The 56,347-nt window shown below is 73.2% G+C and carries 54 protein-coding genes (2 of these 54 only partly in view); 30 read left to right on the forward strand and 24 right to left on the reverse strand.

Annotated features, from left to right (window positions below):
* The 5 genes from AB0N17_RS25130 to AB0N17_RS25150 all read right to left on the reverse strand — a co-directional run.
* Positions 1-358, reverse strand: partial view of a PAS domain-containing protein gene (locus AB0N17_RS25130; protein ID WP_366013712.1) — the 5' portion only. The gene continues 293 nt to the left of window position 1, outside the view; the window shows 358 of its 651 coding nt (coding positions 1-358); its start codon is at positions 356-358; its stop codon lies beyond the left edge, outside the window.
* Between the two features lie 137 nt (positions 359-495).
* Positions 496-1,482, reverse strand: coding sequence for an aldo/keto reductase (locus AB0N17_RS25135; RefSeq protein WP_366013713.1), 987 nt, complete (start codon positions 1,480-1,482; stop codon positions 496-498).
* Positions 1,483-1,610: 128 nt separating this feature from the next.
* Positions 1,611-3,500 (reverse strand): ATP-binding cassette domain-containing protein, encoded by a 1,890-nt coding sequence (locus tag AB0N17_RS25140; RefSeq protein WP_366013714.1) that lies wholly within the window; start codon positions 3,498-3,500, stop codon positions 1,611-1,613.
* Positions 3,501-3,751: 251 nt separating this feature from the next.
* Positions 3,752-4,351, reverse strand: a complete 600-nt coding sequence (locus AB0N17_RS25145) for an anthrone oxygenase family protein (RefSeq protein ID WP_366013715.1) — start codon at positions 4,349-4,351, stop codon at positions 3,752-3,754.
* Positions 4,352-4,356: 5 nt separating this feature from the next.
* Positions 4,357-5,187: an NmrA family transcriptional regulator gene (locus AB0N17_RS25150; protein WP_366013716.1), complete on the reverse strand. Its 831-nt coding sequence runs from the start codon at positions 5,185-5,187 to the stop codon at positions 4,357-4,359.
* A gap of 120 nt (positions 5,188-5,307) precedes the next feature.
* Between AB0N17_RS25150 and AB0N17_RS25155 the strand changes: the two genes are divergently transcribed.
* Entirely contained in the window at positions 5,308-6,255 is a 948-nt protein-coding gene (locus tag AB0N17_RS25155) for a LysR substrate-binding domain-containing protein (RefSeq protein ID WP_366013718.1), read from the forward strand.
* A 148-nt stretch (positions 6,256-6,403) separates the two neighbouring features.
* Here the strand turns inward: AB0N17_RS25155 and AB0N17_RS25160 are convergent, their stop codons facing one another.
* Positions 6,404-7,111, reverse strand: a complete 708-nt coding sequence (locus AB0N17_RS25160; protein WP_366013719.1) for an SDR family oxidoreductase — start codon at positions 7,109-7,111, stop codon at positions 6,404-6,406.
* A 114-nt stretch (positions 7,112-7,225) separates the two neighbouring features.
* Between AB0N17_RS25160 and AB0N17_RS25165 the strand changes: the two genes are divergently transcribed.
* The 4 genes from AB0N17_RS25165 (at position 7,226) to AB0N17_RS25180 (ending at position 11,872) form a co-directional block, all read left to right on the forward strand.
* On the forward strand, positions 7,226-8,023 hold the full coding sequence (locus AB0N17_RS25165; RefSeq protein WP_366013720.1) for an SAM-dependent methyltransferase: 798 nt from the start codon (positions 7,226-7,228) through the stop codon (positions 8,021-8,023).
* Positions 8,024-8,296: 273 nt separating this feature from the next.
* Positions 8,297-9,628 carry a solute carrier family 23 protein gene (locus tag AB0N17_RS25170; RefSeq protein ID WP_366013799.1) on the forward strand — a complete coding sequence of 444 codons (1,332 nt, stop codon included), beginning with the start codon at positions 8,297-8,299 and terminating at the stop codon, positions 9,626-9,628.
* Between the two features lie 64 nt (positions 9,629-9,692).
* Positions 9,693-11,165, forward strand: coding sequence for an amidohydrolase family protein (locus tag AB0N17_RS25175; protein ID WP_366013721.1), 1,473 nt, complete (start codon positions 9,693-9,695; stop codon positions 11,163-11,165).
* Positions 11,162-11,872 carry a sulfite exporter TauE/SafE family protein gene (locus AB0N17_RS25180; RefSeq protein WP_366013722.1) on the forward strand — a complete coding sequence of 237 codons (711 nt, stop codon included), beginning with the start codon at positions 11,162-11,164 and terminating at the stop codon, positions 11,870-11,872. Before AB0N17_RS25175 ends, AB0N17_RS25180 begins: the two co-directional genes overlap by 4 nt.
* Positions 11,873-11,932: 60 nt before the next feature.
* On the opposite strand, the gene AB0N17_RS25185 is transcribed toward AB0N17_RS25180, so the two are convergent.
* On the reverse strand, positions 11,933-13,039 hold the full coding sequence (locus tag AB0N17_RS25185) for a LacI family DNA-binding transcriptional regulator (RefSeq protein WP_366013723.1): 1,107 nt from the start codon (positions 13,037-13,039) through the stop codon (positions 11,933-11,935).
* 208 nt (positions 13,040-13,247) lie between these two features.
* Between AB0N17_RS25185 and AB0N17_RS25190 the strand changes: the two genes are divergently transcribed.
* Entirely contained in the window at positions 13,248-14,726 is a 1,479-nt protein-coding gene (locus tag AB0N17_RS25190; RefSeq protein WP_366013724.1) for a glutamate--cysteine ligase, read from the forward strand.
* A 6-nt stretch (positions 14,727-14,732) separates the two neighbouring features.
* Here AB0N17_RS25190 and AB0N17_RS25195 read toward each other — a convergent pair whose 3' ends face one another.
* Both AB0N17_RS25195 and AB0N17_RS25200 read right to left on the reverse strand, forming a co-directional pair.
* Complete coding sequence (locus AB0N17_RS25195) at positions 14,733-16,100, reverse strand: S41 family peptidase (RefSeq protein ID WP_366013800.1); 1,368 nt, start codon at positions 16,098-16,100, stop codon at positions 14,733-14,735.
* A gap of 196 nt (positions 16,101-16,296) precedes the next feature.
* Positions 16,297-16,689, reverse strand: coding sequence for a helix-turn-helix domain-containing protein (locus AB0N17_RS25200; RefSeq protein WP_366013725.1), 393 nt, complete (start codon positions 16,687-16,689; stop codon positions 16,297-16,299).
* Positions 16,690-16,834: 145 nt separating this feature from the next.
* On the opposite strand from AB0N17_RS25200, the gene AB0N17_RS25205 reads away from it, so the two are divergent.
* Positions 16,835-17,473 carry an NAD(P)H-dependent oxidoreductase gene (locus tag AB0N17_RS25205; protein WP_366013726.1) on the forward strand — a complete coding sequence of 213 codons (639 nt, stop codon included), beginning with the start codon at positions 16,835-16,837 and terminating at the stop codon, positions 17,471-17,473.
* A 161-nt stretch (positions 17,474-17,634) separates the two neighbouring features.
* Positions 17,635-18,252: a hypothetical protein gene (locus AB0N17_RS25210; protein WP_366013727.1), complete on the forward strand. Its 618-nt coding sequence runs from the start codon at positions 17,635-17,637 to the stop codon at positions 18,250-18,252.
* A 5-nt stretch (positions 18,253-18,257) separates the two neighbouring features.
* Here the strand turns inward: AB0N17_RS25210 and AB0N17_RS25215 are convergent, their stop codons facing one another.
* Positions 18,258-19,274, reverse strand: a complete 1,017-nt coding sequence (locus tag AB0N17_RS25215) for an EamA family transporter (protein WP_366013728.1) — start codon at positions 19,272-19,274, stop codon at positions 18,258-18,260.
* A gap of 75 nt (positions 19,275-19,349) precedes the next feature.
* Between AB0N17_RS25215 and AB0N17_RS25220 the strand changes: the two genes are divergently transcribed.
* Positions 19,350-19,958 carry a flavin reductase family protein gene (locus AB0N17_RS25220; protein ID WP_366013729.1) on the forward strand — a complete coding sequence of 203 codons (609 nt, stop codon included), beginning with the start codon at positions 19,350-19,352 and terminating at the stop codon, positions 19,956-19,958.
* Between the two features lie 52 nt (positions 19,959-20,010).
* Here the strand turns inward: AB0N17_RS25220 and AB0N17_RS25225 are convergent, their stop codons facing one another.
* Positions 20,011-20,772: a hypothetical protein gene (locus AB0N17_RS25225; RefSeq protein ID WP_366013730.1), complete on the reverse strand. Its 762-nt coding sequence runs from the start codon at positions 20,770-20,772 to the stop codon at positions 20,011-20,013.
* A 37-nt stretch (positions 20,773-20,809) separates the two neighbouring features.
* Complete coding sequence (locus AB0N17_RS25230; protein WP_366013731.1) at positions 20,810-21,550, reverse strand: GntR family transcriptional regulator; 741 nt, start codon at positions 21,548-21,550, stop codon at positions 20,810-20,812.
* Between the two features lie 109 nt (positions 21,551-21,659).
* Here AB0N17_RS25230 and AB0N17_RS25235 point away from each other — a divergent pair, with 109 nt between their 5' ends.
* The 11 genes from AB0N17_RS25235 (at position 21,660) to AB0N17_RS25285 (ending at position 30,883) form a co-directional block, all read left to right on the forward strand.
* A complete protein-coding gene (locus tag AB0N17_RS25235; RefSeq protein ID WP_366013732.1) occupies positions 21,660-22,691 on the forward strand; it encodes an ABC transporter ATP-binding protein in 1,032 nt (343 codons plus the stop codon).
* 36 nt (positions 22,692-22,727) lie between these two features.
* Positions 22,728-23,927, forward strand: coding sequence for an ABC transporter substrate-binding protein (locus AB0N17_RS25240; protein ID WP_366013733.1), 1,200 nt, complete (start codon positions 22,728-22,730; stop codon positions 23,925-23,927).
* A gap of 3 nt (positions 23,928-23,930) precedes the next feature.
* The gene (locus AB0N17_RS25245) at positions 23,931-24,824 is read left to right on the forward strand and encodes an ABC transporter permease (protein ID WP_366013734.1); all 894 of its coding nucleotides are present in this window, start codon (positions 23,931-23,933) and stop codon (positions 24,822-24,824) included.
* Between the two features lie 21 nt (positions 24,825-24,845).
* The gene (locus AB0N17_RS25250) at positions 24,846-25,661 is read left to right on the forward strand and encodes an ABC transporter permease (protein ID WP_366013735.1); all 816 of its coding nucleotides are present in this window, start codon (positions 24,846-24,848) and stop codon (positions 25,659-25,661) included.
* Positions 25,662-25,740: 79 nt separating this feature from the next.
* On the forward strand, positions 25,741-26,421 hold the full coding sequence (locus AB0N17_RS25255; RefSeq protein ID WP_366013736.1) for a maleylpyruvate isomerase N-terminal domain-containing protein: 681 nt from the start codon (positions 25,741-25,743) through the stop codon (positions 26,419-26,421).
* Between the two features lie 108 nt (positions 26,422-26,529).
* The gene (locus tag AB0N17_RS25260; protein WP_366013737.1) at positions 26,530-26,811 is read left to right on the forward strand and encodes a hypothetical protein; all 282 of its coding nucleotides are present in this window, start codon (positions 26,530-26,532) and stop codon (positions 26,809-26,811) included.
* Between the two features lie 155 nt (positions 26,812-26,966).
* Positions 26,967-27,134: a hypothetical protein gene (locus AB0N17_RS25265; protein ID WP_366013738.1), complete on the forward strand. Its 168-nt coding sequence runs from the start codon at positions 26,967-26,969 to the stop codon at positions 27,132-27,134.
* A 2-nt stretch (positions 27,135-27,136) separates the two neighbouring features.
* Positions 27,137-27,412 (forward strand): DUF4190 domain-containing protein, encoded by a 276-nt coding sequence (locus AB0N17_RS25270; RefSeq protein WP_366013739.1) that lies wholly within the window; start codon positions 27,137-27,139, stop codon positions 27,410-27,412.
* A gap of 103 nt (positions 27,413-27,515) precedes the next feature.
* On the forward strand, positions 27,516-28,280 hold the full coding sequence (locus tag AB0N17_RS25275; protein WP_366013740.1) for a DUF2071 domain-containing protein: 765 nt from the start codon (positions 27,516-27,518) through the stop codon (positions 28,278-28,280).
* 41 nt (positions 28,281-28,321) lie between these two features.
* Positions 28,322-28,969 carry a hypothetical protein gene (locus tag AB0N17_RS25280; RefSeq protein ID WP_366013801.1) on the forward strand — a complete coding sequence of 216 codons (648 nt, stop codon included), beginning with the start codon at positions 28,322-28,324 and terminating at the stop codon, positions 28,967-28,969.
* A 165-nt stretch (positions 28,970-29,134) separates the two neighbouring features.
* Positions 29,135-30,883: a carbohydrate binding domain-containing protein gene (locus AB0N17_RS25285; RefSeq protein WP_366013741.1), complete on the forward strand. Its 1,749-nt coding sequence runs from the start codon at positions 29,135-29,137 to the stop codon at positions 30,881-30,883.
* A 30-nt stretch (positions 30,884-30,913) separates the two neighbouring features.
* Here the strand turns inward: AB0N17_RS25285 and AB0N17_RS25290 are convergent, their stop codons facing one another.
* On the reverse strand, positions 30,914-31,333 hold the full coding sequence (locus tag AB0N17_RS25290; protein WP_366013742.1) for a CBS domain-containing protein: 420 nt from the start codon (positions 31,331-31,333) through the stop codon (positions 30,914-30,916).
* 197 nt (positions 31,334-31,530) lie between these two features.
* On the opposite strand from AB0N17_RS25290, the gene AB0N17_RS25295 reads away from it, so the two are divergent.
* Positions 31,531-32,412: a DMT family transporter gene (locus AB0N17_RS25295; RefSeq protein ID WP_366013743.1), complete on the forward strand. Its 882-nt coding sequence runs from the start codon at positions 31,531-31,533 to the stop codon at positions 32,410-32,412.
* Positions 32,413-32,470: 58 nt separating this feature from the next.
* Here AB0N17_RS25295 and AB0N17_RS25300 read toward each other — a convergent pair whose 3' ends face one another.
* The 3 genes from AB0N17_RS25300 to AB0N17_RS25310 form a co-directional block, all read right to left on the reverse strand.
* Positions 32,471-33,517, reverse strand: coding sequence for a cytochrome P450 (locus AB0N17_RS25300; RefSeq protein WP_366013744.1), 1,047 nt, complete (start codon positions 33,515-33,517; stop codon positions 32,471-32,473).
* A gap of 141 nt (positions 33,518-33,658) precedes the next feature.
* Positions 33,659-33,739, reverse strand: coding sequence for a tryptorubin family RiPP precursor (locus AB0N17_RS25305; protein ID WP_366013802.1), 81 nt, complete (start codon positions 33,737-33,739; stop codon positions 33,659-33,661).
* Between the two features lie 380 nt (positions 33,740-34,119).
* A complete protein-coding gene (locus AB0N17_RS25310) occupies positions 34,120-34,734 on the reverse strand; it encodes a TetR/AcrR family transcriptional regulator (RefSeq protein WP_366013745.1) in 615 nt (204 codons plus the stop codon).
* Between the two features lie 83 nt (positions 34,735-34,817).
* On the opposite strand from AB0N17_RS25310, the gene AB0N17_RS25315 reads away from it, so the two are divergent.
* Together AB0N17_RS25315 and AB0N17_RS25320 are read left to right on the forward strand one after the other, a co-directional pair.
* Positions 34,818-35,639 (forward strand): NAD(P)H-binding protein, encoded by an 822-nt coding sequence (locus AB0N17_RS25315; RefSeq protein WP_366013746.1) that lies wholly within the window; start codon positions 34,818-34,820, stop codon positions 35,637-35,639.
* A 473-nt stretch (positions 35,640-36,112) separates the two neighbouring features.
* On the forward strand, positions 36,113-37,354 hold the full coding sequence (locus AB0N17_RS25320; protein ID WP_366013747.1) for a hypothetical protein: 1,242 nt from the start codon (positions 36,113-36,115) through the stop codon (positions 37,352-37,354).
* A gap of 38 nt (positions 37,355-37,392) precedes the next feature.
* On the opposite strand, the gene AB0N17_RS25325 is transcribed toward AB0N17_RS25320, so the two are convergent.
* On the reverse strand, positions 37,393-37,782 hold the full coding sequence (locus AB0N17_RS25325; RefSeq protein ID WP_366013748.1) for a RidA family protein: 390 nt from the start codon (positions 37,780-37,782) through the stop codon (positions 37,393-37,395).
* A 72-nt stretch (positions 37,783-37,854) separates the two neighbouring features.
* Here AB0N17_RS25325 and AB0N17_RS25330 point away from each other — a divergent pair, with 72 nt between their 5' ends.
* Together AB0N17_RS25330 and AB0N17_RS25335 are read left to right on the forward strand one after the other, a co-directional pair.
* Positions 37,855-38,859 carry a LysR family transcriptional regulator gene (locus tag AB0N17_RS25330; protein WP_366013749.1) on the forward strand — a complete coding sequence of 335 codons (1,005 nt, stop codon included), beginning with the start codon at positions 37,855-37,857 and terminating at the stop codon, positions 38,857-38,859.
* Between the two features lie 35 nt (positions 38,860-38,894).
* Positions 38,895-40,196, forward strand: a complete 1,302-nt coding sequence (locus AB0N17_RS25335; protein WP_366013751.1) for a Tat pathway signal protein — start codon at positions 38,895-38,897, stop codon at positions 40,194-40,196.
* Positions 40,197-40,236: 40 nt separating this feature from the next.
* Here the strand turns inward: AB0N17_RS25335 and AB0N17_RS25340 are convergent, their stop codons facing one another.
* Positions 40,237-40,548, reverse strand: a complete 312-nt coding sequence (locus AB0N17_RS25340; protein ID WP_366013752.1) for a hypothetical protein — start codon at positions 40,546-40,548, stop codon at positions 40,237-40,239.
* A gap of 115 nt (positions 40,549-40,663) precedes the next feature.
* Positions 40,664-41,329 carry an AraC family transcriptional regulator gene (locus AB0N17_RS25345; protein ID WP_366013753.1) on the reverse strand — a complete coding sequence of 222 codons (666 nt, stop codon included), beginning with the start codon at positions 41,327-41,329 and terminating at the stop codon, positions 40,664-40,666.
* A 185-nt stretch (positions 41,330-41,514) separates the two neighbouring features.
* Here AB0N17_RS25345 and AB0N17_RS25350 point away from each other — a divergent pair, with 185 nt between their 5' ends.
* Positions 41,515-42,483 (forward strand): trypsin-like peptidase domain-containing protein, encoded by a 969-nt coding sequence (locus AB0N17_RS25350; protein WP_366013754.1) that lies wholly within the window; start codon positions 41,515-41,517, stop codon positions 42,481-42,483.
* Between the two features lie 117 nt (positions 42,484-42,600).
* Complete coding sequence (locus AB0N17_RS25355; protein ID WP_366013755.1) at positions 42,601-44,247, forward strand: APC family permease; 1,647 nt, start codon at positions 42,601-42,603, stop codon at positions 44,245-44,247.
* Positions 44,248-44,328: 81 nt separating this feature from the next.
* Here AB0N17_RS25355 and AB0N17_RS25360 read toward each other — a convergent pair whose 3' ends face one another.
* The gene (locus AB0N17_RS25360; protein WP_366013756.1) at positions 44,329-46,164 is read right to left on the reverse strand and encodes an arabinofuranosidase catalytic domain-containing protein; all 1,836 of its coding nucleotides are present in this window, start codon (positions 46,162-46,164) and stop codon (positions 44,329-44,331) included.
* Positions 46,165-46,448: 284 nt separating this feature from the next.
* Here AB0N17_RS25360 and AB0N17_RS25365 point away from each other — a divergent pair, with 284 nt between their 5' ends.
* Positions 46,449-49,337, forward strand: coding sequence for a lectin (locus AB0N17_RS25365; RefSeq protein ID WP_366013757.1), 2,889 nt, complete (start codon positions 46,449-46,451; stop codon positions 49,335-49,337).
* Here AB0N17_RS25365 and AB0N17_RS25370 read toward each other — a convergent pair.
* Positions 49,334-49,849: a hypothetical protein gene (locus AB0N17_RS25370; RefSeq protein ID WP_366013758.1), complete on the reverse strand. Its 516-nt coding sequence runs from the start codon at positions 49,847-49,849 to the stop codon at positions 49,334-49,336. The genes AB0N17_RS25365 and AB0N17_RS25370 overlap by 4 nt on opposite strands.
* 264 nt (positions 49,850-50,113) lie before the next feature.
* On the opposite strand from AB0N17_RS25370, the gene AB0N17_RS25375 reads away from it, so the two are divergent.
* On the forward strand, positions 50,114-51,022 hold the full coding sequence (locus AB0N17_RS25375; protein WP_366013759.1) for a hypothetical protein: 909 nt from the start codon (positions 50,114-50,116) through the stop codon (positions 51,020-51,022).
* 46 nt (positions 51,023-51,068) lie between these two features.
* Here AB0N17_RS25375 and AB0N17_RS25380 read toward each other — a convergent pair whose 3' ends face one another.
* Positions 51,069-51,632 (reverse strand): hypothetical protein, encoded by a 564-nt coding sequence (locus tag AB0N17_RS25380; RefSeq protein ID WP_366013760.1) that lies wholly within the window; start codon positions 51,630-51,632, stop codon positions 51,069-51,071.
* A 165-nt stretch (positions 51,633-51,797) separates the two neighbouring features.
* On the opposite strand from AB0N17_RS25380, the gene AB0N17_RS25385 reads away from it, so the two are divergent.
* A complete protein-coding gene (locus AB0N17_RS25385; RefSeq protein ID WP_366013761.1) occupies positions 51,798-52,961 on the forward strand; it encodes a PP2C family protein-serine/threonine phosphatase in 1,164 nt (387 codons plus the stop codon).
* Positions 52,962-53,009: 48 nt separating this feature from the next.
* Here AB0N17_RS25385 and AB0N17_RS25390 read toward each other — a convergent pair whose 3' ends face one another.
* Both AB0N17_RS25390 and AB0N17_RS25395 read right to left on the reverse strand, forming a co-directional pair.
* Complete coding sequence (locus AB0N17_RS25390) at positions 53,010-53,831, reverse strand: maleylpyruvate isomerase family mycothiol-dependent enzyme (RefSeq protein ID WP_366013762.1); 822 nt, start codon at positions 53,829-53,831, stop codon at positions 53,010-53,012.
* Positions 53,832-53,914: 83 nt separating this feature from the next.
* On the reverse strand, positions 53,915-56,347 hold the 3' portion of the coding sequence (locus tag AB0N17_RS25395; protein WP_366013763.1) for a SpoIIE family protein phosphatase. Its footprint extends 39 nt past the window's final position; only the last 2,433 of its 2,472 coding nucleotides appear in the window; its start codon lies beyond the right edge, outside the window — the gene reads right to left on this strand; its stop codon occupies positions 53,915-53,917.

A 56,347-nucleotide genomic window follows, 5' to 3' on the forward strand; every position in this document is an offset into this window, starting at 1 on the left:
AGACGTCGAGGTTGAGGCAGAGGGCCGCGATGTACTCGCCGGCGGCGTTCTTGATGCCGATGGAGGTGCTCTTGGCGGGGCGGCCGTCGGGGAACCGGTTGGGATAGTTCTGGATGACGCTCGGGTACGCGGGGTCGGCGATCCGGGCGAGCCCCAGTTCCGTCGCGGAGTCGCCCACCTGACGGCCGGACAGGTTGTTCTCGATCGCTCGGACGGCGTGCTGCGGATCCCGCAGGTCGTGCAGCACGACCTCGCACAGCCCCGGGAACATGCGTCCCAGCGCGACGGCGATCTTCTCCGCCTCCTGGACGAGGTGCTCGTCCGCCTCCGCCGAAGCTCCGGCCGCTCCGCCGCCCACCGCGCCCCCTTGGACTGATTTTCCAACTCTGGACCGCCAGGCTAAGGAACGGGCGGGCATCTGTCCAGGTCCCCGCGCGTACGCGTGCGGCCCGGACCGGCGAAGACGCACCGGTCCGGGCCGCACCCCGGGCGGTCTCAGTGGCCGCTGATGCCCCGGGGGGTGTAGGGCTCCTCGAGCTGCTGGATCTCCTCGTCGGTGAGCCGGAGATCGAGGGCGGCGAGGGCGTCCGGGATGTGGTGCGGCTTGGTGGCGCCGACGATGGGGGCGGTGACACCCGGCCGGGAGGCGACCCAGGCGAGGGCCACCTGGGCGCGCGGCACGCCCCGGCGCTCGGCGATGGCGGCCACGGTGTCGACGATGCGCTTGTCGTCGGGCTGGTAGAGGGTGCGGCCGAAGGCGTCGGTCTCGCCGCGGACGCTGGTGGCGTCCCAGTCGCGGGTGAGCCGGCCGCGGGCCAGCGGGCTCCACGGGATCACGCCCACGCCCTGGTCGGCGCAGAGCGGCAGCATCTCCCGCTCCTCCTCGCGGTAGAGGAGGTTGTAGTGGTTCTGCATGCTGACGAACTTCGTCCAGCCGTTCCGCTCGGCGGTGTGCTGCAGCTTGGCGAACTGCCAGGCGTACATGGAACTGGCCCCGATGTAGCGGGCCTTGCCCGCCCTGACCACGTCGTGCAGGGCCTCCATCGTCTCCTCGGCCGGGGTGTCCGGGTCGAAGCGGTGGATCTGGTAGAGGTCGACGTAGTCGGTGCCGAGGCGGCGCAGGCTGTGGTCGATCTCCGTCATGACGGCCTTGCGGGACAGGCCCGACCGGTTGGGCCGGTCACCGCGGGCGGCGCCGTCGTCCACGTCGAAGAACACCTTCGTGGCCAGCACGGTCTCCTCGCGCCGGGTCAGTTCCGCGAGCGCCCTGCCGACGATCTCCTCACTGGTGCCGGCCGAGTAGGTGTTGGCCGTGTCGAAGAAGGTGATCCCCGCCTCCACGGCCTGCCGGATCAGCGGGCGGGCGGCCTCCTCGTCCAGGGTCCAGGGGTGCGGGCCCCGGTCCGGGACGCCGTAACTCATACAGCCCAGGGACAGACGCGACACCTCGAGGCCGCTTGTGCCGAGCTTGACGTACTCCATGGTCCGGTTCCCCTCGTCTCACGGTCGCGCCACGTTGGGCGGCCGGTCCCGTTCCGGGACGGGTCCGGCCGCCGTTGATCATGATCGTAACCGGGTCCGCGCCGCCGACGGCTCGGCGCCCGGGCCCCTCACCGGTCCTTGGCGAGGGCGACGAGTTCGGCGAAGAGGCCGCCCGCGTGCACGAGGTCGTCGTACGAGCCCTGTTCGACGACACGGCCGCCGCGCATCACGATGACCCGGTCCGCGAGGCGCGTGTTCTCCAGCTGGTGCGTGACCACGATGGTCGTGCGCCGGGCGGCGACTCGCTTGATCTCCAGGAAGATCCGGTGCTCCCCGCGCGGATCCATCTGTGAGGTCGGCTCGTCCAGGATGAGCAGGGGGGTACGGCGGTACAGGGCGCGTCCGCAGGCCAGGCGCTGCCACTGGCCGCCGGACAGCTCCGCGCCTCCGAAGATCTCGCGGGCGAGCAGGGTGTCGAGGTTCCGGGGGAGCTTCTCGATCGCCTCGCGCATGCCGACGGCGTCGACGGCCTCCCACACGGGCTCGTCGTCGTAGGTCCGGGGCTGGCCGAGGGTGATGTTCTCCCTGACGCGCAGGGGCCAGCAGGCGAAGTTCTGCGGGACGAGGGCGGTGCGGCGCCACACCGAGTCGGGCCGGGCCCGTGCCAGATCGACGCCGTCCCACAGGACGCGGCCCTTGTCCGCGAGGAGGATGCCGGTGATGAGCTTGGCCAGGGTGGACTTGCCCGAGCCGTTCTCGCCCACGATCGCGACGATCTCACCGCGGCGCAGGGTGAGGGAGACACCGCCGACGGCCGGCTCGTCCTTGCCGGGGTACTGGTAGACGACCTCGTCGAGCCGGATCTCGTCCACCTCTTCTGGGACGGTCGACTCCCCTCGCTTCGGGGCCCGTTCGGCGGCCAGGTCGAGGAAGGACCGCATGTCGGCGAGGTACAGGGAGGTGTGGAACAGCGCGGCGCCGTTCTGCACGAACTGCGTCAGCGCGGCGAGCGTGGTCTGCACGGCGACGACGGCGGTGGCGGCGACCGGCAGGGCGATACGCCCGGTCATGGCGAGCCAGGCGAGCGCGGTCCAGGTGACCAGCAGGAACAGGCCGCCGAGCGCCGAGGTCGCGAGGACGATGCGGAGCATGCGGGGCGCGGCGGTCAGGGTACGCCGGTCGATCCGCTCGGACAGGGTGCGGTACCAGTGGATGAGGTAGTCGGTCATCCCGTTGGCGCGGACCTCGTCGCCGTGCCGCGAGTAGGCGGCCCACCAGCGCATCATGCCGCGGACGTTGCGGTCGCCGACGTTGGCGTAGTGCGTCTCGTAGTCGACGCGGGCCGACAGGACGGCGCCCAGTCCGGCGGGCAGGACCGCGAGCAGCAGCAGCGGGAGCATCAGCCAGTGCAGGGCGGTGATGACCCCGCCGGCGGCGATCATGCGGAGGAGGGCGGTCAGGAACCGCTGCGCGTCCTTGACCATCGTCGTGGTGCGCGTGACACCGACCTCGGCGGCCTCCTGCCGGTCGGCGAAGCCGTCCTCGCCGTGGGCGGCGGCCTCCACCCGGCAGACGGCGGAGACGAGCGCCACGTCGGCCTCGGTCAGCAGCCGGGGGGTGATCCGCCCGTCGGCGTAGGAGGCCAGGGCGCTGCCGACGCGGCCGACGGCCGCCGCCACGGTCACGACGGCGAGGGCGGGCAGGGCCGCGTGCAGGCGCGCGGAGACCGTCCCGGTACCGAGGAGGTGGGTCATGGCACGGGCGGTGAAGCCGAGGAGGACGGCCGCCGCCGCGCCCGTGAGCAGCTGGCAGCCGAAGAGCAGGACGACCGCCCTGCGGTCCACGGCCCAGGCCATGCGCGTGGTCTGCCCCAGCACGGACGGCAGGCGTCCGCACATCCTGCGGAAACTGGCTTCCTCCAGCGGGTTCTTGCCGTGCTTGCCCTCGTAGCTGATCGTGGCCGGCGGAGGCGGGGGCGGCGTAGGGGGGTCTTCTGTCGAGGCGTCGGTCACGGTCACCTGCGTCCCTCCTGCGGTTCGGCACCGCACCTGGGTGGTCCGGTGGTGCCCGGCTCAACGAGGAGGTGAGCGAATCGAACGCGCTCGCTTCCGGACGAAGAACGGCCCCGTGTTCACGGGGCCGTCGAACGGGCGGTCGCACGGGCACAGGGTCTCCGGGGCGGTCGGAGGTGGCCGAAACGCCGGTGCTCGGGACGGGGGTGACGGATGAGGTTTCGCGGCGCCGCCCGGGGGTGCGTGCCGTCCCGCGGCTACGCGGGCCGGCGTCCCCACGCCCCGGACGGCTCCCCCGCTGCCTCGCCCGTGGGCGGCGGCCATGCCGCCGCGGATGCCGGCTGCCGCGGCGGGTCCTGGGCCGTGGTGCGGGCTGAGACGACCAGCGCGACGGTCAGGGCCCCGAACGCGGCGACGCAGGCGACGGCACGGATCGTGTTCCACCGGACCCACGTCGCCTCGAACGCCTGCCGGGCGGACGCCGGGTCGGCGAGGTGTCCGGGGCCTCCCGCCGCGGCGAGCCGGTCGTTGAGGGGGACGTTGACCCCGGCGGTGATGACGAACATGAGCGTGTAGAGCACCAGCGCCGCCAGCAGCCAGGGCAGTGCCTGGCGCCCCTGGCCCCGCCACGCCCACCAGGTGGCCAGGGCGATCAGGCCGAGCGCTCCCATGAAGCAGCACAGGAAGAGGGGGTTGAGTATCGCGCGGTTGATGTTCTGCATCGCCTCGACGAAGGTCCGGTCCGCGCCGCGGTGCAGTCCGGGCATGACGGCGTAGCCGAACGCGGCGAACAGGCCCGCCATCAGCCCGGTGGTGACCGTGGCGGCGAGGAGGGTGGTGAGCTGGAGGGTCTTCATGCCGGTCACCTCGCGTCCCAGATTCCGGTGGCGGCCGTGCGCTCGGCGTAGTCGGCGAAGCCGCGCGGCGCCCGGCCCAGCGCACGCTGGACACCGTCGCCGAGGTGGGCGTTGCGGCCGTCGAGCACGGTGGTGAAGAGGTGGCCGAGCAGCTCGACGAGGTCCTGCGGGAGCCGGGCCCCGGTCAGTTCCGCGGTGAACTCCTCGGCGGACAGGGGCACGTAGTCGATCCGGCGCCCGGTGGCCGCGGTGAGGTGGGCGGCGACGTCGTCGAAGGTGAGCGGCTGCGGGCCGGTCACCTCGTACAGCTCGCCGATGTGGCGGTCGTCGGTGAGCGCGGCCGTGGCGACGTCGGCGATGTCGTCGGCGTCGACGAACGGCTCGGCGACCGCACCGGCCGGCAGGGCGATCCGGCCGGCCAGCACCGCGTCCCGCAGATGGTCCTCGCTGAAGTTCTGGTCGAACCACGCGCAGCGCAGCACCGTCCAGTCGGCGCCCGACTCCCGCACCAGCTTCTCGGCCCGCTCGGCCTCCGGCTCACCGCGGCCCGAGAGGAGGACGAGCCGTCGGGCGCCGCAGGCCGTCGCGAGAGCGGCGAGCTCGCCGACCGTCGCCGCCGCGCCCGGCGCCGCCAGGTCGGGGTGGTAGGAGACGTACACCGCACGGACGCCGTCGAGTGCGGGGCGCCAGGTGGAGGGGTCCTGCCAGTCGAACGGCAGTCCGCCGGAGCGGGAGCCGATGCGCACCGGGAGGTCGCGTGCGGCGAGCCGCTGCACGACCCGCCGACCGGTCTTGCCCGTACCGCCCAGCACGAGCACGGGTGGAAGTGTCCGCATGGAAGCTCCTTGGATCGCGTCGACAACCTGTGCCTCCACCCTCGGCCACCACCGGACGGCGACCAACTGCCAAGTATGCAACGTCCGTTAACCTGTGGCTTGACGAACCGGGGGGTGGGCGTGGAACGGCGCGACATCGAGATCTTCCTGACTCTCGCCGAGGAGCTGCACTTCGGCCGCACGGCCGAGCGGCTGCACGTGTCCACCGCCCGGGTCAGTCAGTCGGTCAAACTGCTGGAGCGCCGGATCGGCGTCCCCCTGTTCGAGCGGACCAGCCGCCGGGTCGCGCTCACCCCCGTCGGACAGCGGCTCCATGACGACATCAGGCCCGCCTACGAGCGGATACGTGAGGGCATTCGACGCGCCGTCGCGGCGGGCCGTGCCGTCGGCGGTGTGCTGCGGGCCGGATTCATCGGCGCGCCGGGCGGCCCGTTCATCCTGTCCGTGGCCGAGACCCTGCACCGCGGCCACCCGGACGTCGAGGTCCGGATCCGCGAGGTCCAGTTCGGCGAGAGCTTCGCCCTGCTGCGCGCCGACGAGATCGACGTGCTGTGGTGTGCCCGGCCCACCGAGGAGCCCGATCTGACCGCCGGGCCCGTACTCGTCCGCGAGCCGCGCGTGCTCGCCGTGTCGGCACGGCACCCCTTCGCCCGGCGCGCGTCCGTCTCCCTCGACGACCTCGCCCGCGACACCGTGCTGCGCTCGCCGCGCGCCACCCCCGCGTACTGGGACGCACACCACGTACCGCCGCGGACTCCCGCCGGGCACCCTGTCGAGCGGGGGGAGGGCATCGAGACGCTGCAGGAGCTGATCGCCCTCGTCGGCGCCGGCCAGGGCGTCTACCCGGCGCCCGCCCACGCCCGCCGGTACTACGCCCGCCCGGACGTCGCCTACGTCCCCTTCGACGACGCGCCCCCGTACGAGTGGGGCTTCGTCTGGCGCTCCACGGGAGAGACCAGCCGGCTGCGCGCCTTCCACGAAGCCGCCGAGGCCTACGCCGCACGCATGCCAGCCCTCGGGGAGCCGGAGGGAAGCCCGGATCGCCGCCCGGGAAGCGCCCGTTCCTAGACGGCCCCGCCGGGAGCGCACCGGCCCGCCTTCTTCCACACCGCGCGGCTCGGATCGCCGGCGTGCGACGCCCGCGGGGCGGCGACGGCTCGGGCGGCACCCGACCCCGGCGACCTCGGTTCCGGCTCGACCGGTCCGCGCGTACCGGTCACGCCTCCGTCAGCTGCGGGTACAGGGCCGTCAGGTCCGCGGAGAGTCCCGCCTTCACCCGCCGCGACACCTCGTCGGCCAGCACCTCGTACGCCCCGGTCTCGACACCGTCGACCGCCAGGACGGCGACCTCCCGCGGCGACGACTTCGCGGCGTCGACCTGCGCGGCCATGTCGGTGTCGATGTAGCCGACGTGCAGCCCGGTGACGTCGATGCCCCGCGGCCGCAGCTCCAGGCGGAGGGAGTTGGTCTGCGCCCACAGGGCGGCCTTGGTCGCGCTGTAGGAGCCGGCGGTCCCGATCCAGGAGAGCACGGAGTGGACGTTGAGGAGGTGTCCGCCGCCGTTGCGCTCGATGAGCGGCACGAAGGCCCGCGCGGTGAGCAGGGGCCCGTAGAAGTTGGTCTCGAACTCCCGGCGGATGTCATCGACCGGGCTGTCGAGGAAGGAGGTGGCGCCCACCGATATCCCCGCGTTGTTGACCAGCACGGTGACGTCCCCGGCCAGCGCCGCCGCGGCCCGCACCGACTCCGGGTCGGTGACCTCCAGGGCCAGCGGCACGGCGTCCGGGTGCGTGACGGTGCGCGGATCACGCGCCGTGGCGTAGACCTTGGCGGCCCCTCGCTCGTAGAGCTCCTCCACCAGCGCCTTGCCCAGGCCACGGCTGCCGCCCGTGACCAGGGCGACGGAGTTCTTGATCGCGGTCATGTCCGACTCCCCACTTGAAACCGATCGGTTTCCACCACTGTAAACCGATCGGTTTCCGCCCTGCAAGCAGACCTGACCAACGGATACCGTGACGGTCGTCGAGAGGAGCGCGGCGTGACACAGGACGGCGTCCAGCCCCTGAGGATCGACACGAGCAGACCGCACCCCGCACGGATCTACGACTACCTCCTGGGCGGCACGGAGAACTACGAGGCGGACCGGCGGGCGGCCGACGAACTCGCCGCCGCGGCACCCGAGGTGCGGATCGGGGTGCGGGCGAACCGCGCCTTCCTGCACCGGGCCGTCCGGTACGTCGTCGGCCACGGCATCCGGCAGGTCCTGGACATCGGCGCCGGACTGCCCACCGCGCCCAACGTGCACGAGGTCGCCCAGGAGTCGGCGCCGGAGGTGCGCGTGGCCTACGTCGACAACGATCCGATCGTGGCCGCACGCGGCAGCGCGCTGCTCAGCCGCTCCGGTACGACCAGCATCACCCTCGGCGACGTGCGCGACCCGCGGTCCGTCCTCGAACACCCCGGTGTCCGCGAGGTCATCGACTTCGGCCGGCCGGTGGCCCTGTGCCTCGTCGCCGTCCTCCACTTCGTCACCGACGCGGAGCGGCCCGCGCGGATCCTCGCCGCCCTGCGCCACGCCCTCCCGGCCGGCAGCTTCCTGGTGCTGTCCCACGCCACGGGCGACTTCGCCGACCGCAGCGCCGCCCAGGCCGTCTACTCCAAGGCCACCGCCGGCCTGCACCTGCGCTCGCGCGCGCAGATCGAGCGGTTCTTCGACGGATTCGAGCCGGTCGAACCGGGCCTCACGCAGGTCCCGTTCTGGCGCCCGGACGCCCCGCCCCCGCCCCGGTCCGGCGAGATCGGCTTCTACGGAGGGGTGGCCCGCAAGACCGGCTGAACCGCCACGGGGCGCGCATCCGCGTTCCCGGGTGCCCCTCCGTGCGGCGGGGACCCGGGGACGCGGGCCCTTCCCCACCTCTTGACCGACCCCCCGTTGGCGCCCCCATACTGGCGGCCAAATCGATTTGGCCAAATCGATTTGGCCGCCGTCCACGGCCGGATCGTCGAGGCCTGAGCCGAGCGAGCCGAATGGAGCCCGCGCGTGTCCAGTCCCGTACACCCCGTCGACACAAGCCCTGCCCGTACCGTCGACTCCGGCGCCGCCCATCCCGTGGACGAGTCCCGCCCCCTCGGCCGGATCCTCCTCTTCGGCGTCCAGCACGTCCTCGTCATGGCGGCGACACCGATCTCCGCGATCTTCCTGATGAGTGCCACCCTCCGGCTGAGCCCGGGCATCACCGTCGACCTGCTCTCGGCGGCGCTGCTGCTGTCCGGGATCGGGTCGCTGATCCAGTCCCTCGGACCCTGGAAGTTCGGGCCCCGGCTGCCGTTCATGATGCTGCCCGGCGGTGCGCCACTGATCCTGTTCCTGTCCATCGCGCAGGCGCACGGGCTGCGCACGGCCACCGGCGCGGTGATCCTCACCGCCGTCTTCACCTTCCTGGTGCTGCCGCTGTTCGCACGGCTGCTCAGGTTCTTCCCGCCGCTGGTGATCGGCACGATGATCGTGATCGTCGGCGTCAATCTGGTGAAGGTCGGCGCGCTGCTGGTCACCGGCCCGCCCGGCACCCCCGGTTTCGGCGATCCGGCCCGGCTCGGGCTGGCGTTCGCCACCATCGGTCTGATCGTCCTCTTCACCCGGCTGCTGCGCGGGGTGCTGCGGCAACTCGCCGTACTGCTCGGCCTGGCCGCCGGTACGGCCCTCGCCTTCGCCCTCGGGCAGGTCCACCCGGGCGCGGCCCTGGCGGGCCAGCTGATCGGCGTGCCGCGGCCGTTGCCGTTCGGCGCCCCCGCCTTCGACCTCCTCGCCGCACTGCCGCTGATGCTGTACAGCCTCGCGTCCATGGCGGAGGCCACCGGGCAGACCGTCATCAACGCGGAGGCGGTCGGCAAGGACATCGACGTCCGCGCGGACGTGCCGCGCACCGTGCGCGGGGACGCGCTGACCTCCCTGCTCGGCGGCTTCTTCGGGCTGCCGTTGATGGTCACCAGCGGCGAGAACATCGGCATCGTCCGGGTCACGGGCGTACGCAGCCGGTACGTCACAGCCGCCGCCGGTGCCGTCCTGGTCGTCCTCGGCTTCCTCACCCCCGTCGCCCGGGCGATCAGCGTGATGCCGTCGGCCGTGGTCGGGGGCGCGGCGATGGTCGTCTTCGCGGTGATCACCGTCCTGGGCGTGCAGATGCTGGGCCGGGCCCGGCTGGAGGACCACACGTCCACGGTGATCTGCGCGGTCGCGCTCGCCCTGGGCCTGCTGCCGATCCTGATTCCCGGCGTGTACACCGGATTTCCCTCCGGTGTGCGGATCCTGCTGGAGAGCGGGGTCGCGGTGGGCGCGCTCGTCGCCGCCGTCCTCAACGTCGTCTTCCACCATCTGGGCCGCCGCACCGGCGACCCCGCCGCCGTGCCCGCCGAGGCAGCGGGCCCGGCCACCGGCGCGTGACCCGCTCCCCCACCCGCGCCCACGCCGTCTCGCGCTGAAGCGCTGAACCGAACAACGGAGAACCATGACCGACCTGACCCCCGACCGGCTCCGCCACGACGCGCTGCTGCTGGTCCCCGGCGTGACGCTCACCCCCGACGGCCCGTCGGACCTGCACGCGGTGGTGGTGCGGGACGGCGTCTTCCACGACGTCGGCCCCGTCGAGCGGATCGTCCGCGACCATCCCGCGCTGACGCCCCTCCGGCTGCCCGGGCACGCGCTGATGCCCGGCTTCGTCGACTCCCACCACCATCTGACGCAGAGCTTCGGCGGTGCCCTCGCCTTCGGGGAGCCGTCGGAGATCTTCCGCCGGGTGTGGGTGCCGCTGGAGCGGGCGCTCGACGAGGAATCGGCGTACGTCGCGGCCAAACTGGCCGCGCTGGAGTCGCTGCGGGGCGGCTTCACCACGGTCGCCGAGGCGGGGACCCGGGCCGCGGTGGACGTGGACGTGGTGGCCTCGGCCACGCGGGACGCCGGGATCCGCTGCGTGCTGGGGCTCGTCTGCAACGACGCCTCCGACGGCACCGGCGAGGACGCCGATCCGCACACCGTGCTCACCGCCGCCGAGAAGCACCTGGCCCGCTACTCCGGGGACGACCTGGTGCATCCCTCGCTCGCCGTGTCCGTGCCGGAGGCCGCGACCGCGGCCACCCTGGCCGCCACGGCACGGCTCGCCGCCGATGCGGGCAGCGTCGTGCAGATCCACGTCAACGAGCACCTCGTCGCCGTCGAGCGCTCACTCGTCCGGCACGGGCTGCGACCGCTGGAGCAGCTGCGTCAAGTGGGCGCGCTCGGGCCCCAGTTGCTGGCCGCGCACGCGACCCTGCTCACCCCCGCCGAGGTGACGCTGCTCGCCGACAGCGGTGCCGCGGTGAGCTACAACCCGGTGGCCAGCGCCTGGAAGGGCAACGCGGTCGCGCCGGCCACGGCCTTCGCCGAGCGGGGCATCCGCTTCGGGCTGGGCACCGACGGGACCCGCGGGGACGGGTTCCGGCTCGCGGACGCGGCGGAGTTCGCGCAGCGGCTCGGCTACGGCCTGGCCAGCGGCGACTCCTCGTGCGGGGCGGGCTGGACCTGGCTGGAACGGGCCACCTCAGGCGGCGCCGACGCGGTCGGGCTCGGTCGGCGCACGGGCCGTGTCGCGGTGGGCGCCGCCGCCGACTTCCTCCTGGTCGACCTCACCGGCCCCGAGATGCAGCCCTCCTGGGACCTCCCCTGGGAGCTGGTCCGGCGGGGCAACCGCGACCAGCTCACCGCCGTGTTCGTCGCCGGACGGATGCGGTTGTGGCGGGGCTGGCCGCCGGACTGGGACGGACCGGCCCTGGTCCGGCGCGCCGCCGAGCTGAGCCGGAGCGTGGTCGGACGCGCGCGGGTGACGCGGACGCATCCGACGTCGGTGACGGCGCGGGCCCGGGCCACGGCCGCGGTTCCCGCCCGGCCCCCGGCGCCGTACGCGGACGCCGCAGCGGCCGCACCGACGGGCGGCGGGCGGCGATGAGCGGCGGCATGCTGGCGGTGCTGGCGGTGACCGTCGCGACGGCGGCCTTCGTGCAGGGCAGCAGCGGTCTGGGGTTCGCGCTGATCGTGGCTCCGGTCGCGGGGCTGCTCGACCCGGGGCTGCTGCCCGTGTTCGTGCTGGCCGCGATGATCCCGCTCAACCTGTACGTGGCCTGGCGGGAGCGGCACAGTCTGGACCTGCGCGGCGCAGGCTGGATCACGGTGGCGCGGCTGGCGGCGACTCCGGCGGGGCTGGCGCTGCTGTGGCTGATCCCGGAGGGCGATCTCGGGGCGGTCGTCGGCGCGGCGACGGTGCTGGCGGCCGTGGTGAGCCTCGTGGTGCCCTCCTTCCAGCCCGGGCGCGGTGCCTATGTGGGCGCGGGGGTCGTCACCGGGCTCACCGAGACCGCGACCGGCGTGGGCGGCCCGCCCCTGGCCCTCGTCTACCAGCACCGGCCGCCGGGCGAGCTGCGTGCCACGGTCGCCGTCTGCTTCCTGGTGGGCGAAGTCGCCTCCCTCGCCCTGCTGTTCGCCACCGGGCGGGGCCGCGCCGCGGACCTGGGCTGGGCGGTCCTGCTGCTGCCCGCCCTCGCGGCCGGGGCCTGGCTGAGCCGCCTGGTGCACCAGCGCGTCGACGCCAAGAGGATGCGCGGCTTCGTCCTCGTCTTCGCGCTGGTGTCGGGGGTGGTCCTGATGGCCGGGGCGTGAGGGCGAAGGCCTGAGGGCCGGGCCGGGGACCGGGGGAACGGGCGGAACGGCGCCGCCGGTTCAGCCGGCGGCCGGCCCTCGTCCCCCGCCGGTCTCCCGCGCCACCTGCGCGTCCCCCTCCGGACGGCGCAACGACGAGGCGCGGACGACGAGTCGGGGCTCCGCAGCGGGCACCCCGCCCCCGGTCGGCTCTGCGGCACCGGCGCCCGGCCGGGCGCCCAGGCGGGCGAGCAGCAGCTCCACCGCGTCCGCGGCGGCCCGGTCCAGGCGCAGGTCGACCGCGGTGAGCGGCGGTTCGCAGGTGCGGGCGCGCAGGCCGTCGTACCGGGTGACGACCATGACGTCCTCGGGGACCCGGCGTCCCGCCTCGCGCAGCGCCCGTACGGCTCCGACGGCGAAGGCGTCGACGAGGACGCACAGCGCGTCGACGCCGGGGTGCTCCACGAGCAGCGCGGCGCACCGGTCGTACCCCGCCTGTTCGCCGCCGTCCTCCGGTGCGGTGGCGACGACCGGGGTCCAGCCGTGTGCGCTCGCGGCCCGTTCGTAGGCCGTGCGGGCGTCGACCGAGGAGTGGCGGGTGCCCGCGCCGACGACCAGCGCCGGGCGCCGGGCGCCCTGGGCGCGCAGGTGTTCCAGGAGCAGTTCCACGACCCGGGCGCCGTGCAGGTCGACGTAGGGGGCGTCGTCGTCCGGCGCGGTGGGCCGGCCCAGGGCGACGTACGGCAGCCCGCGCTCCCGCAGCTGGGCCACGGCCGCGTCGTCCGCCTCGGGCTCCACGACGATCGCGCCGTCGATGTCGACGGAGTACAGCGCGGACCCGGACTGCACGGGAGGAATGAGGACCAGGGCGTAGTCGTGGACGAGGGCCCGCTCGGCCGCGGCGGCGGCCACCTCCATGTAGAAGCCGAGCCGTGACGGGCCGCCGGCCACCGCGAACGGCATCGAGGAGGCCAGCGCGATGGCTCTGGCCTGGCCCCGGCGCAGCCGCTGGGCGCGCAGGTTGGGCCGGTACCCCAGCTCGGCGGCGATCTTCTTGATGCGTTCCCGGGTGCGCGGATCGACCTTGCCGATGCCGTTGAGGGCATGGGACACCGTCGTCCGCGACACCGAGGCCGCCTCGGCGACGTCGGCGATCGTGGGCCGGCGGGCGCCGGGGGACCTGGTCATGGGCCCATCTTCGCAACCCCGGTGGCCGGCGGTCACCACCCCCTGGGGGAGGACGGCGGTCCCGTGCGGCCACGGGCCCACCGCCCGGCGGCCTTCGGGCGGGGCCCTCCCGACCTGCCGTGACGGCGGGCAGCCGCGTGGTGCGGGCCCGGTGATGGTGGGACGCTGAGGGGGAGAGGTGTCCGCCGAGGGGAGCCTTGGAGGGCCGATGGGACGTGACGTCCCGGCGCTCGTCTTCACCCGCGAGGACCGCCGCCGGTACCGGATCAAGATGCACGAATGCCTCGACGCGCTGGCCCAGATGCTGCGCGACTCACGGTTCGAGTCCGAGCGGCCGCAGGTCGGCCTGGAGATCGAGCTGAACCTGGTGGACGGCCAGGCCGAGCCGGCGATGCGGAACAGCGATGTGCTGGAGGCGATCTCGGACCCCGCCTGGTCGACCGAGCTGGGCCGGTTCAACCTGGAGATCAACGTCCCGCCGCGGCGGCTGACGGCGGGCGGTCCCGACGCCTGGGAGTCCGAGATCCGTGCCGCGCTGAACCACGCCGACGAGCGGGCCCGCTCGGTCGGCGCCCGGCTGATCATGGTGGGGATCCTGCCCACGCTGCGGCAGGGCGACATCGACGAGGGGGCCCTGTCGGAGAACCCCCGCTACCACCTGCTGAACGACCAGATCTTCGCGGCCCGCGGCGAGGACCTGCGCATCGAGATCGACGGCTGCGACCGGCTGCGGACCTACGCCGACACCATCACCCCGGAGGCCGCCTGCACCAGTACGCAGTTCCATCTGCAGGTGTCGCCTGAGGAGTTCGCGGGCTACTGGAACGCGGCGCAGGCGATCTCCGGGGTCCAGGTCGCGCTGGCGGCGAACGCGCCGTTCCTGTTCGACAAGGAGCTGTGGCACGAGACGCGCGTCCCGCTGTTCGAGCAGGCCACCGACACCCGCCCGGAGGAGATCAAGGTACAGGGGGTACGGCCCCGGGTGTGGTTCGGGGAACGGTGGATCAACAGCGTCTTCGATCTGTTCGAGGAGAATCTGCGCTACTTCCCGGCCCTCCTGCCGCTGGTCGACGAGGAGGACCCGGTGGAGACGCTGGACCGCGGTGACATCCCGGAGCTGGGCGAACTGACCCTGCACAACGGCACGATCTACCGCTGGAACCGCCCGGTGTACGCCGTCGCCCACGACGTGCCGCACATCCGGGTGGAGAACCGTGTGCTGCCCGCGGGTCCGACCGTCGCCGACACCCTCGCCAACGGCGCCTTCTACTACGGGCTCACCCGGGCCCTGGTGGAGGAGGACCGGCCGGTGTGGTCGCGGATGTCGTTCTCCGCGGCCGAGGAGAACCTGCACACCGCCGCCCGGCACGGCATCGACGCGCTGCTGTACTGGCCCGGGATGGGCGAACTGCCGGTTCCCGAACTGGTCCTGCGGCGGCTGCTGCCGATGGCGCACCGGGGTCTGGAGCGTTCCGGCATGGACGCGGCCTGGCGGGAGCCGCTGCTCGGCATCATCGAGCAGCGCTGTGTGACCGCGCGGAACGGCGCCGTGTGGCAGAAGGAGATGTTCCACCACCTCGGCGCCTCCACGCAGGCCGGCCGCCACGAGGCGCTGCGGCGGATGACGCAGGTGTACATCGACTACATGCATCTCAACGCCCCGGTCCACACCTGGCCGGTGGACTGAACCGGCTCAGCGCCCGAGGAGGCCGACCGCGCGGTCGAAGGCGGAGTCACGGTTCTCGGCGAACTCCTCCGCGGTGAAGACCGGTTCGGTCAGCTGCGGCGGGATGCCCGTGCCGTCGAAGGTGCGGCCCGTGCGGGTCAGGAACTCCTCGTTCGGCAGGCCGAAGAGCAGGCCGCCGGGCAGGGTCCGCACCATCACGTCCGAGAAGACGCCCTGGGTGGGCTGCCCGATCCGCACGGTCCGCCCGGGCCGGTCCATCAGGGCCTGGGTGAAGGTCTCCCCCGCGCTGACCGTCGAGCCGCCGGTGAGGACGGCGACCGGACCGGTGTAGCGGGGCGCGTCGGCCGGGACGACGCGGACCGGTTCGGGGCGGGTGTGCCGGGCGGGGTCGGCCGGGTCGTCGCGCACCCGCTTGGCGTACGCGGTGTACGGCGTGTCGGTCAGTCGCTCGGCGATCCGGATGCCGAGCGCGTCGGAGCCGCCGCCGTTGACGCGCAGGTCGATGACGAGGCCCTTCAGCCACCGGGTCCGGCTCCGGGTGAGCACGGTGTCCAGCGCCCGGTCGAGTTCGGCCCGTTCGGCGGTGTAGGGCGCGTCGTCGCCGGCGTATCCGCCGAAGCCGGAGATCCGCAGATAGCCGAGGTCGTCCCGCAGGTCGGCGTAGGTGATGCGGCCCGCGGCGAAGTCCCGGCGGTACGGCGCGCCCTGGAGGTCGCGGGCCACGACGAACTTCTTTACCCTGGCGTCCAGTTCCGGGCCGGGATTCTGCGTGCCGGGGCGGACCTGGCCGAAGACACGGTGGCCGTCGATCACCGCGACATGGGCGTCGTACAGCGGACGGACCATGTCGCTGAGGATGCCGAAGAGTTCGTCCTCGGTGGTGTTCTCGTGCACCAGCGGCCGGTACCGGTCGCGGACGGCGTGCCAGTCGATACCCTTCTGGGCGAAGAAGGGGTAGTTCTCCTCGAAGGTCTGCCAGAAGACGTCGAAGGCGGTACGCGGATCCGTGGCGGCCGGGCGCGCGCAGGCGGCGGGCAGGGCGCTCAGGCGGCGCAGTGTCCGGTGTCCCACCGAGCTGTCGGCGGCGAGCAGGGCGTGATCGCGGTCGTGCACGTTCCGCACGGTCAGGACCGAGCCGTCCGTCGTCGTGTAGGTACCGGGACCGGTCCGCCGCGAGGTGTCGCCCTGCAGACAGCTGAGGGACGTCGTCTGGTACTCCCGCAGTTCTCGCCCGCCGACGACGAGGACGGTGCCGTAGCCGTCCATGCGCCACACCCCGTCGGTGCCGGGCGGTCCCGGCCGGGCGGCGGCCGCGGCCGGTACGGCTGCGGCGGCGAGGGTCAGGGCGGCGACAGCGGCTGTCAGGGTGCGCACGTCGACGGTGTCCTTCCGGTGGGCGTTCAGGAAGGTCCACCGTCGCCGGGACACCCTGGGTCGCACCATCCGGCCCTCCGGTGCGCCGGTACGGGGGCCAGCCCCCGCCTCCGGCGACGGATGTGGCCGGCTCACCGAGGAACTCGGCGGCCCCGGTGCCCCGCGGCCGGAGCCGGCCCGATCCGACGCAAAGACCCTAGCCCGGCGCTCCCGCCGGGCGCTCGCGCTCCGCGCCGGTGCACGCCGGCGCGTCCGGCAGGTGGGCCTTCGCCCACTCCGCCAGCTCCCTCAGCGCCGGCTCCAGGGCGGCGCCCGCGTCGGTCAGCCGGTACGACACGCGCAGCGGCGGTCCCTCGTCGACCTCGCGCAGGACGAGACCGGCCGCGCCGAGTTCCGCGAGCCGGTCGGAGAGCATGCGCTCGCTGATGCCGGGGACGGCCCGCCGCAGGTCGGCGAAGTGTGCGGCCTGCTCCACCAGGACGGCCACGATCGGGCCGCTCCAGCGCTTTCCGAGCAGCTGGAAGACGCGGGTGATGCCGTCGTCCACCCGCTTGCACGCCTCGCTGTCATGAGTCACGTCCGCCGCCATGTGATCAGGGTACTACCTCGCCGTAGGGGGATGAAAAAAAGTAAGTCCCTGTGTTAGAGATAGTCGAGTACGAAAGTTCAGCCGGTGGCACGCCGCCGTCGGCCGCTCCTTTCGCCCTGCCCCTTTTGCCCTTTCTGGAGTGATCATGGCCACCCTGCTGCACATCGATTCGTCCGTGTTCCCGTCCGAGGCGTCGGCCTCGCGGGCCGTGACGGCGGCCTTCCGCGCGCACTGGCAGGAGCAGCACCCCGACGGCACGGTCGTCTACCGCGACCTGGCGGCCCAGCCGGTCCCGCACATCTCCGCCGACGCGCACAGCGCCGGCTTCGCCGACCCGGCGTCCCACACGCCCGGACAGGCCGCCGCCTTCGCCGAGCGCGTCCGGCTGATCGAGGAGCTGGAGCAGGCCGACGCGGTGCTGATCGGCGCCCCGATGTACAACTTCTCGGTCCCCTCGACCCTGAAGGCGTGGCTGGACAACGTCATCCTCATCGGCCGCACCGCGGGTGAGACCCCGTCCGCCAAGGGCACCCCGGTGACGGTGGTCGCCAGCCGGGGCGGCTCGTACGCGCCGGGCACCCCGCGCGAGGGGTACGAGTACGTGCAGAACTACCTCGCGGCCGTCCTCGGCGACGCCCTCGGCCTGGACGTCGACTTCATCGTCCCGGAGCTGACCATGGCACCGCACAACCCGGCGATGGCCGAGCTTGTCCCGCTGTACGAGGCCTCCCGCGACCGCGCCCTCGAGGAGGCCACGGTGCACGCCAAGCGGTCGGCCGCCTGAGCGGGCCCCGCACGTGCGGGCACCGGCCCCACGCCCCGTCCCCCGCCGGCGCGGGGGGCCGGGCGGAGGGGCCGGTCGGCGCTTTGGCATCATCGGCCGGCGACGTCCGGACGAGGTGCCGGATGCCCCGTTCCCGGATCGCCTCGACTGGAGTGTGCCTGATGCGTCGCTGGTTCCGCCGCCGGGCGCAGGAGTCCGGCCCCGATGAGATCGCCTGGGAGCGGGACGCGACGGGCCGCTTCACCGCCGACTCGCTGCGGCGGATCAGGAGGGCGGCCGAGGCCGGTCACGTCGTGTCCATGGCCAATCTGGGGGTCGCCCTCTACCAGGAGGGCGACCGTGCCGGCGCGCTCCGCTGGTGGAGCCGGGCCTGGGAGGCCGGGAACGCGGGAGCCGGTTTCAATCTGGGCACGCTGTTCACCGCGTCCGGCGACACGAACCGGGCGCAGGTGGTGTGGGAACGCGCTGCCGCGCTCGGTGATCCCGACGCCATGCTCGGTCTGGTCGGACAGGGGCTGGAGCGGGGCGACCAGGACACGGTCGACCGCTGGTCGCCGCTGATCCTGGCCCAGGACGCGGCCTTTCCCGTCACCGCACTGGGCATGGCCTTCCAGACGCACGGCCGCGAGGCGGAGGCCGTGCGCGCCTATCTGCGCGCCGAGGAACTGGGGGACGCGTACGCCATGGAGTACCGGGCGCGCATCCTGGAGTCACACGGAGCGCACGAGGAGGCCGAGGCGCTGAGGGAACGGGCGAAGACGGCCGAGCGCATGATGTGACCGGTTCACCCGGGCGCCGCCCCGTCCGGTCGGCCCACGTCACCCGGCCCGTCCGCCCCGTCCGGTCGGCCCACGTCGCCCGGCCGGTCCGCCGCCTCCCCGGCCGGTTCTCCCTGCGCGCGCGTCGCCCCCACCGATGCGAGCGCCACCGCCACCACCCCGGCCCACTGGGACACGGCGAGCCGCTGGCCCAGCACGAACAGTCCGGTCAGGGCGCCGATCGCCGGCTCCGTACTGGTCAGCACGCCGAAGGCACGCGGGGTGAGCCGGCGCAGCGCCTCCAGCTGCAGGGTGTAGGGCAGCACGCTGGAGAGGACGGCGACCGCCGCCGCGACGGCGAGGGTGCCGGGCGCCAGCAGGCGGCCGCCCGCCCGCGCGATGCCGTACGGGAGGCTCAGCAGCGCTCCCCAGGCGACGGCCAGGGCGAGGCCGCGGCCGTCGGGGACGTGACCGGCGAGCCGCTTGCCGACCAGGATGTAGCCGCCCCAGCAGCATCCGGCCACGATGGCGCAGGCGGCGCCCCTGGCGTCGAGGGCCGTGCCGGAACGGCCGAGCAGGACGACACCGGTGGCCGCGAGGCCCGCCCACACCAGGTCTGGAGCGCGGCGTGAACCGCACAGGGCGACGGCGAACGGGCCGAGGAACTCCAGGGTGGTGGCTGCGCCGAGCGGCAGCCGGGCGACCGCCTCGTAGTAGGCGAGATGGTGCACGGCGAGCAGGGTTCCCGCGCCGGCGGCGAGAGCGAGCGTGGTCCGGTCGCCGCGCGGCCGGGGCCGCCACAGGGCGCTGAGCACGAGGGCGGCGATACACAGCCGCAAGGTCACCACGCCGGCCGGTCCCACGGCGGGGTAGAGCCCTGTCGTCAGCGCGGCCCCGCCCTGCAGGCCGAGGACTCCGCCCAGGACCAGGCCCGGGGCCGGCACGGCGCCGAGCCCCCGGCCGACGGCCAGGGCGGCGCGGGCGCGCGGGGTGCTGAACTCACCGATGGGTATCGAACTCCTCGCGGGCCTGGCTGCGCACACTAGGACGGCGACCCGCTGTGGATCAAGGGGCGGGGTGGCGGGACCCGCCGCGGGGGTACCGCTTAGCGTGCTGTCATGCGCGTCGACTACTCACCGGAGTCCATGGACCCGGGCTCGTTCTACCGTCTGCTCACCGCCGTCGTCGTCCCCCGGCCGATCGCCTGGGTCTCGACCCTCACACCGGACGGCGGCACGGCGAACCTGGCTCCGCACTCGTTCTTCACGGTCGCCTGCACGGACCCGCCGATCGTCCAGTTCACCTCGGTGGGCCGCAAGGACTCGCTGCGCAATGCCGAGGAGACGGGCGAGTTCGTGGTGAACTTCGCGCCCGAGCAGCTCTTCTCCGAGATCAACGCGACGGCGACCGACTACCCGCGCGGCGAGGGCGAGTTCGACGCCGTCGGCATCGAACGGGAGCCGTCGCTGCGGGTACGGCCGCCGCGCGTGGCCGCGTCGCCGGTCGCCCTCGAGTGCACGCTGCACTCGACGCTGCGCCTGGGCAACTCGACGGTGGTGTTCGGCCGGGTGGTGCACGCCGCCGTCCGCGAGGACGTCCTGACGGCCGACGGCCCGGACATCGGCCTGCTGCGCCCGCTGGCCCGGCTCGGCGGCAACGAGTGGGGCACGGTGGGCGAGGTCCACGAGCTGGCCCGGCTGCGGTACCGGGACCTCGACCGCGGCTGAGCGTCCCGCGAGCCGCGTCGGACCGGCCCACGGACGACGGCGGCCCGGGACGTCAGGCCAGCACGAGGACGAGGGGGATGCCCCGGCACGGCACCAGGCGCAGCCCGTCGTACGTGCCGGGGCGCGCCGCGGTGAGCAGTTCGCCGAAGTCCGGGCCCCTGGTCAGGGATCCGGCCAGATGGGCGGGGTCGGCGGAGGCGGCGACCCGGCCGCGGGCGTTGACCAGATGGGCGGGGCGGGCGAGGCGGCGCAGCAGCGGCAGTACGGCGGCCTCGAAGTGCCGCAGGTACACGTCGGCGGCGGCGACCCCGGCGAACCGGCCCTGGAGATGGACGGGTTCGGACAGGGTGAGGCTGTACTCGTCGGAGCAGAGGTAGTCGACGTACGGCCCGGCGACGGCCCGGTGCCCGGTGTCGCGGGGCAGCGCGAACCAGTCCCAGTGGGTGTAGTCGGAGTACGCCGAGTGGCCCGGGTCGAGGTCGAGCAGCAGCGGGCGCACATCGCCGTCGGCGCCCGACTGCCACCACTCCAGCCAGGCCGGCACGTCGGCCAGCAGCCCGGGGGCGGCGACGAAGCCGACGCCGGAGACCAGTTCCTCGCGGGCCAGGCGCAGATGCAGTCCAGGGCGGAGGGCGGCGAGGTCGGCGCTGGCGGGCCCGCGGTCCCCGGCGGCCACCCGGTGCAGCAGGGCGGAGGTGTCGGCGCGGGTCGCGGCCACGGTCTCGAAGACGGCCTCCAGCGCGCCCCCCACCTGGGCGGCCACCCAGTTCTCCGCTTCCGTGCCGAGGGTGGCGAGCCCGGGGCTGACGCCCATGGTGTCCTCCAGCGGACGGGAACCGGACGCGGCGCGGTCAGAGGGTGAGGCGTACGGCGACGAGCCGCGCCGTCGACTCCCTGACGCACCGCTCGGCCAGCGTGCCGGCCGTTTCGTGGGCCCCATCTTGCACGGCCGAGATCACGGAGCGGTGACGGTCCGCAACTTCTTCACGACATGCGTCGTCGGCCATGACGAGACAGAGCAGGGCGCCCACCTCGCTCTGCAGCGCGACCTGTTCGCGGGTGAGCCGGGCGGACTGGGCGGCCGCCGCGAGTTCGACGTGGAAGCGGCCGTACAGTCGGCTGCGTGCCGCCGCGTCCTCGGCGCACGCCAGTTCCTGTGCCGTCCGCCGCAGTTGACGCAGGTCCTGCGGTTCGGTGCGCTGGGCGGCGAGGCGGGCGGCGGCGCCGGACAGGGCGGCCCAGTGGTCGCCCAGGTCGCGCAGTTCCTCGGTGCTCCAGCCGCGCAGCCGGGCCTTGAGCCGGTCGTCGGCGGGGACTTCGGGCAGGGAGACGAAGCTGCCGCCGCCCCTGCCGCGGCGGGTGATGACCAGTCCCTGCTGCCGCAGGGCCATGAGCGCCTCGCGCAGGGTGACCGTGGAGACGCCGAGCTGTCCGGCCAGCTCGGTCTCGCCGGGGAGCTGCTCGCCGTCGGCGAGGAGGCCCAGTTCGATGGCGTCCCCTATGCGGCGGACGACCGTGTCCACCCGGGCCCGGTTGTCCACCGGGCTGAAGACGGCCCGGCGGGCGCCGCCCTCGGTCTCTCGCTGTCTCACGGCCACCACCTCGTGCGTTGACTCAAGCTTTACCCTAAGGGGCTCTTGAGCTTTGAACTATGACTTCATATGTTTACGGCAACGTACAGCGCGCCAGAAAGGTTCCCGTATGGAGGGAATTGCGATCCGGCTGCAGGACCTGCGGAAGTCGTTCGGCGAGACGACCGCCGTGGCCGGAGTCGACCTGGAGATCCGGGACGGGGAGTTCTTCTCGATGCTCGGCCCGTCCGGCTCGGGGAAGACGACGGTCCTCCGGCTCGTCGCCGGGTTCGAGAGCCCCGACGGGGGCCGGATCGAACTCGCCGGGCAGGAGGTCACCGGCCTCGCTCCGTTCGAGCGGGACGTGCACACGGTCTTCCAGGACTACGCCCTGTTCCCGCACATGACGGTCGAGCAGAACGTCGCCTACGGACTGAAGATCCGCAAGGTGGCGAAGGCCGAACGCCTCGTCCGCGCCCGCAAGGCCCTCGCCGAGGTCCGCCTGGAGGGCTACGGCCAGCGCCGCCCGGCCCAGCTGTCCGGCGGTCAGCGCCAGCGGGTCGCGCTCGCCCGCGCGCTCGTCGGCCGGCCCCGGGTGCTGCTGCTCGACGAACCGCTCGGCGCCCTCGACCTGAAACTGCGCGAGCAGATGCAGGTCGAACTCAAGGCCATCCAGCGGGAGGTCGGCATCACCTTCGTCTTCGTCACCCACGACCAGGAGGAGGCCCTGACGATGAGCGACCGCATCGCCGTCTTCGACCAGGGCCGCATCGCCCAGGTCGGCACGCCCGCCGAGATCTACGAACGCCCGGCGACCCCGTTCGTCGCCTCCTTCGTCGGCACCTCGAACCTGCTGGACGGAGAGGCGGCCCACCGGATCGTCGGCACGCCGGGCACGTACAACATACGGCCGGAGAAGATCCGCGTCCTGAAGGAGTCCGCCGAGGCGGACGAGCCGGAACACGCCACCGCCACCGGCACGGTCGCCGAGGTGGTCTACCTCGGCGACGCCACCCGGTTCCTCGTCGACCTCGACGGCGGCGGCCGGCTCACCGCGCTGCAGCAGAACCTGGAGACGTCCTCCGAGGACGTCGCCGGCTACCGCGGCACCCGGGTCCGCCTCCAGTGGCACCGCCGGCACGCGGTCCGGCTGCCCTCCTGACCTCTCCCCCCACCTCTCACGTCCCTGGAGAACGTCGTGCGTCTCACCCGTACCCTGCGCGCCACGTCCTGTGCCGCGGCCCTGCTGCTCGCCGCCGCCTGCAGCTCCTCCTCCGGATCCGGCGGCTCGTCCGCCACCGGCCTCAACCCGCCCGACCTCAAGGCCCCGGCGAAGCTCGGGAAGACGGAGGGCCAGGTCAACCTGGTCGCCTGGGCGGGCTACGTCGAGGACGGCTCCAACGACCCCAAGGCCGACTGGGTCACCGGCTTCGAGCAGCAGACCGGCTGCCAGGTGCACTCCAAGGTCGCCGCCAGCTCGGACGAGATGGTCAAGCTGATGAAGACCGGCGAGTACGACGCCGTCTCCGCCTCCGGCGACGCCTCCCCGCGCCTGATCGCCTCCGGTGACGCCGCCCCCGTCAACACCGCCCTGGTGCCCAACTACAAGGACATCTTCACCGGGCTGAAGAACGGCGCCTGGAATTCGGTGCGGGGCCGGATGTACGGCATCCCGCACGGCCGGGGCGCCAACCTGCTGATGTACAACACCGAGAAGGTCACGCCCGCGCCCACCTCCTGGTCGGCGGTCTTCGACGGCGCGGCGAGTCACAAGGGCCACGTCACCGCCTACGACTCGCCGATCTACATCGCCGACGCGGCCCTCTACCTCAAGGCCACCAAGCCCGAACTGAAGATCAAGGACCCGTACGCGCTCGACCAGAAGCAGTTCGACGCGGCCGTGGCCCTGCTGAAGCGGCAGAACACGAACGTGGGCGAGTACTGGAGCGACTACCTCAAGGAGGTCTCCGCCTTCAAGAGCGGCGACTCCGTGGTCGGCACCACCTGGCAGGTCATCGCCAACCTCGCCGCCTCCGAGGGCGCCAAGGTCAAGGCACTGGTCCCCAAGGAGGGTTCGACCGGCTGGTCCGACACCTGGATGGTCTCCGCCAAGGCCAAGCACCCCAACTGCGCCTACAAGTGGCTGAACTGGATCGTCTCCCCCAAGGTCAACGCCCAGGTCGCCGAGTACTTCGGCGAGGCACCGGCCAACTCCAAGGCGTGCGCCGAGACCAGTGACAAGAACTTCTGCACGGTCTACCACGCGGCCGACGAGAACTACTGGAAGCGGATCGCCTTCTGGAACACGCCCATCGAGCAGTGCCTCGACGGCCGCAAGGACGTGAAGTGCGTGCCGTACGCGAAGTGGGTGCAGGCCTGGACCGAGATCAAGGGCTGAACCGTGACGAGCGACGTGACGACCGCCGCCGGCCGGGGAACCGTCCGGCGGCTCGCCGGAACCCTGCACCGCAGGCCCCGGCTGCGGCTGACCCTGCTGCTCACCGCCCCGCTGCTGTGGCTGGTCGTGCTCTACCTCGGCTCGCTGGCGGTGCTGTTCGTCTCCGCGTTCTGGACGACGGACTCCTTCACCTCCCAGGTGGTGAAGGTCTGGTCGACCGACAACTTCCACGAGCTGTTCACGACCCCCGTCTTCCGCCAGGTGATCCTGCGCAGCGTCGGCGTGGCGCTCGCTGTGACCGCACTGTGCGCGGTGATCGCCTTCCCGGTCGCCTTCTACACGGCGCGCGTGGCGAAGCCGCGCCGAAAACCCCTGCTGGTGGTGGCGATCCTCACCCCGCTGTGGGCGAGTTACCTGGTCAAGGTGTACGCGTGGCGGCTCATCCTGTCCCAGGGCGGCCTCGCCGACTGGATGCTCGCGCCGTTCGGGCTGCACGGGCCCGGCTTCGGCCTGCCGGCCACCGTCCTGACGCTGACGTACCTGTGGCTGCCGTACATGATCCTGCCGATCCACACGGCCCTCGAACAGCTCCCGGCGAGCCTGCTCGACGCGTCGGCCGACCTCGGGGCGCGGGCCGGGCGGACCTTCCGCTCGGTGGTCCTGCCGATGGTGCTGCCCTCGGTCGCCGCCGGCTCGGTGTTCACCTTCTCGCTCAGCCTGGGCGACTACATCACCGTGCAGATCGTCGGCGGCAAGACGCAGCTGATCGGCAACCTCGTCTACTCCAACATCGAACTGAACCTGCCGATGGCCGCCGCGCTCGGCACCGTCCCGGTGGTCGTGATCGTCCTGTACCTGCTGGCGATCCGCCGTACGGGCGCCCTGAACAGCCTGTAGGGCCCGGAGGAAAAGAGCGCCATGCATCTCAGCCGCACCGCGCGGATCGCCCTGCGCACCGGCGCCGGGCTCGGTTTCGCGGTGATCTACGTCCCGCTCCTGCTCGTCCTCGTCAACTCCCTCAGCCCGGACCGCAGCGCGAGCTGGCCGCCGCCGGGGCTCACCCTGCGCTGGTGGTCGGCGACCGTGCACAACTCCGGTGCGCGGCAGGCGCTGTGGGTCTCGGTGAAGGCGGGCCTGGGGGCGACGGCGATCGCGCTGGTCCTCGGCACGCTCATCGCGTTCGCCGTGGCCCGGCACCGCTTCTTCGGCCGCGGCACGGTGTCGTTCGTCGTGGTGCTGCCGATCGCGCTGCCCGGCATCGTCACCGGCATCGCCCTCAACTCGGCGTTCAGCACGGTCCTCGAACCGCTCGGGGTGGGTCTCGGGCTGTTCACGGTGATCGTCGGGCACGCCACGTTCTGCATCGTGGTGGTCTTCAACAACGTGGTGGCCCGGCTGCGCCGTACGGCCGCCTCGTACGAGGAGGCGGCCATGGACCTCGGCGCGACCACCTTCCGCGCCTTCGTGGACGTCACCTTCCCGCTGGTCCGCTCCGCGCTGCTGGCCGGCGCGCTGCTCGCCTTCGCGCTGTCCTTCGACGAGATCGTGGTCACCACGTTCACCGCGGGGCCCGGCATCGAGACGCTTCCCATCTGGATCTTCGACAACATGACCCGCCCCCAGCAGGCGCCGGTGGTCAACGTCGTGGCCGCCGTGCTCGTCCTGCTGTCGGTGGTCCCGATCTACGTCGCCCAGCGCCTGTCCGCCGACACGGCGACGTCGAGCCGGGTGTGACACCCTGTGAGACGGCGGACGGGAGTCAGGAAGCACGCGGGACGTATGAGCACGGGGGTCGTATGAGCACGGGGGACGTATGAGCACGGAGCAGGCCGCCGGTCCGGCGCGGGCGGTGCGCGCGGCGTACGAGGCGGCCTCGGCCGCCGTCGCGGGGCTGGGCGACGAGGAGTCGTGGCTGCCGACCGGCTGCACCGGCTGGGCGGTCCGCGACCTCCTCTACCACTGTCTGGCCGACGCCCAGCGGGCACTGGTGGCCCTGCACACACCGGCGCGTGCGCCCGTGGACCGGGACGCGGTGACGTACTGGCGGGACTGGCGCCCGGACACCGCCGGTGCGGCGAACGGCCGCCGCTGGTCACGGGTCGGCGCGAGCATGTTCCTCGACTTCCGTCAGCTGCGGGGCCTGTACCTGGAGACGCTGGCGGCCGCCGCGCGGGCGGCGGAGGCGGCCGACCCCGACCGGCCCGTCGGCACCCAGGGACACGTGCTCACGGCCGGGGACCTGCTCACCACCCTCGCCGTGGAGGCGACCGTCCACCACCTCGACCTGACCGTCCGGCTCCCGGACGCACCCGGACCGGCACCCGAGGGGCTGGCCGCGGTGCGTGCCACCCTCGACGGTCTGCTCGGCCGGCCCGGTCTCCCGGAGTGGAGCGACGCGCACTACGCGCGCGTGGGCACCGGACGGGCCGCGCTCAGCGACGCGGAGCGCACCGCCCTGGGGGCGGCGGCGGACCGTTTCCCGCTGTTCGGCTGAGGGCCGCCCCGGCCGGGCCCTGCGGCCACACGCCCAACCGGGCACACACCGCGACGACACCTGCGCGGTGCGGGGCGTGCCGGTCCGCGGGATGGAAACCTGCGCCCCATGAACAACCCTCCCAGCATCAACAGTTACGTCGACCGGGTCACCGCCGGGCCCGGCGGAGCGCTGACCGACGAGGTCGGCGTCATCACCGGCGATCTCACCGTCGCGACCATCCTGCGGTCCGACGGCCACAGCGTGCGCGTCGCGATCCAGTACTCGGGCAGCGACGTCTGGTACACCCTCGCCGGCAGCCCCGCCCCGGTGCCCACCGGCCAACTCGCGGCGTACCACCGGGATCTGCTGGGCCGTATCCGCCGCGGCGGAGGGACGCGCGCCACCTGAGGCCGAAAGTCGGCGGCGGCTGCGTGAGACGGCGACTCACGGGTAACCCGCGATGTCATGAACGCGTTGACGCAACGGCCGTACCGGCCGTCGAAGAAGCGAACCGCGGGGCAGCCGCCGTCCCCGACCGTCGTCACGGTCCCGGGGAGGTAGCCGTGCTCTTCCTGGTCGTCGCCCTGCTCCTGCTCGGCATCGTCGTGGGAGCGGCCTCCTATCTGCCCTGGCCCGTCACGCTGCTGCTGGGCGCGCTCATCGCCGGCTGGCTCCTCGTCTTCGCGGAACGCGAGCGGCGGCGGCGCCGCGACCGGACGAGGAGGGCCTGACCATGCGGCTGACCGCTCCGCCCTCGGCCCGCACCGGCCGCCGGGACACCGAAGGCATGGCCGTGGCCTCCTTCGTCCTCGGACTCGTCGGGCTGCTCGTCCTCAACCTCGTCCTCGGCCCCATCGCCATCGCCCTGGCCGTCATCGCGCTGCGCCGCGACACCCCGCGCCGCTTCCGGGCCCTGCTCGGGCTCGGGCTGGGCATCGCCGACCTGGTGGTGCTCGCGCTCCTCGCCGCCTCGCACTCGGGGGCGTCCTGGTCCGTCTGGGGCGGCTAGCCCCTCCCCTTCGGATCTCGCCGATGTCGCCCGGTGCGTCCCGCGCGGGGCGACCCCGGCCGGTCCCGGGTTTCGGCCCGGCCGGCCGGGGGAGTCGGTGCCCGTGGTCTCCTACGGACCGGAGCGGCGCGTCTACGTCCCCGCGCTGCGTGCCGGCTGGCTGACCCAGGCCTTCGTGCACTGGGCCTACCCTCCGGACCAGGTGCAGCGCCTGCTGCCGGAGGGGCTCGTGGTGGACACGTTCGACGGGTCGGCCTGGGTGACCCTCACACCGTTCGTCATGGCGGGCGTGCGCCCACCGGGGATCCCGGCCGCGCTGCCCCCCTTCGCCGAGACCAATCTGCGGACCTATGTGCGCGACCGGGAGGGGCGGGCCGGGCTGTGGTTCCTGTCCGTCGAGGTGGCCTGCCCGGTCATGCTCGCCGCCCGCGCGGTCGGCATTCCGTACCACATGGGCCGCCTGGCGCTGGCACGACGGTCCGGCGCCCTCGCCTACACGGGCTCCCGGTGGGGCGGCGGCCCGTCGTACCGGGTGGTCGTCCGCCCCGGAGAACCGGTCCGGCCCACCCGCCGCGACGTCTGGCTGACCTCGCGCTGGCGGGCCTTCACACGGCGGTTCGGCGCTCTGTGGGAGACGCCCGTCGAACACGAGCCCTGGCCGCTGCGCGAGGCCGGCATCGAGGCCGTGTCGGAGAATCTCACCGGGGCGGTGGGACTGCCCCCGCCCGTCAGGGAGCCGCTGGTGCACTTCTCGGACGGGGTGCGCAGGGTACGCCTGGGGCTGTCCCGGCCGGTGCGGCCGCCGCGCGGCCGTAGCGCCGGGGACGTGGTGGCGGCGTCGCACCGGGGAGCGGGCGGCAGGGGGTGAACCCGCTGCCCGTGGCCCTCGGGAGGGCGTGCGGAACGGCCATCGCGTCGCCGGTGCCCGCGCGGGGCTCCGCCCGGCTGCGGTTCGACGGGTGGATCGCCGGGGTCGGGACGACGTCCGGGACCCGTCTGGTGCTCGGCCACTGGCCCCGCTCGCCGTTCGGGCCGTTCAGCGACGTGATGCTCGAACGGCCCGACGGACACCGGCTGTTGCTGGCCCCCACCCGGCGCACGGCCGAATTCGTCGCGGGCACCTACGCCTTCGACGAGGTGCGGGTCGTCCCCGTGCGGGTCCATGTCGCCGGGAACCGCTGGACCGTCGACGCGGCCCCGGTGCTCGGGCTGAGCCTCACCGTCGGCCGGCGCGGCCCGCTGGGGCTGCTGCTGCGGGCGGTGCCCGGCGTGCTGGCCGCCCGGACGTTCTGGACCGCGATGACGGACCCGGTCGCCCGGGTGCTGCTGGGCGTGCGGACCCGGGGCACGGCCGGGGGCGGCCGGCACGAGTGGTACGGCGCGCGCGACCTGCACCGCGTCACCGCGGCGCGGGCCGTGCACGAGGGCCGGGACCTCGGCTCCCTGAGCGAGGTGGAACCGCCCGTCCGGTTCGGTTTCGGCTCGACGCCCCGCACACCGTGCCTCGTACGCGTCACGACGACGGTGACCTCTCCTGACGTACCGTCAATCTCCTAGCGAACGAACCGCGTTGTTCCCCATGAACACGCAAAAGGCGCTCCCCGCACCTTGACCGGTGTATGGTCCAGACCAATCATGGCCTAGACCAATAGCCCCGGCCGGGCTGCTCACCGTGCGACACCCCCGCCCGATCGCCTGTCGTCCGCTTTCCGGGAGTACCCGATGACCCGTCCGAGATCCCTACGCGCCCTGCTGTCCGGCCTGGCCACCCTGGCCGCGTCCGCCGGGCTCGCCCTCGGGACCGGGGGCACCGCGCACGCGGCCACCCCGCTGCCCGCGCACGTCTTCGCGCCCTACTTCGAGTCCTACAACGGCGACAGCCCCGCCGCTCTCGCCCAGTCCTCCGGCGCCAAGTACCTCACCATGGCCTTCCTCCAGGCCGACAGGAAGGGCTCCTGCACCCCGTACTGGAACGGGGACAGCTCCAAGCCGGTGGACGGCTCGGTCTTCGGCGGTGACTTCACCACCCTCCGCTCCCGCGGCGGCGACGTCATCCCCTCGCTCGGGGGCTACGCCGCCGACAACGGCGGTACCGAGATCGCCGACAGCTGCACGAACGTGGACTCCGTCGCCGCCGCCTACGAGAAGATCATCACGACCTACGACGTCTCGCGGCTCGACATGGACGTCGAGGACAACTCCCTCACGAACACCGCCGGCATCGACCGCCGCAACCAGGCCATCAAGAAGGTGCAGGACTGGGCCGCCGCCAACGGACGCTCCGTGCAGTTCTCCTACACCCTGCCCACCACCACGACCGGCCTCGCCGACAGCGGGCTCGCCGTGCTGCGCAGCGCCAAGAACGCGGGCGCCAAGGTGGACGTCGTCAACCTGATGACGTTCGACTACTACGACGGTGCCACCCACCACATGGCCACCGACACCGAGACCGCCGCGAGCGGACTGCACGACCAACTCGCCGGTCTCTACCCGAACCTGTCGGACACGCAGCTGTGGAACATGGTCGGCGTCACCGAGATGCCCGGCGTGGACGACTACGGTCCCGCGGAGACGTTCACCACCGCCGACGCGGGCACCGTCTACGACTGGGCGGTCGCCAGGGGCATCAACACCCTCTCCTTCTGGGCCCTCCAGCGCGACAACGGCGGCTGCCCCGGCTCCCCCGCCTCCGACACCTGCTCGGGCATCGCCCAGGACACCTGGTACTTCACGCACACCTTCGCGCCCTTCACCGGCGGTACGACCACCCCGCCGGCATCCGACTTCTCCCTCTCCCTCTCCCCCGCCACCGCCTCGGCCGACCCCGGCGGCACCGCGACGGCGACCGTGAAGACGGCGGTGACCTCGGGCAGCGCGCAGACCGTCGGTCTCACCGTGAGCGGCGCGCCGAGCGGGGCGACCGCCTCCCTGAGCCCGTCCTCGGTCACCGCGGGCGGCACCTCCACGCTCGCCGTGAAGACCGGCGCCTCCACGGCACCCGGCACCTACACCCTGACCGTCACCGGCACCGCCGGCTCGACCCGGCACAGCGCCACGCTCACCCTGACGGTGAAGGGGTCCGGCGGCACGGCCGTCCTCGGCAACGGCGACTTCGAGAGCGGGTCGCTCACTCCCTGGACCTGCGACGGCGGCGCCACGGTGGTCTCCTCGCCGGTGCACGGCGGCTCCCACGCCCTGAGGACCGTGCCGTCCGCCTCACAGACCGGCCAGTGCGCGCAGACCCTCGCCCTGAAGCCCGACACCTCGTACACGCTGAGCGGCTGGGTGCAGGGTCCGTACGCCTATCTCGGGGTCAGCGGCGGCGCGACCGCCAGCACCTGGGCGTCGTCCTCCTCGTGGACGAAGCTGACGGTGCCGTTCACCACCGGCTCCTCCGGCACGGTCACGGTGTACGTCCACGGCTGGTACGGGCAGGGTGCCGTCTCGGCGGACGACCTGACCCTCTCCTGACCGTCCCCCGCGGCCGCTCCCGCCCGGAGGTCACCGGGTGGGCCCGGCCGCGCTGATCTGCCCCAGCGTGGACTCGGGGTCGTACTCCACGGCCACATCGCCCAGGGCGACGATCCCGACCACACGCCCGTCCTCGACGACCGGCAGCCGCCGCAGCGCCTTGCCCCGCATCAGCTGCACGGCCCGGTCCACGTCGTCGTCCGGTGCCACGGTGACCAGTTCGCCGCTGCACGCCTCCGCCACCGTCCGCCGGGCGGCGTCTCCGCCCTCGGCCAGGATCCGCACGGTCAGGTCCCGGTCGGTGACCAGCCCGCGCAGCCGGTGGCCCGCGCAGACCAGGACCGCGCCGATGTCCTCGTCACGCATCCGGGCGGCCACCTCGCAGACCGGGGTCTCCGGCGCCACCGCCACCGGGTTGCAGGTCATGATCTCGCGGACCGCCTGCGCCATGCGCTCCTCCTCGCCCCTCCGCCGACCGCCTCGTCGTGCTGGTACCCCGGAAACGGCCGCTTCCTCCACGCCTGCACGGTCGGTGCCCCGTGCCGCGCCCCGCCCCGGAGCCACATCCGGCACTCCCGCCCCACCTTCCGTAGGCTGAGAAGTCCCGGAGCTCCTCCGGGAGGTCTCCCTGCAGGCAGGAGACGGTCGTGATCGAACTGGCCGCGGTGTTCGCCGTCGCGGGTGCGGCGAGCAACGCCGTGGGCACCGCCTTCCAGCGCAAGGTCGCGTCGACGTCGAAGCGCAGCGGGGTCCGGCTGGTCGCGGAGCTGGCCCGGCAGCCGTTCTGGCTGATCGGCATGGCCGGGGTGATCTGTGCCGCGCTGTTCCAGAGCCTGGCCCTGGTCAACGGCCCGCTCTCCCTCGTCCAGCCGTTGTTCATCCTGGAGCTGCCCTTCGCCCTGCTCGTCGCCGCCCCGCTGATGCACCGGCGGCTGCCCCACTCGGGCTGGTGGGGTGTCGGCGGGTGCGTCATGGGCCTCGCCGTCCTGCTGGTCGCGGCGGACCCGCACGGCGCGGCCGACCAGGCCTCCCTCGCGCGCTGGATCCCGGCCCTGTGCCTGTGTCTCGGCGCCATGGCCGGGGCCGTTCTGCTGGCCGGCCGGGGACGCCCGCCGGCCCGGCGCGCCGCTCTGCTGGCGGCCGCCTCCGCGATCGGCAACGCCCTGACCGCCGCCCTGCTGAAGTCGGCGACGGGCACCTTCGCCGACCACGGCTTCGCGGCCTTCCTGCGGTCCTGGCAGACGTACGGCTTCGCACTGGCCGGCGTGGCGGCGGTGATCCTGCTGGAGAACGCGCTCCAGGCCGGTCCCCTGGCCGCCGCGCAGCCCGCGCTGACCATCGGCGACGCGGTGGTGAGCCTGACCCTCGGCATCACCCTGTTCGACGAGCGGATCCGCACCGGCTGGTGGCTCGTGCCGGAGGCGTGCGGAGCCCTGCTGATCGTCACCGGCGTCCTGGTCCTCAGCCGGGCCGTCCAGCGCATCGTGGTGCTGCCGGTCCCGGCCGAGCAGCGCGACCTGGCGACCTGAGCCCGGTCAGGGGGCGGCGACGAACGGCCCCCGGCAACCGGATTGCCGCGGGCCGCACTCAGCGCGACCGGGTCAGCCGTACGTCCTCCACGCCCAGCAGACCGAGCAGCGGGACCTTGCCGACCCGCTGCCGCGGGTCGACGACCAGCCCGGCGGCGCGGACCAGGTCCAGCAGCAGTTCCGCGAGCGGCATGACCATGTGCCGGCCCCAGCAGCGTTCGGAGGAGTGGCCGAAGGGCAGATAGCCGGGGGTGTCGTCCGGGTCGAGGCCGTCCCAGCGCTCCGGGCGGAAGGAGCCGGGGTCGTCCCACAGGGCCGGGTCGCGGTGGGAGAGCAGGGGCAGCAGCAGGACGTCGTCGCGTTCGCCGATCCGGGCGTCGACGGCGGGGTATTCGGGCGAGGCGTTGCGCAGGATGTTCCACGAGGGCGGCAGCAGGCGCAGGGCCTCCAGGATGATGTTCCGGTTGGGCGTGCCGGCGTCGAAGGGCGAGCCCAGCCAGAGGGCGTTGGCCACGAGGGTCGAGACGGTGAAGCACACCGGAGCCGCCGCCCTGCGGTACATGCCCATCGCGTACCGGCGTTCCTGGTACCCCCGCGCCCGCGCGGTCCGGGACCCGAGGGCCGTGAGCCGGTCGTCCGGCCGGGGCCAGCCGGGCAGGGCGGCCCCGACCGCGATCACCGACCAGGTGAGCTTGGGGGTGAGTTCGAGGGTGCGGCTCATGAGCGTGCGCAGGCGCCGGGGGTCGTGGCCGAGGACGAGGTCGCGCAGGAAGAGGTGCCCGGTCAGCGGCCAGGAGCCGGTGAGGTCCACGTCCTTGGGGACGGGCCCGGCCAGGGCGTCGCGCACGTCGCTGCCGATGGTGCGGGTGACGGTGGAGGCCTCGGTCCGCGTGATGGAACGCCCGTGCAGCGGCTTGAAGGTGGGGCGCTCGGTCTCCGTCGCCCGGCGCGCGGCGAGGACGCGGTCGGCGACCTCGTGTCCCGCGACGCCGATGGTGTCGGGTTCCAGCCGGAACAGGTCCTGGCCCAGGTGGTCGTCGATGAGCGCGGCGAGCCGCGGAGCGAACACGGTGGTGCGCGCACGCGGGGCGGACGACGGCGGCATGAGCACTCCGATGCGGGGCGGGGCGGACGGGACGGCGGCTGCGGCGGGCGCCGGGCCGGGGACACCGCCGTCCGGCCGGGCCCGCGAGGGGCCCCGGCCGGACAACGATGTCGGCGCACCCACGCCGCAGCGGCGCGGAACTCAGTACCAGAAGTACCAGGCGTTCGCCTTGAGGCTCTTGGTGGCCGCAACCTTGTTGCGGATGGCGAAGAGAAGCTTCATCGGTGCACCTCCTCCCGGGGGTGGGCGGTGACACGTGACCCCTCCGGGAGGCCGGCGAAGAGCTCGTGTCGACGACTCCGGGAAGCTTCCCTGCTTCGATCGACTGATAATCACCACGCTGTCCAACTGCCCTGCCCAATGGCCGGTTTGAGACTTTCTCCGGTCATCGGCGCTCCGATTTGACTCCGCACGGACCGCGAGCGGCGCGGCACATGCCCTGCGCACTTCCCGCGCTGATGAACGGCGGTGCACGGCGTCCGAATGCCGGACGGCCTGACGGTGTCAGCGGACGCCTGCCGGCCGCGGTCGCCGTTCCACCGCCCGGAGACGGGCCGGACATTGGCCGGATGAGGACATGCCACCCCGGTGGCCCGCGAGCCCTATCCGCCCGCGACCGACTCGATCCAGGACCGGAGCCGCTCCCCCTGGGCGGCCATCAGGCCGGGATCGCGCAGGGTGTGGGTGAGGAGGGCCATGCCCTGGTAGGCCGCGACGAGTTCGACGGCGAGGGCGGCGGCGTCGGCGCGGCCGAGCTGGGCGAACTGGGACTCCGCCCAGGCGAGCAGGGCTCGCATGACCCCGGCGGGAGCCTCGCCCAGATCGTCGTCGCGCTTGTCGAGTTCACTGGCGAGGGTGCCGAAAGGACAGCCGAAGCGCGCCGCGGTCTCACGCTGGTCGACCCAGCCGGCGACGAGCGCCTTCAGGCGGGCGGCGGGGTCCGGGAGCGCGTCCAGCGCGGCGGTGAGCGCTTCGATCTGCTCGCGGTGCGCGTCCACCGCGGCCTCGACCAGCTGGTCCTTGGTCTTGAAGTAGTAGTAGACGTTGCCGAGCGGCACGTCGGCCGCGCGGGCGACGTCGCCGAGGGTGGTCTTCTCCACGCCTTGCTCGTGGAAGACCTGGACGGCCGCCTTCACCAGGCGCTCACGCTTGCCGCCCCGGCGGGACCGGGCGGGCCGCGAAACCCCGTCAGCGGCGGCGGGTTCTGAGTCAGTCACCTGACTAAAGATAGACAACGGCGGGTGCCGCACGCTAACGTCGTGACTTAGTTAGTCAACTAACTCACTCACGGGGAGAAGCGATGATCGTTGTCACGGGCGCCACGGGGAACGTCGGACGGGCACTGGTCACCGGGCTGGTGCGGGCCGGGGAGAGGGTGACGGCCGTCGCCCGGCGCGTCGGCGACGAGCAGGTGCCGCCGGGCGTACGGGCCGTGGCCGCCGATCTCGGCGAGCCGGCGAGCCTCGCACCCGCTCTGGAGGGCGCAAAGGCCTTGTTCCTCCTGGTGGCCGGCGAGGACCCGGCCGGCCTTCTGGGCGAGGCCGCCGCGGCCGGCGTGGCGAAGGTGGTGCTGCTGTCCTCGCAGGGCGTCGGCACGCGCCCCGGGACCTACAGGCAGGCCGCGGACTTCGAGGCGGCCGTGGCCGGCTCCGGGCTCGCGTCCACCGTCCTGCGCTCGGGCGGCCTGGCCTCCAACGCGCTCGCCTGGGCCGAGCCGGTCCGCCGGCACCGCACCGCCGCGGCACCCTTCGCCGACGTGGCCCTGCCGTTCGTCGACCCGGACGACGTCGCCGCGGTGGCCGCGGCCGTCCTGCGCGAGGACGGGCACGACGGCGCCACCTACACACTGACCGGCCCGGCGGCCACGACGCCACGACAGCGGGCCGCCGCCATCGCCGGGGCACTCGGCGAACCGGTGACCTTCGTGGAGCAGAGCCGCGAGGAGGCCCGCGCCCAGATGGTCCGGTTCATGCCGCCGGAGGTCGCCGAGGGCACCCTCGCCATCCTCGGCGAGCCCACACCGGAGGAGCGGTCGGTCGGCGAGGACGTACGGCGCCTGCTCGGCCGCCCCGCGGCCCCGTTCGCGGCCTGGGCGGCACGCAACGTCGCGGCCTTCCGCTGAGGCTCAACGTCACGGCCTTCCGCCGGGGCTCACCGGCACCGGGGAAAGGGGCGCCGGTCTGCGCCGGTCTGCCGCGGCCGGCGCGCCCAGCGCGCCGGTGCCCAGAGACTGGTCGGTGCCCAGAGACTGGTCGGTCCCCGGCGGCCGGTGCCCCGTCGCTCCTCGGCACCCCGTGGCTCGCCGGTGCCCGGCGACGTGCCGACCCCCAGAGACTCATCGGCGCCGGGGAAAGACGCGCCGGTCTGCCGCGGCCGGCGCCCCGCTCGGCGCATCCGGCACGCCGGGCCGCACGGTCGATGGCTCCTCACCACCTCCCGGCGCGCCGTCCCGGCTGGGCCGACAGCGTCTCTTTTGCGCGCCACACCGCACAAAATAATCACATTTATATGCTTATTGTCTCTATTGTGCAGTAGGGGGAGAACCGGCTGAGGGGGCGCACAACGCGTCGCGGCAGGGCGCGGGTTGGGATGAGCATGAGTGGAATCAGCCGACGAGGCGTGGCACGCCTCGGCCTTGGCGCCGGCATCGGCGTGGTCGCCGCCTCGTCGGCCGCGTGCGGGAGCGTCCAGGGGCTGTTCGGTGCCCAAGGGCCGGGAGCGGAGGCACCCCGGCTGATCGGGGACGGCTCGACGTCGTACACCGGACGTCAGCCGAACCAGCCGGACCCGCCCACCCCCCTGGAACCCGGCCAGACTCCCCCGCAGTTCGTGGTGTTCTCCTGGGACGGCGCCGGCGAGGTGGGCACCGGCCTGTTCCAGCGCTTCCTGGAGCTCGCCCGTGCACACGACGCACGCATGACGTTCTTCCTCTCCGGTCTCTATCTGCTGCCGGAGGGGAAGAAGCGGCTGTACCGGCCGCCGAACAACCCGGTCGGCGCCTCCGACATCGGCTACCTCACCGACCGGCACCTCAAGAAGACGCTGACGTACGTGCGTCAGGCCTGGCTCGACGGCCACGAGATCGGCACGCACTTCAACGGGCACTTCTGCGAGGGCCCCGGATCGGTGGCCGACTGGACCGCGGCGCAGTGGCGTTCGGAGATCGAGCAGGCCCGGTCGTTCGTCAAGTCCTGGCGCACACACACCGGTTGGCATGACGAACCGCCGCTGCCCTTCGACTACGACAGGGAACTGATCGGCGGACGCACCCCCTGCCTGCTCGGCCAGGAGAACCTGCTGCCGGTCGCGCGGGAGATGGGCTGGCGCTACGACGCGTCCTCACCGGGCGGGCTGCAGCGCTGGCCGAGGAAGCGGGAAGGGATCTGGGACCTGCCCCTGCAGAACATCCCCTTCCCCGGGCACTCCTTCGAAGTGCTGTCCATGGACTACAACATGCTGGCGAACCAGTCTGCGCACTCGACGCGGGCGCCGTCCTACAACTACCCCTACTGGCGCGCGCAGGCGGCCCAGTCCTACATGGCCGGCTTCCAGCGGGCGTACGAGACCAACCGGGCCCCGCTGTTCATCGGCAACCACTTCGAGGAGTGGAACGGCGGCATCTACATGGACGCGGTCGAGGAGGCCCTCCGGCAGATCGCCGGGTGGCCGGACGTACGCCTCGTCTCCTTCCGGCAGTTCGTGGACTGGCTCGACGCCCAGGACCCCGGCATCCTCGCGCAACTGCGCGCCCTGCAGGTCGGCGAGAAGCCGGAGGGCGGCTGGAACTCCTTCCTGCGCCCCACGAAACAGGCGAAGGACACGGCGGGGACGGCCTGACACGGCGGCCCTGACCGGTGACCGGCTCGCCGCGGGGATCAGTCCGTCCCGCGGCGGGCGTACGCCTCTATCTCGATCTTCATGCGGGGGTCGGCGAGGCCGCACTGCAGCATGGTGGCGGCCGGGCGGATCCCGCCGAAGGCGCGGCGCAGCACCGGCCAGCAGGGCTCGAAGTCGGCTCTGTCGGGCAGCAGGTAGCGCACGCGCACCACGTCGGCGAGGGAGCACCGTGCCTCGGCGAGGGCGGCCTCGATGTTGCGCAGGCACTGCTCGGCCTGCTCCACCACGTCGTCCGAGATCGTCATGGTGGTGTAGTCGAACCCGGTGGTCCCGGACACATGCACCCAGTCGCCGTCCACCACGGCACGGGCGTAACCGATCTGCTCCTCGAAGGCCGAGCCACTGAGGATCGCGCGTCGCTCCGTCATGCGCCGAACGCTAGGTGACCAGCATTGATACGTCCAATACAGGACGAGGCATGGGCTGATATCACTGGGGATATGTCCTGGAACACGGACCGCCCCGAACTCCCCCTGCCGCAACTGCGTGCCTTCGTCGTCCTCGCCGAGGAACTGCACTTCGGTCACGCGGCCGCCCGGCTGGGCATCGCACAGCCCCCGCTGAGCCAGCAGATCCGCCGGCTGGAGGAGAAGGTCGGGCATGCGCTGTTCGACCGCGGGCCGGGGCGCGTGACGCTCACCCCGGCCGGCCGTGCCCTCCTGCCGGCCGCCCGCCACGCCCTGACCGGCCTCGCCGACGGGCTGGCTCAGGCGCGGGCCGTCGGCAGCGGCCGGGCCGGACGGCTGCGGATCGGCTTCGCCGCCTCGGTGGCGCTGACCCTGCTGCCGGGTGCGCTGCGCGACTTCCGCCAGCGGTTTCCGGACGCGCGGCTCGACATCCACGAGATGACCACGGCACCGCAACTCGACGCCCTGCGGGACCGCACGATCGACATCGGCCTGCTGCGGGAACCCCCGCCCTACGAGCCCGGACTGAACTTCAGGACGGTACTCGGCGAGCCGTTCGTGGCCGTACTGCCGGCCGCGCATCCACTGGCCGCCCGACGCACCGTGCCGCTGGCCGCGTTGGCCGACGAGCCGTTCGTGCTGCTGCCGCGCGCGGTCGGCCCCCGGCTCCACGACCAGATCACCGGCCTGTGCGAGGCGGCCGGGTTCACGCCACGGATCGCCCAGCACGCGGTGGAGTGGCAGACCGTGTGCGCCCTGGTGGAGGCCGGGCTGGGGGTCTGCGTGGCACCGGCGAGCATCCGCCGCATCCGCCTCAGGGGCGTCGCCTTCCGCCGGATCGCCCCCGGCACGGCCCGCACCCGGGTCGCCGTGGCGTGGCGCAGGGACGACCGGAACCCGCTGGTGGGGGCATTGCTGGCGACGCTCGGTCAGGGCGCTGAGGCCGCCGTCGGGGCCGGCCGTGCCGCTGACGCCACACACCCGCCCGGGCGGTCCCCTACGGATACCCCGAGGGACGAGATGGGGGGCGTCCCCTGATGTGCGCGGGGTCGTCGGGCCGACACGCTGGATCCATGACGAAGCATCAGCCGCGCCCCCGCCGCGGGGGCGTCAAGCGACGCGCGCTCGCCGTCTGTGCCGGCGCCGCGCTCTGCACCCTGACCGCCGTCCTCCCCGCTGCCGCAACCCCTTCCCCTCCCGTCCCCGCTGCCGCCACCCCTTCCACCCCCGTCCCCGCTCCCACCTCCGCGCGCCACCTCGCCCTTCCGGCCCCGACCGGCCCCTACCGGGTCGGCGAGGTGGATCTGCACCTGGTGGACCGCACACGCCCCGACCCGTGGAAGCCCGGGCAGGACCATCGAGAGCTGATGGCCAGCGTGTACTACCCGGCGCGGCACACGGCCGGCCGGCCCGCCGCCCCGTACATGCTGCCGGCGGCAGCGGCCCACTTCGACGACGTCACGGCCGGCGAATACCTGGGGATGAACATCCCGAAGGGCCGGGCCGACTGGGCCGGCACCCTCACCCATGTGACCCGTGGCGCGCCCGTGGCCGCCGGGCGCGCCGGGCGGCTGCCGGTGCTGCTCTACTCCCCGGGGCTGGGCGAGCCGCGCACGTGGGGCACGACGCTGGTGGCCGATCTGGCCAGCCGCGGCTATGTCGTCGTCACCGTGGACCACACCTACGAGTCGCCCGAGGTCCAGTTCCCGGACGGCTCACTGGTCACCATGCTGCCGCCCGGCGATCCCGACGCCTATGTGCGCAAGGCGCTGTCCGTCCGGGTCACCGACACCGGGTTCGTGCTGGACCGGCTCCGGGCACTGAACGCTCACCGGAATCCGGACGCCGACGGGCAGCCGCTCCCGGAGGGTCTGGCCGGCGCGCTGGACATGGGCGAGGTGGGCATGTTCGGCCATTCCATGGGCGGCACCGCGGCCGCGCTGGCGATGGACGCCGACCACCGGATCACCGCGGGGCTCGACATGGACGGCAATCTGACCAACGTCGACGGCTCGCTGATGCCGGTCGCCCGGCACGGCCTGGACCGTCCCTTCCTGCTGATGGGCAAGGACGGCGAGACCGACACCGGCCCCGGCTGGGAGGCGTTCCGCGCCCACACCCCGGGGTGGACGCGTCAGCTCACCCTGCGCGGCTCGGAGCACGCCTCGTTCACGGACGCCGAGGCGCTCCTGCCGCAGCTGCGGCTGTCGCCCTGCGTGCAGGCCTCCGACATCGGCACCATCGAGCCGGCCACCGCGATACGCGCCGACGAGGCCTACGTGTCCGCCTACTTCGACCACTGGTTGCGCGGCCGCGGCGGACGACTGCTGGAGGGGCCGTCCCCGAGGTACCCGGACATGGTCTTCGTGGACTGATCACCGCGGCCCGGGCAGGGCGGCACGGGCGGTACCGGATCTACCGGGAGGGGGGTACGAAGCGGGCGATCTGGTCCTTGATCCAGGGATCGTAGGCGGCCATGAGGCGCTTGGCCGCGGGATCATACTGCGCCAGCTGTCCCTCCACCCACGGGTCGATGCCCGCGTGGTGGCCGCGGTGCGCGGGAGTGCCGGGGCCGGCGGGAGCCGTGCCCGCCGTGGTGCCCGTCGCGGCGTGCCCGTGGGGTTCGGTGGTGGCCGCCGCCGCGGGGCCGCCGGCGGCGAGGAGGGCGCCTGCGACCAGGGCCGTGACAGCACCGGCCGCGCCTGCGTCACGCATCGGCTTCTTCATCGGGTTCTCCTCTCTGTGGGGGCAGGACGGTTTCCTGCGGGGGCCAGGACGATCCCTGCACGGCCCGGGACGGGGTCGAACGCCCCGGACGGCCGGTCCTGGCCGGTACGGGCGCCTACCCCTCGGCACGCGCCTCATGCGTCCCCCGGGCCCGCGCGCGGAACGCGGCCGGTGTCTCACCGGCCCGGCGCCGGAAGAACCTGGTGAACACGGTCGCGTCGGGGAAGCCCAGGCGGTCGCCGACGGCCGCGGCCGGCAGGCCGGTGTGCCACAGCAGCCGCCGGGCCTCCGGCAGCACCCGGTCGTCGATGAAGGCCTTGGCCCCGCTGCGGACGGCCGAGCGGGTGGCCCGGGTGAGGGTACGGACGCTGTAGCCGAGGTCGTGGGCGTAGTCCTCGACGCGGTGGGTGCGGGCGAAGTCGCGCTCGACGGCTCGCTGGAAGCGCCGGAAGGTCTCGTTGCCGCCCCCGGCGGTCTCCCGGGCTCCCTGCGCGTGGGTCAGCCGGAGCACGAGGACCGACAGCAGATGGCGTACGACGTCGATCTGGACCTCCAGCGGCAGGTCGGCCAGCCGCCGGTACTCGGCCCGCAGCAGCTGGAGCACGGCGTCCAGGGCCCCGCCGTCGGCGGCCGTCGGAGTGAGCGGTGACCGCCACACGGGCTGGTCGACCCGGGCCGCCTCCACCGTGGCCGGGGCGAGGAAGCCCGGTGTGAACAGCACGACGACACCCTCGGCCGCGGCCAGATCCGAGTCGTACTGGTGCACCTGGCCGGGCCGCACCGCCCGAGGGCTTCCGGCTGACCGAGGAGGACCTCGTGAACACCGTGGAGGTGCCGGCCGTACCGCCGCTGCGCCGCACGGCCTGAGCGACACCCCGGCCGGAAGGGCACTGGCCCGCGCCGGGCACCGGGCCTATGGTGGGCCGTCAGCTTCCTTACGGGTGATGCGGGTGAGGGGATGTGGGGGTGCCCGGGACCAGGCTCGCGCGGTACGCCGGCGTCGGTGCGGCAGCCCTGCTGCTCTGTGCCGGGCTCACCCCGGCGGCCTCCGCCGCGCGCGGCACGGACGGCCCGGACCCGGTCGCCGTCCGGCTCGACGCCTACTGGACGCCGGCCCGTATGGCGGCCGCCCTGCCCGTCGGCCTCGCCGAGGACGCGGGGACGGACACGGCGTCACCCGCCGTCGCCCCCACGGTGGACGGGCCCCGGCCGGGCGAGCACATCCCGCCGAGCAGGAGCTTCGACGGCATCCCCCAGGCCGGCACCTTCTTCTGGACCGATGCCACCGGTACCGGACGCACCTGCAGCGGGGCCGTCGTCCGCAGCCCCGGGCACGACCTGGTCCTGAGCGCCGGACACTGTCTGAAGGGCTACGCGGGCACCTCGCCCCAGCGGCATCTGGCCTTCGTCCCCCAGTACCACGACGCCCGCAAGCCCTTCGGCGTATTCCCCGTGCGCACCGGCGGCGTCTACGTCCCGCAGGAGTACTACGACCTCGGCGAACACGCGGGGGCCGCGTACGACTTCGCCTTCGCGGTCACCGGGCCCGGCCAGGACGGAACCCGCGTCCAGGACGCCGTCGGCGGCGTGCGGCTGCTCACCGGAACGGGCTACCGGCACGCCCCGGTACGGATGATCGGCTATCCGGCGGGAGCGGAGAAGCCGCTGGAGTGCTGGAGCCGCATGACCAGGTGGGACAGTGACGACCCGGCCGACCCGGGGACGTTCTCGCGCATCGCCTGCGACGCCTTCGTGGGCGGAACCAGCGGTGGCCCCATGCTCGTGCCCCGGCCCGACGGCTGGGCCGTCGTCGGGGTGATCGGCGGCTATCACACGGGCGGCAACACCCCTCAGATCTCCTACAGCGCCCCCTTCGGCAGCGCCACCCGGTCCCTGTACCGGGCAGCGGTCACCGACGCCCCGCCCGCGGGGTGACGGTCCCGGGCCGCAGCGCGCCGCGGGCCGCCGGACTCGCGCCCGCACGCTCACCGCCAAGTTCCCCGCACCGTGGCACGATGGTGAGGAACATCACCCTACCGAGGGGTGTGCACCATGACAGCGTCGGAAGCGGCACCCGGTCCGAAGACCCGGAAACCGGGCCTGAGGCGCGAGATCGGCTTCATCGGACTCATCTGGGCCTCAGAGGGATCCATCATCGGATCCGGGTGGCTCTTCGGCGCCCAGGGCGCCCTGGCGGCAGCGGGACCCGCGGCGATCATCTCCTGGGCCATCGGCGGCCTCGCGATCCTGATCCTGGCTCTGGTGCACGCGGAACTCGGCGGCATGTACCCGGTCTCCGGCGGTACCGCCCGCTTCCCGCACTACGCCTTCGGCGGCGCCGCCGGTGCGTCGTTCGGCTGGTTCTCCTGGCTGCAGGCGGCCACGGTCGCGCCCATCGAGGTGCTGGCGATGATCACGTACGCCCAGCACTACTCCTGGGCGAGCGGCTGGGAGAAGATCCGGGGCGGCGAGCACATCCTGACCCCGCCCGGCATCGCCGTCGCGGTCGGGCTGATGGCGGTCATCACGGCCGTCAACTTCCTCAGCATCCGGCTGCTGGCCCGCACCAACAGCGCCGCGACCTGGTGGAAGGTCGGCGTCCCGCTGCTGACGGTCTTCGTGTTCGCCGTCGCCCAGTTCCACACCGCCAACTTCACCGCGGCCGACGGCTTCAGCCCGTACGGGGCGAAGGGCATCCTGTCCGCCGTCTCCACCAGCGGCATCATCTTCGCGCTGCTGGGCTTCGAGCAGGCCGACCAGCTCGCCGGTGAGAGCGCCAACCCCAAGCGGGACATCCCCCGTGCGGTCATCGGATCCATCGTCATCGGCATCATCATCTACATCCTGCTCCAGGTCACCTTCCTCGCCGCGCTGCCCGCCTCCCAGATCGGCAGCCACTGGGCGGACTCCGCCTTCACCGCCCTCAGCGGTCCCTTCGCCCAAGTGGCCACGCTCCTCAGCCTCGGCTGGCTGGCCACCGTCCTCTACCTCGACGCCGTGGTCTCCCCGGCGGGCACCGGGCTGATCTACATCACCGGCTCGTCACGGGTCTCCTACGGGCTCAGCCGCAACGGGTACGTGCCCTCCGTCTTCGAGACCACCAACCGGCGCGGCGTCCCCTGGGTCGGTCTGATCACGGCCTTCGTGATCGGCTGCGTCTGCTTCCTGCCGTTCCCCAGCTGGCGTTCCCTGGTGGGGCTCATCACCAGCGCCAGTGTGCTGATGTACGCCGGTGCCCCGCTGTCCTTCGGGGTGTTCCGCGACCGGCTGCCCGACGCCGTCCGTCCCTACCGGCTGCCCGGCGGCCGCTGGATGTCGCCGCTCGCCTTCATCGTCGCCAACCTGCTGATCCTGTGGTCGGGGTGGACCACCGACTGGAAGCTGGGCGTCGCCATCCTCATCGGCTACGTCATCCTGGTCGCCAACCGGGTGTTCAAGATGAACCCGATCACCCCGCAACTCGACCTGCGGGCCGCCCAGTGGCTTCCGGTCTACCTGATCGGCATGGGGCTGATCGTCTACCTCAGCGACTTCGGGCCGCTCAAGCACCCCTGGTTCCCGCTGTGGTGGGACATCGGGGTCACGGCGGCCTTCAGCCTCGTCGTCTACTACTGGGCGATGGCGGTCGCGCTGCCCGGCGAGCGGATCCAGCGCCTGATCGACCAGGTGGTCGTCCCCGAGGAGGAGAACGCCCTCTGACCGCCGGGAGGCGTCCGGCTCCACGACGGCGACGCGTTGCCGGAGCCCTGCCCGTGGACGTGGGCGTGGATCACCGAGCCGTCAGCCCAGCCGGAACTTCTGGGCCGCCGAGCCGTTGCAGTCCCAGATCTGCAGCCGGGTGCCGTCGGCCGTGGCACCGCTCGGTGAGTCCAGGCAGCGGCCCGACTGCGGGTTCAGCAGCGAACCGTCGCCCTGCTGCACCCACTTCTGGCCGCCCACACCGTCGCAGTCCCACAGTTCGGCCTTCGTGCCGTTCGCCGTCCCGTTGCCGTCGATGTCCAGGCACCGGCCGAGGGTGGCGAGGGAACCGTCGGAGCGGTGGTACCAGTGCTGGTCGACCGCCCAGGACTGGCAGCCCCACAACTGTACGGCCGCGCCGTCGCCGCCGGTGTCGTCGGCCGCCACGTCGACGCACCTGCCGCCCGGGGCCGCGATCGGGGCGCCGGCGTCGACCGAGAACTTCTGGGCCGCCGAGCCGTTGCAGTCCCAGATCTGCAGCCGGGTGCCGTCGGCCGTGGCACCGCTCGGAGAGTCCAGGCAGCGGCCCGACTGCGGGTTCAGCAGCGAACCGTCGCTCTGCTGCACCCACTTCTGGCCGCCGACACCGTTGCAGTCCCACAGCTCGGCCTTCGTGCCGTTCGCCGTCCCGTTGCCGTCGATGTCCAGGCACCGGCCGAGGGTGGCGAGGGAACCGTCGGCGTTGTGGGTCCAGTGCTGGTCCTCGGCGTACGACTGGCAGTCCCACAGCTGTACCGCCGTCCCGTCGGCGCCGGTGTCGTCGGCCGCCACGTCGACGCACCTGCCGCCCGGGCCGGTGACGGTGCCCTGCGGGCCGCCTGGCACGTCGGTCTCACCGGAGTACCCGACGGAGACGATGTTCGCCTGGACCGCGTTCTCGGCCGCGTCGGTGGGATAGCCGGAGACCATCACGCCCTCGAAGAACGTGCCCATGTTCCAGTTGCTGTTGTCGCCGCCCGTGCCGAGGATGATGCCGCCCTCCTGGTGCATGGGCCGGTAGCCGCCGCGGGTGGGCAGGGCGCCGTCCCACCAGGTGGTGAGCCCGCCGGACCGCGCGTCGCCGCCCTTGAGCGCGTACCGCGTCTGCCCGTTGTTCTTCAGCACCGCGGTGACGTAGGCGCCGGCGTTGCCCCGGTTGGCGGTGTTGGAGCCGTTGCCGCCCTGGAACATGCCGTTCTCCAGGTCGGCCTCGACCCAGGGCCCCGATCCGGTGCACGGCGCGAAGTAGCAGGTGGTCGCGAGGCTCACCGCGTCCATGTGGCCGTTGCCGGTGTCGGCCGGCGTGCTCTCGGCGTTGCCGTAGTCGAAGCAGCAGGCGGAGCCGACGTGGGTGCCGCTGGCCACCATGTAGGCGCCCTCCGGCTGTCCGTTCACGGCGACACCGGAGGCGGCTCCGGTGGAGCGGTAGCCGACTCCCGGCGAGATCCACACGCCGTACACCTTGTGTCCGCCGGCGGTGACGGCGATCTCGGAGGCGTCCGCGCCCCGGTCCGCGCCCATGCCGGAGGTGCCCGCCGGTCCCGGGGTGAGGTCGTTGTGCCGGGACGTCTGGTCGTAGATCTTGGTGATGCGGCACGTGGTGTTCGCGCAGAACCTGTCCTGCTGCCCGGCGTCGGCGTAGCCGCCCGGGGACAGCAGTCCGACGTCGGCCCCGGCCCCGTCGGAGGCCCGGGTGACCCGGTACAGGGGGCCGGCGTAGGAGGACAGGAGCGCGCGCACCGTGCTGTGCGCGGCGACACAGGGGGTGCCGGCGCCGCCGTACAGATCACAGGGCAGCGAACCGGCGGCCTGGGACGGGGTGGGCAGGCCGAGCAGCACGCCCAGGAGCAGGGCGATGACGGCCAGGGCCGGCGCGAGTGGTCTTCGGATTGCGCGCATACGGGGCTCCTCGCAGGGGGTGAATTCCGTGTCGTGACAGACGGGTTGGAGCGCTGAGCGGCCGTAGCGGAAGGTACGCACGCTGATGGATGTCGTCAAGATTTGTTGCTTTTACCTTATGAAAAGTTTTGGACGTGAGCCAAGATGTTGATTCCTCAGGTCATGTGACGCCGTGTCAGGCGAACGGCTGGTTCTGCACCACGCGTCCTTGACACCCGGGACCGAAGAGGCGAGCTTCGGGACAACGTTGTCGCAGCGGCCGTTGTCGAAGGGACAGGGTCACGATGGTGCCGTTCCGCCTCCCGTCCGTGCTGGCCGCCGGTGCACTGCTGGTGGCCGCCGCGTCCGCCCCCGTCCGTGCCGCGTCCGACGCGCCGGCGCCGGTCACCGATCCCGCCTCCCGCGTGAACCCGTTCATCGGGACCTCGCACGCCGCCGACGACTTCCCGGGGGCCGACACCCCGTTCGGGATGGTCCAGTGGAGCCCCGACACCACCCCGCACCGGCCGGACGGCGGCGGCTACGAGTACGGCGACTCGTCCATCAGCGGATTCAGCCTGACGCACATCGCGGGGCCGGGCTGCCGGGCCGCCGGTGACATCCCGGTGCTGCCCACCGTCGGCGCGGTGGCGACGGACGCCTCGGTGGGCTTCGCGCACAGCGGGGAGTCCGCCGCTCCCGGCTCGTACACGGTGTCGCTCGACAACGGCGTCACGACGGACCTGACGGCGACCACCCGCAGCGGGATGGCACGGTTCGCCTTTCCCGCCACCGACCGGGCCAACCTGGTCTTCAAACTGACGGGCAGCCAGAACGGCGTGTCCGACACCCGGTTCAGCGTGGTGAGCGACACCGAGGTGAGCGGTCAGGTCACCAGCGGCAACTTCTGCGGCATGAAGAACTCCTACACCGTCTACTTCGACATGGTCTTCGACCGGCCGTTCGCCCACAGCGGCACCGCGACGGCCCGGGCGACACCGTCGGCGCCCGGCACGCAGGTCTCGCCCGACACGCCCGAGGCGCCGAACAAGCCCGTGCCCCACGGCACCCCTCCCAGCACACCGCACGCCTTCGCCCCCCGGGCGACGGGCACCGACGGCTACGTCACCTTCGACACCACCGGCCGGCGGACCGTGCAGGCCAAGGTCGGGCTCTCGTACGTGTCGGCAGCCGGAGCGGCGGCCAACCGCACGGCGGAGAACCCCGGCTGGGACTTCGGCGCGGTGCGCGACGCGGCGCACCGGGCCTGGAACTCCCTGCTCGGCCGGGTCCGGATCAGCGGCGGCACCCCGGACCGGCAGGCCGTCTTCTACACCGCGCTCTACCACGCGCTGCTCCATCCGAACGTCATCAGCGACGTCGACCACCGCTACCCGGGCTTCGACGGCAGGACCCACACGGTGGACCCGGGGCACGGCGCCGCCTACGCCAACTACTCCGGCTGGGACGTCTACCGCTCGCAGGCGCAGCTGGAGGCCCTCGTCGCCCCGGACGTCGCCTCCGACACCGCACAGTCGATGGTCGACGACCACCGCCAGACCGGACAGCTGCCCAAGTGGTCGGAGTACAACGGCGAGACCCATGTCATGGTCGGCGACCCGGCGGACGAGATCCTCGCCGACTACCACGCCTTCGGCGCCCGGCACTTCGACACCGGCGCCGCGCTGCGGGCGATGGTCGCGGACGCCACCGGCGCCAACGACGACCGGCCCGGTCTCGACCACCTCCAGCAGCTCGGCTGGCTGCCCAGCAACGGCAGGTACGGCTGCTGCAACTACTACGGACCGGCCGCCACCACCCTGGAGTACGACGCGGCCGACTTCGCCGTCTCCGCGTTCGCCGGAGCCCTCGGGGACACCGCCGGCCAGCGCCGGTTCGTGAACCGGGCGCAAGCCTGGCAGAACCTGTTCCACTTCGGCAGCGGCTTCGTCCGTCCCCGTACCGCCTCGGGCACGTGGACGGCGGGATTCTCACCCACCTCGGGCAAGTACTTCGTCGAGGGCGACTCCTGGCAGTACACCCCGATGGTGCCGTTCAACCTGCACGGCCTGGCCACCGCCATGGGGGGCGACGCGGCCATGGCCCGCTTCCTCGACACCGACCTGTCCTCCCTGACCGGCGCCGGCGGCCACACCGACCTGGGCAACGAGCCCAGCCTGAACATCCCCTGGGAGTACGACTACATCGGCCGCCCGTACCGGACGCAGCAGGTGGTCCGGCAGATCCAGGACCAGATCTGGACCGACAGCCCCTCCGGCCTGGCCGGCAACGACGACCTGGGCGAGATGAGCTCCTGGTACGTGTGGTCCGCCCTCGGCATGTACCCCGAGACCCCCGGCACCGCGGATCTGGCACTCGGCAGCCCGCTCTTCCCGCGCGCGGTGATCACCCTGCCGTCCGGCCACACCCTCACGATCGACGGCGCGGGCGCCGCGGACGACGCCCCCTACGTGCAGTCGGCCACCTGGCAGGGCACGTCCTGGAACAAGGCGTACGCCCCCGCCGGCGCGCTCACCGCCGGCGGCACCCTCGGCTACCGGCTGGGCACCTCGGCCAACCCGTCGTGGGCCTCCGCCGCCTCCGCCGCGCCCCGCTCGTACCCGGGGGCGCCGACCTACACCGACGTCGGCACGTCCGGCGACACGGCGACCGGCACGGCCGACTTCGACGGCGCGGGCCACAGTTACTCCGCCGACGCGCTGGCGGCCGCCGGGGTCGGGCGGAGGTCGCGGATCACCGTCGGCACAACGTCCTTCACCTGGCCGGACGCCACGCCCACCACGGCGGACAACTACGAGGCCAACGGCCAGACGGTCAAGGTCTCCGGCTCGGGCACCCTGTCCTTCCTGGGCGCCGCCAACAACGGCCCGTCCTCGGGCACGGCACTCGTCACCTACACGGACGGCACGACCCAGCAGGTCGCGGTGGAGTTCTCCGACTGGACGCTCAACGGCGGAGCCGCCGCACCGCTCCACGGCAACACCGTCGCGGTGACCACCCCGTACCGCAACCACTCCGGCGCCCCGGCCGACGAGGTGAAGACGTACGTGTTCGCCACGGCCCCCGTGGCCCTGGCCCGGGGCAGGACGGTCCGGAGTGTGCGCCTGCCGTCCGACGTGGGCAGCGGCGGACTGCACGTGTTCGCCCTCGGCTTCGGGGCCGCCGGGTCCTAACCGCCGTCCGGCGCGCGGCGGGCCGCCCTCCGCGCCTGCCGCGCCCGGGCCAGCAGGCGGTCCCGGCAACGGGGCCACCAGACGATGTCGGCGAGGAAGAGCCCGACCACCAGCCACGACGAGACCACCTCCCCGGTCGGTGCCGTGAGCGTGTCGTACACGGCGAGCCCGACCGCGAGCGCGGTGAGGAGCAGCACCACCGGGCGGCGCAGCCGGTCCTCCTCCGCGGTGCGGCGCAGGGCGCCGGCGTACGCGTCGACGGCGGGCGCCAGCCGGGGGTCACCGATGTCCTCGCCGCGTCGGGTGGCCCGGACCACCGCCGCGCGGTCGGCCGCCGCCATGTCCCCGGCCTCAGGCCACACCCTGCCCATCCGGCGTGCCGTCCTGATCCCGTGGAGGGGACTGAGGACCAGGAAGACGACGGCGGCACCCGGCCACGACCCCGACTCCACGAGGACGAACGCCGCGAAGAAGACACCGGCGGGAAGCCCGGTGCCCACAGCCCTGCGCACCGGGCCCCCTTGCCACACCCGCCCCGGAACCAGGATCACCGGCCCAGAGTGACGATCACCGGCCGGCGGCGCAACCGGAGGCCGCCGGCCGTGTTACGACCCTGTGACGCCGAACGGACCGTTCCAAGATCGGGGCTTGACAGGCTGTGCCCACGGACAGAGCGGCAGGCGGTCGCGTGGCTCCCGGCAGGGGCCCGGGGGGACGGCGCAGCGGCTCTGATGTCGCCGCGTCGCACCAGCTGACCATGTTCCTGGGGGATCACCATGACCACACGCACCCGCACCACCGTCGCCGCCATCGCGGTGGCCGCGGCCGTCACCGGCACCGCGCTGCTGGGCGCCTCCGGCGCCGCGTCGGCCGCCACCGCCGCCTCGCACGGCACCCTGACCGTCAGCAACGGCACCAAGTACGTGCTGATCAACGGTCACCGCGTGAACTTCGGGGTGCCCGTCCGCGACCTCGCCTGGTCCCCGGACGGCTCCAAGGCCGCCTTCGTCGACGGTTCCGGCAACCTGGACATCGCCGACCCCGACGGCGGCAAGCGCGTCGTCGTCGCCAAGAACCCCGGCGGCCAGAACTGGTCCCACCCGACCTGGCAGGTGACCAAGAAGGACACCCGGTACGGCATCCCCGCCAAGGACAACCTCATCTTCGCCGCCCGTGCCAAGGGCGTCTCCCGGCTGAAGTACGTCTCCGCCAAGGCCGTCCACGGCACCCCGAAGAACCTGCCCCTGAACGGCGCCCCGGACCCGGACGGCGCGGTCCCGCAGACCGGCAACGTCTGGCCGAACGCGGCCGGCCACTACGGCACCTCGGTCTACGCCAACGCCGACACCGGCGCCGTCTACATCCGCGACGACTACCTGCGCCAGCAGGGCGGCAAGCTCACCAAGGGCTCCCAGCCGGCCCTGGCGCCGAACGAGGAGGAGGTCGTCTTCGTGCGTTCGGTCGCGGGCCACGACCACCTGTTCGTCGAGGACTTCATGCACGGCAACCACGTCAAGGACCTCACCCCGCACGCCACCACCGACTACACCGAGCCGGCCTGGTCCCCCGACGGCAAGACGCTCGCGGCCCGCACCCCCGCCGGCACGGTGACCCTGCGGGCCGACGGCACGGGCAAGCCGGCCAAGGTCACGTCGACGGCCGGCCTGGCCGCCTACCGCCCCTGAGCGGTCTCACCCACGGCATCGGGCCGGGTTCGTCCGGGGCGCGCAGTCACCGCGCCGCCCGGGCGAGCTCGGCCCGCAGCGCGTCCAGGTGCGCGTCGGCCGTGTCGTGCGGCAGGAACTCGACGACCTCGAGGAACCGGAACAGCACCTGGCTGCTCGTGACGGCGTACTCGTACTCGCCGAATCCCACCACCGCGCCCATCGCGCCCCGGACGGCGCCCCGCACCACGTGCGCGGTCATCTCGTCCGGCTCGGCCGCCGACGTCCCGCGCCGGGCGTTGGGCCGGGCCAGGTACGGGCACACCATCGAGGCGTACAGCATGCACGCGCGGTGTCCCGGGCCCTCGAGGGTGGGCGCGAGATTGCGGTACGGCCGCCCGGCGGCGAGGGCCTCAGCGATCGCCGTGCTCTCCGCGGCCCCCACCACGCGCCACACCGGCCCCCGCGGCATGGCCCGGTCGCACACCGAGCACAGCCGCTTGCGCGCGCACGCGGCGCTGCGCTCGTAGTCGGTCAGCGCGAACTGCGGCTCCTCCCCCTCCCACGGAGTGATCGCCGGAACCGGATACCCCCGTACGTCCCGTGGCCGCGCCTCTACCCCCGGCGGCATGGGAACACTCTCGAATCGCACCCCTCATGCCTACCAGACCGGCACGCACCGGAGGAACCTCCTTCCGCGGCCCCCGTGTCCTCCGTGTCTCTCCGTGTCTGTCCGTGCGGGCTGTCGCAACATGCCGTTGAGTGGAGCAGTCAGCGGAGCACGACGGGAGTCCCTGTGCGTAGACCACACAGACCGCAGGGCGGCACGGCCACGCGGGCCGGGTTGCCGGCGCCTCCGGTGTGGCTGCGCCTGCTTCCGGTCCTGTACGTCGTGGCCGTACTGCTGGTGGAGCCCGCCACCCCCGTGGACTGGCCGGTGAGCTTCGTGCTGATCGCCGTGCCGCTGGTCACCGCCTTCGCGCACGGGCCCGTCGTCGTCGGCGCCGCCACGGTGTTCGCCATCGTCCTGGAAGGGGTGCTGGCCGGTACCCCGTGCTGCGCGGGCCGGTCCGTCGGCTACCTGTGGGACCGTCACTACGTCGCCTCGTACGTGTGCACCGCCCTCGTCGGCGTCCTCGGCACGCTCCTGGCGGCCCACCGGATCCGGCGGGAACGCACGCTCGCCGACGTACGGTTCGTGGCCGAGATCGCGCAGCGGGTCCTGCTGCGCCCCGTACCGCACCGGATCGGCAACCTGCTCATGGAGAGCCTGTACCTGTCCGCCGCCGCGGAGGCACGGATCGGCGGCGACCTCTACGAGGCCGTGCCCACGGCGTACGGGGTGCGCCTGCTCATCGGTGACGTCCGCGGCAAGGGACTGCTGGCGGTCGAGACCGCCGCCGCCCTGCTCGGCGCGTTCCGCGAGGCGGCGCACGACGAACCCGATCTGCCCGCTCTGGCCGGGCGGGTGGAGACGAGCATGAGCCGCAGGGCGACCCAGCTCGGCGGGAACGAGACGGCCGAACGGTTCGTCACGGCGGTCTTCGCCGAGATCCCCGCGGCGGGCCGGGTCGTCCGCGTCGTCAACTGCGGCCATCCTCCCCCGCTCTGTCTGCGGGCCGGCGAGGTGCGCGAGCTGGACAGCGGGCGGTCGGCCCCGCCGCTGAACCTCGGCGTGCTGGTCGGGGACCCGTACCACGTCGACGTCTGGCCGTTCCGGCCCGGCGACCAGCTGCTGCTGTACACGGACGGTGTCACGGAGACCCGGGACGCGGCCGGCGCCTTCTACCCGCTGCTCCAGCGCCTGCGGTCCTGGGGCGCGCTGTCCCCCCGCGAGCTGCTCGAACGGCTGCACGAGGACCTGCTGGCCTACAGCGGCAGCCGCCTGCAGGACGACACCGCCGCGCTCGCCGTCTGTCTGCTGCCCGAGGAGGCGTCCGCGCCGGCGCCGGCCGGCTGACGGGCCGGCCGGCGGATCGGCCGACGGCCCGGCCGACGGATCGGAAGGTCAGAACGCCGTGTGGGCGAACCAGCGGTCGAGGAGTTCGGCCGGCCCCGAGACCTCGAAGGGCGCCTCCTGGTACGACCGCCGCCCGTACAGGAGCAGCAGCAGATCCGCCGCCGGACCGCGCACGGCCGCCGTGTCCGGCTCGGGCTCCGCGGCCTCGCCGGGTCCGCCCGTCCGCGGCAGCAGGCGGAAGCCGTCCGGGTCGAGCCGTACCCGCCATCGCGCGCCGGCCGTGCCGTCGGGTTCCGTGCACCGGAAGGCGACGATCTCGCCGTCGCCGCGCAGCTTCGTGACGCCGGGGGCGAACAGGCCCGCGGAGGGCAGGTTGACGAGGAACTCGTCCACGCCGTCCGCCGCCAGCACGGGGTCGAGGCCGGCGTCGCGGCCGACGGCACGCTCCGCGTCCACCCGGTGCACCAGCGTCTCGAAGAGCATCCGGCGGGCCCAGAAACGTGCGTGCTGGTCCTCGCCCCAGGCCCACATCGCCGCCCCGGGATCGGTGTCGCGCAGCACGGCCGCCACCGCGGGCGCCCCGGCCGCCACCCAGTCGGCGTACTCCCGCACGTCGTCCGGCAGCCCCAGCTCCACGTCGCGGCTGCGGGGAGGCTCCTGGACCCGCCGGGTCAGCAGCGTGCAGAACCAGCGCTGCAGCGCGCCCACGTGCACGCTGAGGTCGGCGAGCGTCCAGCCGGGGCAGGACGGGACGGCGGTCGCGGGGTCGGCGTCCCGGACCGCCTCGACGAAGCGCAGGGTCTCGCGCTCGACGGCCTCACGGTAGGTGTCGTACGGCAGAGGGTGCCCCGCCTCGCTGGTCGTCGCCATCAACTGCCGCCGTTTCTGTTCTGGGGTACGGGATCGCGTCGCGCCCAGTGTGGCTGCTGGAGTCCACTCGAAGGCAAATCCGCTCACGCGCCGCCGGGGATCTCCTGTTCGGCCCAGATGATCTTCCCCTCGCCGGTGTGCCGGGCTCCCCAGCGGTGGGCGAGCTGGGCGACCAGGAAGAGGCCCCGGCCGCCTTCGTCCGTGCTCCGGGCGTGCCTGAGCCGGGGGGCCGTGCCGCTGGAGTCGGACACCTCGCAGGTCAGGCGGGAGTCGCGCAGGAGCCGCAGCCGAACCGGGGAGGCGGCGTAGCGGATCGCGTTGGTGACGAGTTCGCTCACGATGAGTTCGGTCGTCATGGCCAGTTCGCCGAGACCCCATTCCTGCACCTGGCGGGTGGCCCGGGCGCGGAGCACGGCGACGGCCGCGGGGTCGGCGGGCACGTCCCAGGCGACGACGTGGTCGGCTCCGAGGGCGTGGGTGCGGGTCAGCAGGAGGGCGATGTCGTCGGGTTGCGGCACCGGCACGAGCTGCTGCACGGCGGACGTGCACAGTGCGTCGAGGTCCCGCCCGCCGAGGACGAGGGCCTCGCGGAGCCCGGCCATGCCCCGCTCCACGTCCTGGTCGACGCCCTCGATGAGACCGTCGGTGTAGAGGCCGAAGAGGCTGTGCTCGGCCAGTTCGATCTCGGTGGCCTCGAAGGCCATGCCGCCGAGCCCGAGCGGGGGCCCGGCGGGGATCTCCGGGTAGTAGGCGTCTCCGCCCGGGGTGACGACGACGGGGGGCGGGTGACCGGCCCGGGCCATCGCGCACCGCCTGCTGACCGGGTCGTAGACGGCGTAGAGGCAGGTCGCGCCGGTGAAGGTGGCGGCGCTGTGGACGGCCGTGCCGGCGGCGGCCTCCTCGTCGCTCAGCCGCAGCACGAGGTCGTCGAGGTGGGCGAGCAGCTCGTCGGGGGGCAGCTCCATGTCGGCGAGGGTCTGTACGGCGGTGCGCAGCCGCCCCATGCTCGCCGCTGCGGTGATGCCGTGCCCCACCACGTCGCCGATGACGAGGCCGACCCGGGCGCCGGACAGGGGGATCACGTCGAACCAGTCGCCTCCGACGCCGTCCGTCGGATCCGCCGGCAGATAGGAACAGGCCACCTCCAGTGCGGTGCCGGCGGCGAGCGCGGGCGGCAGCAGGCTGCGCTGGAGGGTGACCGCCGCGGTGTGCTCCCGGGTGTAGCGGCGGGCGTTGTCGACACAGACCGCGGCGCGTGTCATCAGCTCCCGGGCGAGCAGGACGTCGTCGGGCCCGAAGGGGACCGGGTTGAGCGACCGGGCGAACGTGGTGACGCCGAGGGCGGTGTTCCTGGCCCGCATCGGCGCGGCGATGAGCGAGTGCAGGCCGAACTCGCGGATCCGGTCGGCTCGCATGGGCTCCTGGGCGGCCCATGGGTCCTCGGACGGGTCGAGGACCGGGATGAGCAGCGGCTCGCCGTTGACGAGCAGGTTCACGTCGTGGGGCGGCCGCAGGACGCCGACCCGGTCACCGACCTGGGAGACGGCCTCGGGGCAGCCTTCGCGCACCGAGCGCATGGCGGCCCGGCGCAGCACGGCTCTGGCGGGTGCCGGGCCGGCGTCGGTCAGCCACGCCCCGTGGCCCTCGCTGCTGAGCACCGGTTCCAGCAGGTCGACGGTGACGTAGTCGGCGAAGCGGGGCACGGCGAACTCGGCGAGCTCCTGAGCCGTCCGCATCACGTCCAGTGTCGTGCCGATGCTGGTGCCTGCCTCGTTGACCAGCGCCAGCAGCTGCCGGGCGTTCCACCGCTCGGTGACGTCCTGGACCATGTAGCAGACGCCGGTGATGGTGCGGTCGGCGTCGACGAGGGGGAAGAACGAGGTCGAGAAGGCGTGCTGGCGGCGCGGGTCGGCCCAGCTCCAGCCCACGTACTCGTAGCCGGTGACCGGCAGTCCCGTCGCGAGGACCTTGCGCATCAGCCCTTCGAGGGCTTCCGCCTGCAGGCCGGGCAGCAGTTCGCCCAGGCGCCGTCCGATCCGCTGCTCGCGGGGCACCCCGCCGAAGTGCTCCAGGGTGTCGTTCAGCCAGAGGTAGCGCAGCTCGGGATCCATGACGGCCATGCCGACCGGCGAGCGGGTCAGGAACCCGTCGAGGACGGACTGGCCCATCGTCCACGGCCTCGTCCCGGAGCGTGCCGAGACGAGGAAGCACTCCTTCCCGGCCATCCGGAAGGACGCCGAGACGCGCAGCTCGATGTCGAGGCGGCGGCCGTCCCGGTGCCGTACCACGATCTGTCCGCTCCAGCCGTTTCCGGCACGGCAGCGCTCGGCGACGGCGGTGAGCCGCGCCGGATCCTCGGGCATGGCCAGCAGGCGCGCGACGGAACGCCCGACGACCTCCTCGGCCGGACGGCCGAGCAGTGCCTCGGCGCCGCGGGTCCAGCCGAGCACGACACCGTCGTCCGCTATCACCGCGGCCGCGTCGGTGGACGCGTCGAGGAGATCACCCGGTCCCGC

The sequence above is a fragment of the Streptomyces sp. NPDC051133 genome (assembly GCF_040682635.1).
Classification (GTDB): Bacteria; Actinomycetota; Actinomycetes; order Streptomycetales; family Streptomycetaceae; genus Streptomyces.

Coding starts and splice junctions, on each gene's coding strand:
- AB0N17_RS25135 (WP_366013713.1), bottom strand. CDS start 1,482: ATGGAGTACGTCAAGCTCGGCACAAGCGGCCTCGAGGTGTCGCGTCTG.
- AB0N17_RS25145 (WP_366013715.1), bottom strand. CDS start 4,351: ATGAAGACCCTCCAGCTCACCACCCTCCTCGCCGCCACGGTCACCACC.
- AB0N17_RS25150 (WP_366013716.1), bottom strand. CDS start 5,187: ATGCGGACACTTCCACCCGTGCTCGTGCTGGGCGGTACGGGCAAGACC.
- AB0N17_RS25160 (WP_366013719.1), bottom strand. CDS start 7,111: ATGACCGCGATCAAGAACTCCGTCGCCCTGGTCACGGGCGGCAGCCGT.
- AB0N17_RS25175 (WP_366013721.1), top strand. CDS start 9,693: ATGACCGACCTGACCCCCGACCGGCTCCGCCACGACGCGCTGCTGCTG.
- AB0N17_RS25180 (WP_366013722.1), top strand. CDS start 11,162: ATGAGCGGCGGCATGCTGGCGGTGCTGGCGGTGACCGTCGCGACGGCG.
- AB0N17_RS25185 (WP_366013723.1), bottom strand. CDS start 13,039: ATGACCAGGTCCCCCGGCGCCCGCCGGCCCACGATCGCCGACGTCGCC.
- AB0N17_RS25190 (WP_366013724.1), top strand. CDS start 13,248: ATGGGACGTGACGTCCCGGCGCTCGTCTTCACCCGCGAGGACCGCCGC.
- AB0N17_RS25200 (WP_366013725.1), bottom strand. CDS start 16,689: ATGGCGGCGGACGTGACTCATGACAGCGAGGCGTGCAAGCGGGTGGAC.
- AB0N17_RS25205 (WP_366013726.1), top strand. CDS start 16,835: ATGGCCACCCTGCTGCACATCGATTCGTCCGTGTTCCCGTCCGAGGCG.
- AB0N17_RS25210 (WP_366013727.1), top strand. CDS start 17,635: ATGCGTCGCTGGTTCCGCCGCCGGGCGCAGGAGTCCGGCCCCGATGAG.
- AB0N17_RS25220 (WP_366013729.1), top strand. CDS start 19,350: ATGCGCGTCGACTACTCACCGGAGTCCATGGACCCGGGCTCGTTCTAC.
- AB0N17_RS25225 (WP_366013730.1), bottom strand. CDS start 20,772: ATGGGCGTCAGCCCCGGGCTCGCCACCCTCGGCACGGAAGCGGAGAAC.
- AB0N17_RS25235 (WP_366013732.1), top strand. CDS start 21,660: ATGGAGGGAATTGCGATCCGGCTGCAGGACCTGCGGAAGTCGTTCGGC.
- AB0N17_RS25250 (WP_366013735.1), top strand. CDS start 24,846: ATGCATCTCAGCCGCACCGCGCGGATCGCCCTGCGCACCGGCGCCGGG.
- AB0N17_RS25255 (WP_366013736.1), top strand. CDS start 25,741: ATGAGCACGGAGCAGGCCGCCGGTCCGGCGCGGGCGGTGCGCGCGGCG.
- AB0N17_RS25260 (WP_366013737.1), top strand. CDS start 26,530: ATGAACAACCCTCCCAGCATCAACAGTTACGTCGACCGGGTCACCGCC.
- AB0N17_RS25270 (WP_366013739.1), top strand. CDS start 27,137: ATGCGGCTGACCGCTCCGCCCTCGGCCCGCACCGGCCGCCGGGACACC.
- AB0N17_RS25285 (WP_366013741.1), top strand. CDS start 29,135: ATGACCCGTCCGAGATCCCTACGCGCCCTGCTGTCCGGCCTGGCCACC.
- AB0N17_RS25290 (WP_366013742.1), bottom strand. CDS start 31,333: ATGGCGCAGGCGGTCCGCGAGATCATGACCTGCAACCCGGTGGCGGTG.
- AB0N17_RS25300 (WP_366013744.1), bottom strand. CDS start 33,517: ATGCCGCCGTCGTCCGCCCCGCGTGCGCGCACCACCGTGTTCGCTCCG.
- AB0N17_RS25305 (WP_366013802.1), bottom strand. CDS start 33,739: ATGAAGCTTCTCTTCGCCATCCGCAACAAGGTTGCGGCCACCAAGAGC.
- AB0N17_RS25315 (WP_366013746.1), top strand. CDS start 34,818: ATGATCGTTGTCACGGGCGCCACGGGGAACGTCGGACGGGCACTGGTC.
- AB0N17_RS25320 (WP_366013747.1), top strand. CDS start 36,113: ATGAGTGGAATCAGCCGACGAGGCGTGGCACGCCTCGGCCTTGGCGCC.
- AB0N17_RS25325 (WP_366013748.1), bottom strand. CDS start 37,782: ATGACGGAGCGACGCGCGATCCTCAGTGGCTCGGCCTTCGAGGAGCAG.
- AB0N17_RS25330 (WP_366013749.1), top strand. CDS start 37,855: ATGTCCTGGAACACGGACCGCCCCGAACTCCCCCTGCCGCAACTGCGT.
- AB0N17_RS25335 (WP_366013751.1), top strand. CDS start 38,895: ATGACGAAGCATCAGCCGCGCCCCCGCCGCGGGGGCGTCAAGCGACGC.
- AB0N17_RS25340 (WP_366013752.1), bottom strand. CDS start 40,548: ATGAAGAAGCCGATGCGTGACGCAGGCGCGGCCGGTGCTGTCACGGCC.
- AB0N17_RS25355 (WP_366013755.1), top strand. CDS start 42,601: ATGACAGCGTCGGAAGCGGCACCCGGTCCGAAGACCCGGAAACCGGGC.
- AB0N17_RS25360 (WP_366013756.1), bottom strand. CDS start 46,164: ATGCGCGCAATCCGAAGACCACTCGCGCCGGCCCTGGCCGTCATCGCC.
- AB0N17_RS25365 (WP_366013757.1), top strand. CDS start 46,449: ATGGTGCCGTTCCGCCTCCCGTCCGTGCTGGCCGCCGGTGCACTGCTG.
- AB0N17_RS25375 (WP_366013759.1), top strand. CDS start 50,114: ATGACCACACGCACCCGCACCACCGTCGCCGCCATCGCGGTGGCCGCG.
- AB0N17_RS25380 (WP_366013760.1), bottom strand. CDS start 51,632: ATGCCGCCGGGGGTAGAGGCGCGGCCACGGGACGTACGGGGGTATCCG.
- AB0N17_RS25390 (WP_366013762.1), bottom strand. CDS start 53,831: ATGGCGACGACCAGCGAGGCGGGGCACCCTCTGCCGTACGACACCTAC.